General features: G+C 71.6%; 53 protein-coding genes, 1 tRNA gene, 1 pseudogene and 1 riboswitch (1 of these 56 only partly in view). Of the genes and pseudogenes, 27 read left to right on the top strand and 28 right to left on the bottom strand.

All coding sequences use genetic code 11. The features are described from left to right. Positions 1-83: the 3' end of a response regulator transcription factor gene (locus tag AB0H82_RS18215; RefSeq protein ID WP_030362171.1), read on the top strand. 598 nt of this gene lie to the left of the window's left edge; the window shows 83 of its 681 coding nt (coding positions 599-681); the start codon falls outside the window, past its left edge; the stop codon is at positions 81-83. Between the two features lie 84 nt (positions 84-167). Here AB0H82_RS18215 and AB0H82_RS18210 read toward each other — a convergent pair whose 3' ends face one another. After that, positions 168-905 carry a copper chaperone PCu(A)C gene (locus tag AB0H82_RS18210; protein ID WP_362993817.1) on the bottom strand — a complete coding sequence of 246 codons (738 nt, stop codon included), beginning with the start codon at positions 903-905 and terminating at the stop codon, positions 168-170. A 683-nt stretch (positions 906-1,588) separates the two neighbouring features. On the opposite strand from AB0H82_RS18210, the gene AB0H82_RS18205 reads away from it, so the two are divergent. From AB0H82_RS18205 to AB0H82_RS18175, 7 genes are all read left to right on the top strand, one after another. Then, positions 1,589-2,071, top strand: coding sequence for a CarD family transcriptional regulator (locus AB0H82_RS18205; protein WP_003953493.1), 483 nt, complete (start codon positions 1,589-1,591; stop codon positions 2,069-2,071). Positions 2,072-2,362: 291 nt separating this feature from the next. Then, positions 2,363-3,094: a 2-C-methyl-D-erythritol 4-phosphate cytidylyltransferase gene (ispD, locus tag AB0H82_RS18200; RefSeq protein ID WP_362993815.1), complete on the top strand. Its 732-nt coding sequence runs from the start codon at positions 2,363-2,365 to the stop codon at positions 3,092-3,094. Further along, positions 3,084-3,587, top strand: coding sequence for a 2-C-methyl-D-erythritol 2,4-cyclodiphosphate synthase (gene ispF, locus AB0H82_RS18195; protein WP_362993813.1), 504 nt, complete (start codon positions 3,084-3,086; stop codon positions 3,585-3,587). Before ispD ends, ispF begins: the two co-directional genes overlap by 11 nt. An 81-nt stretch (positions 3,588-3,668) precedes the next feature. Further along, entirely contained in the window at positions 3,669-4,073 is a 405-nt protein-coding gene (locus tag AB0H82_RS18190; RefSeq protein ID WP_362993811.1) for a PPOX class F420-dependent oxidoreductase, read from the top strand. Positions 4,074-4,153: 80 nt separating this feature from the next. Next, positions 4,154-5,557: a cysteine--tRNA ligase gene (gene cysS, locus AB0H82_RS18185; protein ID WP_362993809.1), complete on the top strand. Its 1,404-nt coding sequence runs from the start codon at positions 4,154-4,156 to the stop codon at positions 5,555-5,557. A 108-nt stretch (positions 5,558-5,665) separates the two neighbouring features. Continuing rightward, complete coding sequence (gene rlmB / locus AB0H82_RS18180; RefSeq protein WP_362993807.1) at positions 5,666-6,610, top strand: 23S rRNA (guanosine(2251)-2'-O)-methyltransferase RlmB; 945 nt, start codon at positions 5,666-5,668, stop codon at positions 6,608-6,610. Positions 6,611-6,727: 117 nt separating this feature from the next. Continuing rightward, positions 6,728-8,404, top strand: a complete 1,677-nt coding sequence (locus tag AB0H82_RS18175; protein ID WP_362993805.1) for a DoxX family membrane protein — start codon at positions 6,728-6,730, stop codon at positions 8,402-8,404. Positions 8,405-8,503: 99 nt separating this feature from the next. Here AB0H82_RS18175 and AB0H82_RS18170 read toward each other — a convergent pair whose 3' ends face one another. The 3 genes from AB0H82_RS18170 to ugpC form a co-directional block, all read right to left on the bottom strand. Next, the gene (locus AB0H82_RS18170; protein WP_362993803.1) at positions 8,504-9,223 is read right to left on the bottom strand and encodes a nucleotidyltransferase family protein; all 720 of its coding nucleotides are present in this window, start codon (positions 9,221-9,223) and stop codon (positions 8,504-8,506) included. A gap of 36 nt (positions 9,224-9,259) precedes the next feature. Further along, complete coding sequence (locus AB0H82_RS18165) at positions 9,260-9,724, bottom strand: hypothetical protein (protein WP_362993802.1); 465 nt, start codon at positions 9,722-9,724, stop codon at positions 9,260-9,262. A gap of 242 nt (positions 9,725-9,966) precedes the next feature. Further along, positions 9,967-11,103 (bottom strand): sn-glycerol-3-phosphate ABC transporter ATP-binding protein UgpC, encoded by a 1,137-nt coding sequence (gene ugpC, locus AB0H82_RS18160; protein WP_362993800.1) that lies wholly within the window; start codon positions 11,101-11,103, stop codon positions 9,967-9,969. A 213-nt stretch (positions 11,104-11,316) separates the two neighbouring features. Here ugpC and AB0H82_RS18155 point away from each other — a divergent pair. Then, a tRNA-Thr gene (locus tag AB0H82_RS18155) sits at positions 11,317-11,390 on the top strand. Positions 11,391-11,457: 67 nt separating this feature from the next. On the opposite strand, the gene AB0H82_RS18150 is transcribed toward AB0H82_RS18155, so the two are convergent. Together AB0H82_RS18150 and AB0H82_RS18145 are read right to left on the bottom strand one after the other, a co-directional pair. Next, a complete protein-coding gene (locus AB0H82_RS18150) occupies positions 11,458-14,655 on the bottom strand; it encodes a Tat pathway signal protein (protein WP_362993798.1) in 3,198 nt (1,065 codons plus the stop codon). A 191-nt stretch (positions 14,656-14,846) separates the two neighbouring features. Next, positions 14,847-16,300, bottom strand: a pseudogene (locus AB0H82_RS18145) (FAD-dependent oxidoreductase). A 141-nt stretch (positions 16,301-16,441) separates the two neighbouring features. Here AB0H82_RS18145 and AB0H82_RS18140 point away from each other — a divergent pair. From AB0H82_RS18140 to AB0H82_RS18130, 3 genes are all read left to right on the top strand, one after another. Next, complete coding sequence (locus tag AB0H82_RS18140) at positions 16,442-17,263, top strand: thioredoxin domain-containing protein (protein WP_362993796.1); 822 nt, start codon at positions 16,442-16,444, stop codon at positions 17,261-17,263. Positions 17,264-17,408: 145 nt separating this feature from the next. Beyond that, on the top strand, positions 17,409-18,251 hold the full coding sequence (locus AB0H82_RS18135) for an aminoglycoside phosphotransferase family protein (protein ID WP_362994013.1): 843 nt from the start codon (positions 17,409-17,411) through the stop codon (positions 18,249-18,251). Between the two features lie 42 nt (positions 18,252-18,293). Continuing rightward, a complete protein-coding gene (locus AB0H82_RS18130) occupies positions 18,294-18,806 on the top strand; it encodes a GNAT family N-acetyltransferase (protein ID WP_362993794.1) in 513 nt (170 codons plus the stop codon). Here the strand turns inward: AB0H82_RS18130 and AB0H82_RS18125 are convergent. The 3 genes from AB0H82_RS18125 to AB0H82_RS18115 form a co-directional block, all read right to left on the bottom strand. Next, positions 18,803-20,050: a GNAT family N-acetyltransferase gene (locus AB0H82_RS18125; RefSeq protein ID WP_362993792.1), complete on the bottom strand. Its 1,248-nt coding sequence runs from the start codon at positions 20,048-20,050 to the stop codon at positions 18,803-18,805. The two genes, AB0H82_RS18130 and AB0H82_RS18125, sit on opposite strands and share 4 nt — an antisense overlap. A gap of 56 nt (positions 20,051-20,106) precedes the next feature. Further along, positions 20,107-21,120 (bottom strand): zinc-binding dehydrogenase, encoded by a 1,014-nt coding sequence (locus tag AB0H82_RS18120; protein ID WP_362994011.1) that lies wholly within the window; start codon positions 21,118-21,120, stop codon positions 20,107-20,109. Positions 21,121-21,220: 100 nt separating this feature from the next. Then, positions 21,221-22,417, bottom strand: coding sequence for an NAD(P)-binding protein (locus tag AB0H82_RS18115; protein ID WP_362993790.1), 1,197 nt, complete (start codon positions 22,415-22,417; stop codon positions 21,221-21,223). A 115-nt stretch (positions 22,418-22,532) separates the two neighbouring features. Here AB0H82_RS18115 and AB0H82_RS18110 point away from each other — a divergent pair, with 115 nt between their 5' ends. Then, complete coding sequence (locus AB0H82_RS18110) at positions 22,533-23,246, top strand: pentapeptide repeat-containing protein (protein WP_362993788.1); 714 nt, start codon at positions 22,533-22,535, stop codon at positions 23,244-23,246. Positions 23,247-23,248: 2 nt separating this feature from the next. Here the strand turns inward: AB0H82_RS18110 and AB0H82_RS18105 are convergent, their stop codons facing one another. From AB0H82_RS18105 to AB0H82_RS18095, 3 genes are read right to left on the bottom strand one after another with little or no spacing between them, the layout of a single operon-like run. Continuing rightward, positions 23,249-23,749 carry a hypothetical protein gene (locus AB0H82_RS18105; protein WP_362993786.1) on the bottom strand — a complete coding sequence of 167 codons (501 nt, stop codon included), beginning with the start codon at positions 23,747-23,749 and terminating at the stop codon, positions 23,249-23,251. Between the two features lie 29 nt (positions 23,750-23,778). Next, entirely contained in the window at positions 23,779-24,423 is a 645-nt protein-coding gene (locus AB0H82_RS18100) for a response regulator transcription factor (protein WP_362993784.1), read from the bottom strand. After that, positions 24,420-25,619: a sensor histidine kinase gene (locus AB0H82_RS18095; protein ID WP_362994009.1), complete on the bottom strand. Its 1,200-nt coding sequence runs from the start codon at positions 25,617-25,619 to the stop codon at positions 24,420-24,422. The genes AB0H82_RS18100 and AB0H82_RS18095 overlap by 4 nt, the downstream gene beginning before the upstream one ends. 340 nt (positions 25,620-25,959) lie before the next feature. On the opposite strand from AB0H82_RS18095, the gene AB0H82_RS18090 reads away from it, so the two are divergent. The 4 genes from AB0H82_RS18090 (at position 25,960) to AB0H82_RS18075 (ending at position 29,905) form a co-directional block, all read left to right on the top strand. Next, entirely contained in the window at positions 25,960-26,517 is a 558-nt protein-coding gene (locus AB0H82_RS18090) for a heme-binding protein (protein WP_362993782.1), read from the top strand. Between the two features lie 114 nt (positions 26,518-26,631). Next, positions 26,632-27,237 carry an ankyrin repeat domain-containing protein gene (locus AB0H82_RS18085; protein ID WP_362993780.1) on the top strand — a complete coding sequence of 202 codons (606 nt, stop codon included), beginning with the start codon at positions 26,632-26,634 and terminating at the stop codon, positions 27,235-27,237. Next, on the top strand, positions 27,234-28,361 hold the full coding sequence (locus tag AB0H82_RS18080) for a YncE family protein (protein ID WP_362993778.1): 1,128 nt from the start codon (positions 27,234-27,236) through the stop codon (positions 28,359-28,361). The genes AB0H82_RS18085 and AB0H82_RS18080 overlap by 4 nt, the downstream gene beginning before the upstream one ends. Positions 28,362-28,525: 164 nt before the next feature. Further along, entirely contained in the window at positions 28,526-29,905 is a 1,380-nt protein-coding gene (locus tag AB0H82_RS18075) for a M1 family metallopeptidase (RefSeq protein WP_362994007.1), read from the top strand. 36 nt (positions 29,906-29,941) lie between these two features. Here AB0H82_RS18075 and AB0H82_RS18070 read toward each other — a convergent pair whose 3' ends face one another. The 7 genes from AB0H82_RS18070 to AB0H82_RS18040 all read right to left on the bottom strand — a co-directional run bounded on the left by AB0H82_RS18070 (position 29,942) and on the right by AB0H82_RS18040 (position 34,389). After that, the gene (locus tag AB0H82_RS18070; protein ID WP_362993776.1) at positions 29,942-30,451 is read right to left on the bottom strand and encodes a GNAT family N-acetyltransferase; all 510 of its coding nucleotides are present in this window, start codon (positions 30,449-30,451) and stop codon (positions 29,942-29,944) included. 40 nt (positions 30,452-30,491) lie between these two features. After that, positions 30,492-31,568: a hypothetical protein gene (locus AB0H82_RS18065; protein ID WP_362993774.1), complete on the bottom strand. Its 1,077-nt coding sequence runs from the start codon at positions 31,566-31,568 to the stop codon at positions 30,492-30,494. Then, on the bottom strand, positions 31,565-31,918 hold the full coding sequence (locus AB0H82_RS18060; RefSeq protein ID WP_362993772.1) for a PadR family transcriptional regulator: 354 nt from the start codon (positions 31,916-31,918) through the stop codon (positions 31,565-31,567). The genes AB0H82_RS18065 and AB0H82_RS18060 overlap by 4 nt, the downstream gene beginning before the upstream one ends. Positions 31,919-32,010: 92 nt before the next feature. Continuing rightward, positions 32,011-32,838 carry an alpha/beta hydrolase gene (locus AB0H82_RS18055; RefSeq protein WP_362993770.1) on the bottom strand — a complete coding sequence of 276 codons (828 nt, stop codon included), beginning with the start codon at positions 32,836-32,838 and terminating at the stop codon, positions 32,011-32,013. Positions 32,839-32,896: 58 nt separating this feature from the next. Then, positions 32,897-33,133, bottom strand: a complete 237-nt coding sequence (locus AB0H82_RS18050; RefSeq protein ID WP_362993768.1) for an acyl carrier protein — start codon at positions 33,131-33,133, stop codon at positions 32,897-32,899. A gap of 156 nt (positions 33,134-33,289) precedes the next feature. Continuing rightward, complete coding sequence (locus AB0H82_RS18045; RefSeq protein WP_362993766.1) at positions 33,290-33,667, bottom strand: VOC family protein; 378 nt, start codon at positions 33,665-33,667, stop codon at positions 33,290-33,292. Positions 33,668-33,813: 146 nt separating this feature from the next. Next, on the bottom strand, positions 33,814-34,389 hold the full coding sequence (locus AB0H82_RS18040; protein WP_098243324.1) for a TerD family protein: 576 nt from the start codon (positions 34,387-34,389) through the stop codon (positions 33,814-33,816). 189 nt (positions 34,390-34,578) lie between these two features. Between AB0H82_RS18040 and arfB the strand changes: the two genes are divergently transcribed. Continuing rightward, complete coding sequence (arfB, locus tag AB0H82_RS18035; protein WP_362993765.1) at positions 34,579-35,007, top strand: alternative ribosome rescue aminoacyl-tRNA hydrolase ArfB; 429 nt, start codon at positions 34,579-34,581, stop codon at positions 35,005-35,007. 180 nt (positions 35,008-35,187) lie between these two features. Here the strand turns inward: arfB and AB0H82_RS18030 are convergent, their stop codons facing one another. Beyond that, positions 35,188-35,769 carry a flavin reductase family protein gene (locus tag AB0H82_RS18030; RefSeq protein WP_362994005.1) on the bottom strand — a complete coding sequence of 194 codons (582 nt, stop codon included), beginning with the start codon at positions 35,767-35,769 and terminating at the stop codon, positions 35,188-35,190. A 374-nt stretch (positions 35,770-36,143) separates the two neighbouring features. Between AB0H82_RS18030 and cdgB the strand changes: the two genes are divergently transcribed. Beyond that, positions 36,144-37,781: a diguanylate cyclase CdgB gene (cdgB, locus tag AB0H82_RS18025; RefSeq protein ID WP_362993763.1), complete on the top strand. Its 1,638-nt coding sequence runs from the start codon at positions 36,144-36,146 to the stop codon at positions 37,779-37,781. Positions 37,782-37,868: 87 nt separating this feature from the next. Next, on the top strand, positions 37,869-38,855 hold the full coding sequence (locus AB0H82_RS18020) for a carbohydrate-binding protein (protein WP_362993761.1): 987 nt from the start codon (positions 37,869-37,871) through the stop codon (positions 38,853-38,855). Positions 38,856-38,866: 11 nt separating this feature from the next. Here the strand turns inward: AB0H82_RS18020 and AB0H82_RS18015 are convergent, their stop codons facing one another. From AB0H82_RS18015 to AB0H82_RS17995, 5 genes are all read right to left on the bottom strand, one after another. Next, on the bottom strand, positions 38,867-39,715 hold the full coding sequence (locus AB0H82_RS18015) for a class II fructose-bisphosphate aldolase (RefSeq protein WP_362993759.1): 849 nt from the start codon (positions 39,713-39,715) through the stop codon (positions 38,867-38,869). A 100-nt stretch (positions 39,716-39,815) separates the two neighbouring features. Then, positions 39,816-40,751, bottom strand: coding sequence for a 1-phosphofructokinase family hexose kinase (locus AB0H82_RS18010; protein WP_362993757.1), 936 nt, complete (start codon positions 40,749-40,751; stop codon positions 39,816-39,818). Between the two features lie 156 nt (positions 40,752-40,907). Next, complete coding sequence (gene nagA, locus AB0H82_RS18005) at positions 40,908-42,047, bottom strand: N-acetylglucosamine-6-phosphate deacetylase (protein WP_362993755.1); 1,140 nt, start codon at positions 42,045-42,047, stop codon at positions 40,908-40,910. Further along, positions 42,047-42,997, bottom strand: coding sequence for an ROK family protein (locus AB0H82_RS18000; RefSeq protein ID WP_362993753.1), 951 nt, complete (start codon positions 42,995-42,997; stop codon positions 42,047-42,049). Before AB0H82_RS18000 ends, nagA begins: the two co-directional genes overlap by 1 nt. 140 nt (positions 42,998-43,137) lie before the next feature. Beyond that, entirely contained in the window at positions 43,138-44,031 is an 894-nt protein-coding gene (locus tag AB0H82_RS17995; RefSeq protein WP_362993751.1) for a sugar isomerase, read from the bottom strand. A gap of 225 nt (positions 44,032-44,256) precedes the next feature. On the opposite strand from AB0H82_RS17995, the gene AB0H82_RS17990 reads away from it, so the two are divergent. The 3 genes from AB0H82_RS17990 to otsB are packed head-to-tail and all read left to right on the top strand — an operon-like array spanning position 44,257 to position 46,631. Then, positions 44,257-45,474 (top strand): extracellular solute-binding protein, encoded by a 1,218-nt coding sequence (locus AB0H82_RS17990; protein ID WP_362994003.1) that lies wholly within the window; start codon positions 44,257-44,259, stop codon positions 45,472-45,474. 10 nt (positions 45,475-45,484) lie between these two features. Further along, positions 45,485-45,739, top strand: coding sequence for a DUF3263 domain-containing protein (locus AB0H82_RS17985; RefSeq protein WP_362993749.1), 255 nt, complete (start codon positions 45,485-45,487; stop codon positions 45,737-45,739). A 19-nt stretch (positions 45,740-45,758) separates the two neighbouring features. Further along, positions 45,759-46,631 (top strand): trehalose-phosphatase, encoded by an 873-nt coding sequence (gene otsB / locus AB0H82_RS17980; RefSeq protein ID WP_362993747.1) that lies wholly within the window; start codon positions 45,759-45,761, stop codon positions 46,629-46,631. Between the two features lie 15 nt (positions 46,632-46,646). Here the strand turns inward: otsB and AB0H82_RS17975 are convergent, their stop codons facing one another. Continuing rightward, a complete protein-coding gene (locus AB0H82_RS17975) occupies positions 46,647-48,053 on the bottom strand; it encodes a trehalose-6-phosphate synthase (RefSeq protein WP_362993745.1) in 1,407 nt (468 codons plus the stop codon). Positions 48,054-48,118: 65 nt separating this feature from the next. Beyond that, a complete protein-coding gene (locus AB0H82_RS17970) occupies positions 48,119-49,063 on the bottom strand; it encodes a glucosyl-3-phosphoglycerate synthase (protein WP_362993743.1) in 945 nt (314 codons plus the stop codon). Positions 49,064-49,239: 176 nt separating this feature from the next. Continuing rightward, positions 49,240-49,368, top strand: a riboswitch (SAM riboswitch). Here AB0H82_RS17970 and thrC point away from each other — a divergent pair. From thrC to groL, 4 genes are all read left to right on the top strand, one after another. Further along, entirely contained in the window at positions 49,362-50,681 is a 1,320-nt protein-coding gene (gene thrC, locus AB0H82_RS17965) for a threonine synthase (protein WP_362993741.1), read from the top strand. Its footprint overlaps the riboswitch before it by 7 nt. Before the next feature lie 119 nt (positions 50,682-50,800). Next, complete coding sequence (locus AB0H82_RS17960) at positions 50,801-51,076, top strand: MoaD/ThiS family protein (RefSeq protein WP_150217764.1); 276 nt, start codon at positions 50,801-50,803, stop codon at positions 51,074-51,076. A gap of 419 nt (positions 51,077-51,495) precedes the next feature. Next, complete coding sequence (locus tag AB0H82_RS17955; RefSeq protein WP_005315736.1) at positions 51,496-51,699, top strand: cold-shock protein; 204 nt, start codon at positions 51,496-51,498, stop codon at positions 51,697-51,699. A 322-nt stretch (positions 51,700-52,021) separates the two neighbouring features. Next, a complete protein-coding gene (gene groL, locus AB0H82_RS17950) occupies positions 52,022-53,647 on the top strand; it encodes a chaperonin GroEL (RefSeq protein ID WP_076685541.1) in 1,626 nt (541 codons plus the stop codon). A gap of 103 nt (positions 53,648-53,750) precedes the next feature. Here the strand turns inward: groL and AB0H82_RS17945 are convergent, their stop codons facing one another. Further along, positions 53,751-55,061: a hypothetical protein gene (locus AB0H82_RS17945; protein WP_362993738.1), complete on the bottom strand. Its 1,311-nt coding sequence runs from the start codon at positions 55,059-55,061 to the stop codon at positions 53,751-53,753. Between the last annotated feature and the right edge of the window lie 499 nt (positions 55,062-55,560).

The following is a 55,560-nucleotide window of genomic DNA, read 5'->3' as shown; positions in this document are numbered from 1 at the left end:
TGCGCGCCAAGATCGAGCCGGACCCGGGGGCGCCCCGGTACCTGGTGACGGTACGGGGGCTCGGATACAAGTTCGAGCCGTAAACGGCACGGTGAAGACGGCACGGTGAGTACGGAGAAGGGCGGGGCCCCGGTGGGGTCCCGCCCTTCTTGCTCCGCGTACGTCGCTCAGTGCTCGGTGCCGGTCCCCGTGCCCGCGTCCGCGCTGTGCGAGGCGGACCCCGACGGCTCGGTGCTCGCGTCGCCCGCCGCGCCGGAGGGGCTGCCCGACGGGTCCGTGGCGGCCCCCGAAGCGGACTCCCTGGGCTTGCCGGACTGGCCGGGCTCGCCGGACTTCGCGGGCTTCGACGGCTTGCCACCGGGAGCCTGCGGCAGGGCGCTCGGGCCCCACTTGCTGAAGTAGCTCTCGGCGGGCACGACGAACGCTTCCATCTTCACGTCGCCGGTGCTGCTGAAGGAGAAGGTGACCGGCTGCGCGTTGCCGTCCTTGATGGCGTCGCCGCCGCCGGCCAGGACCGCCGAGGCGTTGTCCTTGCCGCCGATGACGATGGAGCCGCCGGCCGGGATGGTCAGCGGACCGTTCGGCTTGGAGTCCTTGTCGTCCTTGCCGCGCGTCAGCTTGGCCTTCTTGTCCGCGCCCTCGACCGTGATGGAGTTCAGGGTCTGGGGCTTGTCACCGGCGTTGAAGATCGTCGCGGCGATCGCGGCCGGACCCGTGGACTTCTGGTCGGGCTGCGTGATGACCATGGCGTTCTGGATCTTGATGTCGCCGACGGAGGTCGCGGCGTTGTCCGGCTTGACCTCCATCGTCTGTGCGTTGTTGCCCGCCGCGCACGCGGAGAGCGAGGCGAGCGAGAACGCGATGGCGGTGGCGGCGAGGGCGCCGCGTCGAAGGCTGCGGCTCACGGCGGCGGCAACTCCTTGAACGTGGGCGGTACAGGACGGGGCGGGCGGCCGTAAAGCCGTCCTAAGGGTGTGTCAGCGCGCTTAGGTTACCGAGCCGTTCCCGCACCACCGCACCCGACCCGCCCCTTAGCTCACACGACAGCCCACTCGGCGACGCAACCGACCCGGCTTCAGGAGTCACCGGCCCGCCCGGCCGTCCTCCGCCCCAGCTGTCTCAATGCTCCCGCAGGCCACTTTCGTAAAAGCGTCACCAAGAGACTCCGGTGTCACGCACCGTGGATTTCCGGTAAGGAATGCGAGAGGTCCGCAGAATTGATCACACGGCGGATCACGTGGCGGATCGCCCGCCGATCACGCATCGGCTTGATCAATTCGGAAACGCCCCGGACCGTGCCGAGCACATCTCTCCGGCGTCCGAACGGAGTATCGGAAGTTCACCGCTTGGAACCGCGCAAACCGGGACGTTCGGCCGCTTCGGGCGCCCTCGGGGGGCGCGTAACGGGCACGTTTCCGGCTCCCCGAAGAGCCGCTCCGACCTGCGAATACCCCGTTCCGATGCCCCTCCGCAGCACGTTCCTGTTGCTGTTGTCAAGCCCCGAGATATGCCCTGACCTGCGAAAACGCCATTCAGAAGAGGCGATTCTCGTGTTAGGATGGATAGCCACGGAAGGGGTACCTGTCACATGACGTTCAAGGTTGGCGACACCGTGGTCTATCCCCATCACGGGGCCGCGCTGATCGAGGCCATCGAAACTCGCCAGATCAAAGGCGTGGACAAGACCTACTTGGTGCTGAAGGTCGCCCAGGGCGACCTGACGGTGCGTGTGCCAGCGGACAATGCGGAGTTCGTCGGCGTGCGTGATGTGGTCGGGCAGGACGGCCTCGACCGGGTCTTCGAAGTACTGCGCGCGCCGTACGCCGAAGAGCCCACGAACTGGTCGCGCCGCTACAAGGCAAATCTCGAGAAGCTCGCCTCGGGCGATGTCATCAAGGTCGCGGAAGTCGTGCGTGACCTGTGGCGTCGGGAGCGCGAGCGTGGACTGTCGGCCGGTGAGAAGCGCATGCTCGCCAAGGCCCGCCAGATCCTGGTGAGCGAGCTCGCCCTCGCGGAGAACACGAACGAGGACAAGGCCGAGGCCCTGCTGGACGAGGTCCTCGCGTCCTGACGCGGACGGTCCGAGGTGCTTGAGAACCTCGGCGGTCCCGCGTCGACCAGGCGCAGCAATGCCGCGGTGCCCGCTGACCCTTACTGGAGTCGCCGGGCGCTGCGGCATGTTCGTACCCGCATATTCCTCGCACCCTGGCACATGTGAGAGCGGCCCCCGGGGAGCCGTGTTGGCGTGCTGGACTCGGCAGCTGGCTCGACCAGATGTCACGGAAGGGTCCGGTCAAGATGCCACCCCGGCACGGTGAGGCCATACCCACGTCGGCCGAGCACACAAACCTGAACGGAACCGATGTCTAGCGAATCCCGTACCGCGGTGGTCATTCCCGCGGCTGGGCGGGGCGTGCGCCTCGGCCCTGGCGCCCCCAAAGCGCTTCGCGCGCTGAACGGCACACCGATGCTCATCCACGCCGTGCGTGCCATGGCGGAATCCCGTGCCGTCTCCCTCGTCGTCGTGGTGGCACCACCGGACGGCGCGCCCGAGGTCAAGACGCTCCTCGACGACCACGCGCTGCCCGAGCGGACCGACTTTCTCGTCGTGCCCGGCGGCGAGAGCCGCCAGGAGTCCGTGCGGGCCGGCCTCGACGCGCTGCCGGCCGGCTTCGACATCGTGCTCGTGCACGACGCGGCCCGCCCGCTGGTGCCCGTCGACACGGTCGACGGCGTCATCCGGGCCGTACGCGAGGGGGCGCCCGCCGTCGTCCCCGCGCTGCCCCTGGCCGACACCGTCAAGCAGGTCGAGCCCGCGGCGACACCCGGACAGCCCGAGCCCGTCGTGGCGACGCCCGAGCGCGCCAGGCTGCGCGCCGTGCAGACGCCGCAGGGCTTCGACCGCGCCACGCTCGTGCGCGCGCACGAGACCGTCACCGACAACGTCACGGACGACGCCAGCATGGTCGAGCAGCTCGGCCTGCCCGTCGTCGTGGTGCCCGGCCACGAGGAGGCGTTCAAGGTGACGCGCCCCCTCGACCTGGTGCTCGCCGAAGCCGTCCTCGCCCGCAGGAGGGCCAACGATGGCTTCTGAGACGCCCGCGCCGGTGCTCCCTCTCGTCGGCATCGGCACCGACATCCACGCCTTCGAAGAGGGCCGCGAGCTGTGGTGCGCGGGCCTGAAGTGGGACGACGAGGGGCCCGGGCTCGCCGGGCACTCCGACGCCGACGTCGTCGCCCACGCCGCCTGCAACGCGCTGTTCTCCGCGGCCGGTCTCGGCGACCTCGGCGCGCACTTCGGCACCGGACGCCCCGAGTGGTCCGGCGCCTCCGGCCTGACCCTCCTCGCGGAGGCCGCCCGCATCGTCCGGGAGGCCGGCTTCACCATCGGCAACGTCGCCGTCCAGGTCATCGGCCCCCGCCCGAAGATCGGCAAGCGCAGGGACGAGGCGCAGAAGGTGCTCTCCGAAGCGGCCGGCGCCCCCGTCTCGGTCTCCGGCGCCACCACCGACGGCCTCGGCTTCCCCGGCCGGGGCGACGGCCTCGCCGCGGTGGCCACCGCGTTGGTCGTACGGACGACGCCCTGAGAGCCTTCCGCGGATTTCGGGTAAGCGTGGCTCCTACAAGGCAAGGCTCTCGCAGCCGGCTGTCCACGAAGGAGTGAAGCCATGTCCGCCGTACTGTCCGACCAGCTCAAGGCTCTTCTCGACGCACCGTCCTTCATCGTCGTCGCCACCATCCAGCCCGACGGCAGCCCGCAGCTGTCGCCGGTCTGGGTGAAGCGCGACGGTGACGACGTGCTGTTCTCCACCACGCTCGGGCGCCGCAAGGAGAAGAACCTGCGCCGCGACCCGCGGGTGACGGTGCTGCTCCAGCCCTTCGACGCGCCGTACACGTACGCGGAGATCCGCGGCACCGCGGAGATGACGACGGAGGGTGGCCAGGAGCTGATCGACGAGTTGTCGGTGAAGTACACCGGCAAGAAGTACGCGGAGTTCAACCCGGACTCGGTGAACGACTCCCCGAGGGTCGTCGTCCGGGTGACCGCGCGGAAGGTCGTCGGGCGGCTCTGAGGGGCGCCGGCACGTCACAGTTATGTGCATGGTGGCCAAGGGGGCGTGGGGCACTGCCCCACGCCCACTACCCTGGAGTGGTGACGATTCGCCTGTACGACACCAGCGCCCGGCAGATCCGTGACTTCAGCCCTCTCAACGACGGCTGCGTCTCGATCTACCTCTGTGGTGCCACGGTCCAGGCTGCACCGCACATCGGGCACATCAGGTCCGGCCTGAACTTCGACATCATGCGCCGCTGGTTCGCCTACCGCGGCTACGACGTGACGTTCATCCGCAATGTGACCGACATCGACGACAAGATCATCCGGAAGTCGGGCGAGCAGGGCCGGCCCTGGTGGTCCATCGGGTACGAGAACGAGCGCGCCTTCAACAGCGGGTACGACGCGCTCGGCTGCCTGCCGCCCACCTACGAGCCGCGCGCCACCGGCCACATCACCGAGATGGTCGAGATGATGCGCGGCCTCATCGAGCGCGGCCACGCCTACGAGGCCGACGGCAACGTCTACTTCGACGTGCGGTCCTTCCCGGAGTACCTGGAGCTCTCCAACCAGGACCTGGACGAGCTGCGCCAGCCCTCGGGCGAGGGCGAGACCGGCAAGCGCGACCCGCGTGACTTCGCCATGTGGAAGGCCGCCAAGGAGGGGGAGCCCAGCTGGGAGACCCCCTGGGGGCGCGGCCGGCCCGGCTGGCACCTGGAGTGCTCGGCGATGGCCCACAAGTACCTGGGCACGGAGTTCGACATCCACGGCGGCGGGATCGACCTGATCTTCCCGCACCACGAGAACGAGATCGCGCAGGCCAAGGCCTTCGGTGACACCTTCGCGCGCTACTGGGTGCACAACGGCTGGGTCACCATGAGCGGCGAGAAGATGTCCAAGTCGCTGGGCAACTCGGTGCTCGTCAGCGAAATGGTCAAGCAGTGGCGCCCGATCGTGCTGCGCTACTACCTCGGCACCCCGCACTACCGCTCCATGATCGAGTACAGCCCGGAGGCCCTGCGCGAGGCCGAGTCCGCGTTCGCCCGCATCGAGGGCTTCGTGCAGCGCGTGGTGGAGAAGGCCGGCGGCGTCGTCGAGCCCGCCTCCGAGGTGCCGCCCGCGTTCGCCGACGCCATGGACGACGACATGGGCGTCCCGCAGGCGCTCGCCATCGTGCACACCACGGTCCGGCAGGGGAACAGCGCCCTGGCCGCCGACGACAAGGAAGCCGCCGTGGAGCGCCTCGCCGAGGTGCGGGCCATGCTCGGCGTCCTCGGCCTCGACCCGCTCGACCCGCACTGGGCGGGCGGCGAGCAGGACCGCGGCGAAGACCTGCACGGCGTCGTGGACACCCTCGTCCGCCTCGTCCTCGACCAGCGGGAGGCCGCCCGCGGCCGCAAGGACTGGGGCACCGCCGACGCCATCCGCGACCAGCTCAACCAGTCGGGCCTCGTCATCGAGGACAGCCCGACCGGGCCCCGCTGGACGCTCGGGCCGCGTTAAGCCGCGCCCGCGATGTGCCGCCCGGCCTTCCGGGCGGCACACTTCATAGACGTACACCTCTGCGCGTACGCACGTACGCGCACACGCATCACAACAGACAGGTAGGTCATGGCCGCTAACAACCGCCGCATGTCCGGCAAGAAGGGCGCGCAGGTCGGCAGCGGCGGCAATCGGCGCCGCGGCCTGGAGGGCAAGGGTCCGACGCCGCCCGCCGAGGCGCGCAAGGGGCATGTGAAGAACCGCATCGCCACCGCCAAGGCCAAGAAGGCCGTCGGCCGCCGCGGCACGCCCAAGGGGCGCGGCGGCAAGGGCACGTCCGAGATGGTCATCGGCCGCAACCCCGTCTTCGAGGCGCTGCGCGACGGCGTGCCCGCCTCCACGCTCTACGTCCAGCAGTTCATCGACAACGACGAGCGGGTCCGCGAGGCGCTCCAGCTCGCGGCCGAGCGCGGCGGCATCCACCTCATGGAGGCGCCGCGCCCCGAGCTGGACCGCATGACGAACGGCCTCAACCACCAGGGCCTCGTGCTCCAGGTCCCGCCGTACGAGTACGCGCACCCGGAGGACCTCGTCGCCGCCGCGTTCGACGAGGGCGAGGACCCGCTGATCGTCGCGCTCGACGGCGTGACGGACCCGCGCAACCTCGGTGCGATCGTCCGCTCGGTCACCGCGTTCGGCGGCCACGGCGTCGTCGTGCCCGAGCGCCGGGCCGCCGGTATGACGGCCGGCGCGTGGAAGACCTCGGCCGGTACGGCCGCGCGCACGCCGGTCGCCCGCTGCACGAACCTGACGCGCGCCCTGGAGGCGTACAAGAAGGCGGGCGTCGCCATCGTCGGCCTCGCGGCGGACGGCGAGCACGAGATCGGTGACCTGGAGGCCCTCAACGGCCCCGTCGTCATCGTGGTCGGCAGCGAGGGCAAGGGCCTCTCCCGCCTCGTCGGCGAAACCTGCGACTTCCGGGTGCGGATTCCGATGCCGGGTGGGGCGGAGTCCCTCAACGCCGGTGTCGCCGCCGGTGTCGTGCTGTACGAGGCTTCGCGGCGCCGCGCGTAGGAGTTCCCGGGCGTACAGATGTCCGGACCGTGTGATCCCTTGACGGGGGTCTCTTGACGCGGTCCGGACATTTCCCCGTGGTCAAGGCAGTGTCCTAAACACACATCACTCGGTTAGATGAGTGTGGACACCAGAACACCCCGCACTCCCACAGGGGGAAGCTCGTCAGGTTTCGACGATGCTCCCGCGCTGAGCATGGTGAAGGTGCCGAGCGACCCGGCGCAGGTCATCGTCAATCACGCGAGTTTCCGCGTGCAGCTTCCCGCCGCTGGGCGCACTCAATCCCCTCGTATCTCACGGCACTTGGGCACTCCCGACGAGACGGTGCGCATCCCCGCCGTCGCCGCGGCGGCCAAGCGCCGCGCGCCCGTCGTCTGGAGCGGGAAGTCCGACCCTGACGACACCGGCGCGATCAGACTGCTGCAGGCCGTCCGCGGCAGCGGCATGCTCCGTTCGGCCGAAGAGGCAGGGCCCTACGACGAGGGCGGCGCCACGCAGGTCATCCCGCGCGTCGACCTCGACGAAGGGCCCGAGACCGTCGAGACGCCCGCCGTCATCGGGCCGCGCACCCCCGAGTCCGGGACCCGGATGCTGCCGCGCACGCGGCCGTCCGGCAGCGACTACGACGAGCGGCTCGACGAGCAGGGCCGATACGCAGACGACGCGGACGGCATGGCCGACGCGTATGACGACGACGCGTACGACGACGGTGGCGAGGGCCAGGAGCGGGTCCGCAGACGCGGCTCCGACCCCGTCCGGCACGCGTACTACCCCGGCCGCCGGATGAACCTCGGCGTCGTCCTGCTCCCGCTGCGCGTCTTCCTCGGCTTCATCTCCATCTACGCCGGCATGGGCAAGCTCTGCGACCCCGTCTACTTCGACGGCGGCGAACGCGGCTCCATGGTCAAGTGGCTCAACTCCCTGCACCCCTGGGCGCTCGCCGAGCCGCTGCGCGACTTCGCCCTCCAGCACCCGGTGGGCGCCGGGCTCTGCATCGCCTTCCTCCAGGTCGTCGTCGGCGTCCTGACCGTGCTCGGGCTCTGGCAGCGGGTCGCCGCCTCGATCGGCGTGCTGCTCTCGGCGGCGCTCATCGTCACCGTCAGCTGGAAGACCGTTCCCGCCTACGACGCGCCCGACATCATCTACCTCGCCGCCTGGTCGCCGCTGATCATCGCGGGCGCCCCCGTCTACTCCATCGACGGGCGGCTCGCGGGCGAGGCCTGGCGCACGCTCGGCCCGCGCGTCGACATCTGGGACCTGCGGCGGCGCGTGCTGCGGCGCGGCGGCCTGATCGGTGCCGTGGTGGTCGGTGTCACGCTGCTCATCGGGTCGATGCTGGGCGGCGCCGTGCGCGACGCGGACCGGGTCACCGTGCCGGGCCCCGGCGAGCCGCCGCGCAACGAACTGCCGGGCTCGCCGCTGCCGCAGGACCCCGCGAAGAAGCGCAAAGAGCGCCAGTCGCAGTCCCCGTCCGCCTCGACGGGGACCCCCCCGGTGCGGGGCAGCTCCGCGACGCCCACGCAGGGCGCCACGGCGCCGGGCGCGGCCACCCGGGAGACGGGCACGACCGGCTCCACGGGCGCGGGGCAGCCCAGCCAGCCGCAGGGCAGCAGCACGGCGGGACAGGCTCCGCCGCAGCAGTCCGCGCCGCAGCGGCCGTCGGCGACGACCGCGGGCCCGTCGTCCAGCGGTGGTACCGGTGGCAGTCCGGGCGGTACCGGTACGTCCGGCGGCACGAGCGGCGGCGCGGAGGAGAGGCCCGGCGGTCTGCTGGGCGGCGTACTCGGCCGCTGAGCGCGGCGGCGCTCCCCTTTCCCCGCGCTACGCCGACGGGCCCCGCACACACACTGTGCGGGGCCCGTCGGCATACGTACGGTCAGCGGGGCAGCGGGGTCAACGGCCCTGCGCGGCCAGTTCCTTGGCGGCCTCGGTGAGGTCCTTCGCGGTGTCGATCGCGCGCCAGTAGGCGCCCTGCGGCAGCGGGTAGCCCGCCAGGCGCTTCTCGCGGGCCAGGCGCGGGAACGTGGTGCGCTCGTGGTCGCCGAGGTCAGGCAGGAGCGCGGTGAACGAGGCCGAGAAGACGTACACGCCCGCGTTGATGAGGTACGGGGACGGCGGGGCCTCGATGAAGTCCGTGATGTGGCCGAACGCGTCCGTCTCGACGGCGCCCCACGGGATGCGGGGGCGGGCCAGGGCGAGGGTCGCTGTGGCGTCGCGCTCGGCGTGGAAGGCCGCCATGTCGCGCAGCGAGAAGCGGGTCCAGATGTCGCCGTTCGTCGCGTACCAGGGCTGGTCCGCGTGCGGCAGGTGCCGGGCGGCGTACTTGAGGCCGCCGCCCCGGCCCAGCGGCTCCTTCTCGACGACCGTGCTCACGTTCAGCGGGAGGTCGGCGGAGTCCAGCCACTCCTGGAGGACCTCCGCGAGGTGCCCGCAGGAGACGACGGCGTCCGTCACGCCCTCCTCGGCCAGCCAGGCAAGCTGATGGCCGATGATCGGGGTCCCCGTGCCGGGGATCTCGACCATCGGCTTGGGCCGGTCGTCGGTGTAGGGGCGGAGCCTGGAGCCCTGGCCTCCGGCCAGGACGACAGCCTGCGTGGGCTTCAGCGTGGTCATGCTGAAACCCTACGCGGCGCGGTGGTGCGGGCCGGCTCAGCGGTTGTGCAGATGGGCGGCGGCCACGCCGGTCGCGAAGGAGGTGTCGCAGACGGGCCTCGCGTACGACTGGGCGCGGGTCGGGCCGTACACGCGCACGGCGGCACGGCCGAGCGCGCGGGCGATCGCCGCGCAGTGCCGGGCGAGCGAGGGGTGGCGGTTCACCTCCTGCTGGAGATGGGTGAGCGCGACGCCGGGGTTCTTCTCCTGGAGTTCCAGGAGGAGCCGGTCGCGCAGGATGTCCTGCGGGGCGCGGGACTTGGCGGGCTTGGAGAGGTTGTCGGCGGATGCGGTGAGCATCGAGTCCGAGGAGTTCCCCGACCAGTTGACGCTGGTGACCGCGAGGGTCCCGGAAAGCACCAGCATCACGGGCAGGACGAGAGCGAGCGTGCGGCCGATGCGGCGGGCGGGGCCCCGGTGGGCTCGGCGCGGCTTCTGGGTGTAGTTGGCGGAGTGCGTCACGCGAGGAGCGTAGCGCTAGGTGATGATTTGGCGACATTTAGTCACCCGGTCGAGCGACGGCGAAGTGGGTTTCTCTCACGCGGTGTTGACGCGCGCAAGTGAAATGACCGTTCTGCCGGGGTATTTGTCGACAACGAGAGGCTTTCCGGGGTTTCTCCGGAACTCCGGTTGGACGTACACGAAGGGCCCCGCACGCACGGTGCGGGGCCCTTCGGCAAGGCAAGGCGGGGCGGGGCGGAGCGTCAGTCGCTGAGGCGCTCGCCCGTCGACGTCGAGAACACGTGGGTCTCACCCGGACGCGGCACGACGTGCAGCTGGGCGCCCTTCTCCGGGACCCGGCGGCCGTTCACACGGACCACGAGGTCCTTGTGCTCGCCGCCGACCTCGGCGGAGCCGTAGACGTAGCCGTCGGCGCCGAGCTCCTCCACGACGTTCACGGAGACGGCGAGGCCCGCCGGGGCGTCCGCGGTCTCCTTGGAGAGGGACTTCACGGCTTCGCCGTCCTGCTCGACGATGTCGAAGTGCTCGGGACGGACGCCGACGGTGACGGTGCGGTCGCCGCGGTCGGCGGCGGCGCTGAGCGCCTCACGGTTCACGGGCACGACCGAGTTGCCGAACTTCACGCCGCCGTCGGTGATCGGGACCTCGACGAGGTTCATGGCGGGGGAGCCGATGAAGCCGGCGACGAAGAGGTTGGCCGGGCGGTCGTACATGTTGCGCGGCGAGTCGACCTGCTGGAGCAGACCGTCCTTCAGGACGGCCACGCGGTCGCCCATGGTCATGGCCTCGACCTGGTCGTGGGTCACGTACACGGTGGTGATGCCGAGGCGGCGCTGGAGCGACGCGATCTGCGTACGCGTCGACACGCGCAGCTTGGCGTCGAGGTTCGACAGCGGCTCGTCCATGAGGAACACCTGCGGCTCACGCACGATGGCGCGACCCATGGCGACACGCTGACGCTGACCGCCGGAGAGCGCCTTCGGCTTGCGGCCGAGGTACTCGGTGAGGTCCAGGATCTTGGCGGCGTCCTCGACCTTCTGCCGGATCTCCGCCTTGTTCACGCCGGCGATCTTCAGGGCGAAGCCCATGTTGTCGGCGACGGTCATGTGCGGGTACAGCGCGTAGTTCTGGAACACCATGGCGATGTCCCGGTCCTTCGGCGGCAGGTGCGTGACGTCGCGGTCACCGATGCGGATGGCGCCGGCGTTCACGTCCTCAAGCCCCGCGAGCATGCGGAGCGAGGTGGACTTGCCGCAGCCGGACGGGCCGACGAGTACGAGGAATTCGCCGTCCTCGATCTCGATGTCGAGGCCGTCGACGGCGGGCTTGTCGCCACCCGGGTAGATGCGGGTCGCCTTGTCGAACGTAACAGTGGCCATGGTGAGGGCCCCCTTCACCGGCAGGAACGTGCCGGACGATCCGAGTAGAGGGAGTGGTGTAGTCCACCTGAGTGAACTGCTCGTGACCGTATCCCGGGGGGCAGCCGTCTGTCAGTAGTCGCGGTGCTGTGACCTTCGAGGAAATTTTCGACGGGCGCGCGGGCGGTGTTGGTTACACTGCTCGGGCACGTCCGGCGCACGTCCGGTGTGCGTGCCTCCTTAGCTCAGATGGCCAGAGCAACGCACTTGTAATGCGTAGGTCGTCGGTTCGAATCCGACAGGGGGCTCCGTAGGCGAAGGCCCAGGCCACCTCTTCGGTGGCCTGGGCCTTCGGGGGTTTCGGGGCGGGTGGGGCTAGCGGGTGACGGGTGACGTCGCCTTGCTCGTGGAGGTGCCGTCGCGGTGGCCCGTGCGGTGGGCCGTCACCTTGACCGTGATCTTCTTGCCGCGCTGGGCGGTCTTCAGGGGCAGGGACGACGTGGTGGCGCCGGTGATCTTCGTGCCGTTCGCGTACCACTGGTAGGAGTACGAGGACGGGACGGGCGACCAGGTGCCCTTTGCGGCCTTGAGGGTCTTGCCGACCTTCGCGGTGCCGCTGATCGTGGGTTTCGCCGTGGCCTTGGGCGCGGTGCCCTTGGCGACCGGCACGGGCGCGGAGCTCGCCGACGCGTTCCGCGAGCCCGCGTGGGCGGTGACCGTGACGGTCAGCTTCTTGTCCAGGTACTTCGCCGGGACCTTGTACGTCGGGGCCGTGGCGCCCTCGATGGGCTCGCCGTCGGCCTTCCACTGGTAGGTGTACGAGGACGGGGTGGGCGTCCAGGTGCCGGGGGCGGCGGTGACCTTGGAGCCGACGGTGGCGGTGCCCGTGATTCTGGGCGCGGTGGTGTTCGTCAGCTCCGGCTCGGTGACGGTGAAGGTGCCGCGCTGGTACTGCCCGTTCGCGTAGACGCTGAGGTTCCAGTCGCCGGCGGGGATGCCGGTCAGGTCGAGCGTCGCCTTCAGCTTGCGGTTGTCGGCCGACACCGACTGCGTCTTGGCCGTGAGGGTCTTGCCCGCCTGGGTGAGCCGGACCGTGAAGTCGGGGTGGAGGGCAGTGCCCGTCACCGTGAGCGTGGGCTTGGTGCCGCTGGGCGCCGTGGTGGGCGTCACGCCGGTGACGGTGACCTTCTCGCCGCCGCAGCGGGCGAACGAGCACTTGAGCGTGGCGCGGTAGGCGGTCTTGCCGGCCTTCTCAGGGAGGCCGAGGACCAGGAGGGAGGGCCTGGACGGTGCCGACGCCGACTCGTTCACCCCGCAGACGTAGCCGTTCGGGCTGGTCAGGGTGCAGCCGTTGGTCCACTTGTTGTCGTAGAGCGAGGGGACCGCCGTCGTCCCGGCGCCGGTCGTGTCGGTGATCTCGGCGTCGAAGCGGTCGCCGTCGACGGTGGGCAGGACCGCGCACACCGCGGTGCGGGACTCGTCGAGGGTGCCGGTGACCGGTCCGTAGCCGTAGGCGACGGAGGGGACCTTGGCGCACTCGGCGGCGGGGCCGTCGGCGGTGGCGACGCGTAGGGCGTCGAGGCGGTACTCGGGTGCCGCCTTGAGGCGGGCCGGTACCTGGACGAGGGCCTGGTGGGTGGTGCTGCCGGTGGCCGCGCAGGCGCGGTTGCGGAAGGAGCACTCGGGGGTGCCGTCGCCGCCCATGACGGCGACGTTGGCGGTGCCGAGGGCGTCGCGCACGTCGACGTGCAGGACGTCGGCGTCGGCCGCCGTGGTGACCTGGTGGCAGCGGATGCTTCCCGGGGCGCCGTACGAGCCCTTCACGGAGGGGCCGCCGACCTTCGCGGCCGTCGTCCTCGCGCAGCCCGCGGACGACGCCGTCGACGTCACGTCGCGGCGCGTCAGGGTGTAGCCGGCCGGCTTGTCGCTGCCGGTGACCAGGACCGTGTGGGCCTTGCCTGGCGTCAGCGAGCAGACCGTCCAGCCGTCGGTGGTGGCGTAGCGGTCGCAGACGCGCTTGCCGGTGGAGTCCAGCACCGAGAACTTGGCGGGGACGTCGCCTGAGGTGGCCGTCAGCTGCAGGAGTTCGGCCGCGGTGTGGGCGTCGGCCGGGATGGTCAGGCAGTGCGAGAAGACTCCGTCGCCGGTGGTGAGGGTGGCCTTGGCGCCGTCGTCGGAGAAGCTGCCCGCGGGCAGGACGGGGCAGTCGTTCGCCGCGTCGGTGCGGTGGACGGCGACCGTGTACGGGCCGGTGCGGGGGGTTCCGTCGGCGTGCACGAGGGCGCGGTAGGGCGCGGTGCCGGTGAGCGCGCAGTCGCCCGCGGAGAGCTCTTCCCCGGAGCACTGGGCGGTGCCTTCGCGGTCGAGGACCTCGACGGCCGGGTCCACCCCCGGGGTGTCGAGCGCGGTGAGCGCGGCGATCCGGGAGTCCTTCGGCGCGGGGAGGTTCAGGCAGTCGTACTGCCCGGCGTCGCGGAACACGCCCTTGTGCGGGCCCATTTCGCTCTTCACGCAGCCGCTGTCGGAGGCCCGGTCGAGGACGACGAGGCCGCGCGGGGTGTCGTGGAACGGGGACGAGCCGTCGAGGTAGGCGGTGTAGGTGCCCGCGGCGGGCAGGGTGCAGGGCGACTCGGTGTTGCGGCAGACGGTCTTGCCGGAGCGGTCGTGCACGCGTATCCAAGCTGGGTCGCTGTCCTCACCGTCCTCGGCGACGGAGTCGAAGCGGTACTTGCCCGCCTTCTCGGCCGTGACCGTGTAGCAGGGTGTGGTGATCAAGTCCTGTGCGGTCAGCGGGCCGTAGGGGCGGACGGGGGAGGCCGGGCAGCCCTGCGGGTCGTTCAGGCGGCGCGCCGTGACCGCGTACTCGGCGGGGAAGCCCCTCTCCGCCCTCGTGACGCGGGACAGGGCGCGGTAGGGGCCCTTGCCGGGCAGGACGCAGCTGTCCTCGTCGTCCTCGGGGAAGCGGGGGCAGATCCGGGCGCCGGTGGCGTCGGTGATCCAGGCGATGGCCTCGCCGTACGCCTTGGTGCCGCGGGTGAGCCGGATGCGGTCGCCGGGCTCGGCGTCGAAGGGCTGGCAGCCGATCTCGACGGGGCTGGTGGACGTACGCGTCGGTGTCGGCAGGTCCCATGCGGTGCCGGCCCGCGGTGCGCAGCCGCGGTCGCCGCCGAGCGGTACGACGGTGACCGCGGTGTCGGCGTCCTTCCAGCCGCTGTTGCTGACCTTCAGCGTGTAGGTGCTCGCCGCGGCGAGGTCGCACCAGCCGTCGACGCGGTACTCGCTGTCGAAGCAGTCGACCGGGGTGTCGCCGCTGTAGACCTCGGCGTGTGCGTCGTTGCTGGAGTCGTCGAACGAGACCAGGTGGAGGCCCGCCTCGGTGGTGGTGAAGGTGTAACAGGTGGACGCGTCGGGTGCGACCTTCGCCCTGCCGACCGCGCCGCCCGGGTCGCCGAACGGGGCGAGGGCGAGCGGCGCGCACTCCGTTCCGGCGGCGTGGGCGGCCGTCGTGGGCAGCACGGACGGTAGAAGCAGGGCGAGCAGTGCGGTCAGGGTGAAGAGCACGGCGGTGGACACCGCAGGTCTCGTGGATCTCGCAGGTCTCGCGGGTCTCGTGGATCTCGTGGATCTCGTGGATCTCGGACAGGGACGTGGTTCAGGCATCGAGCCCCCCCAGGCTGAACGGATGTTCGGGTGATCGTGGCACAAGGGTGTGTCAACGGGCCTGGAGGGGCCACCGGTTTCGGAAGCGGGCGCTGAGTGGGCGCTCAGTGGCGGCCCGCCACCCTGTCCGCCCACCGGGCCAGGCGGGACGACTCGGCGGTGTGGGTGGTCAGTTCGCGGCGGTCGGCCGCGTGGTACGTGGCGTACATGCCGTGGACGCCGAGCCAGCGGAACGGTTCCGGTTCCCAGCGGCGGCCCTTGTGGCCGACCCAGGGGAGGGTGGTGAGGTCCGTGGGGCCCGCCTGGCCCGAGTCCTGCTGGACCAGGTCGCGCAGGGTGCGGGCGGCGAGGTTGGCGGTGGCGACGCCGGAGCCGACGTAGCCGCCCGCCCAGCCGAGGCCCGTGGCGCGGTCCAGGGTGACCGTGGCGCACCAGTCGCGGGGCACGCCGAGGACGCCGGACCAGGCGTGGGCGACCCGGACGCCCGCGAGCTGGGGGAAGAAGCGGAGGAGGATGGAGTGCAGGGCTTCGACCGTGGGCTGCTGGGTGCGGCCGTCGTTGTCCGTCTTCGAGCCGTAGCGGTACGGGACGCCGCGGCCGCCGAGTGCGATGCGGCCGTCGGCGGTGCGCTGGGCGTACATGTACGCGTGGGCCATGTCGCCGAGCGTTTCGCGGCCCTCCCAGCCGATCGACTCCCACTGGGCGGGTGACAGGGGTTCCGTCGCGATCATCGAGGAGTTCATGGGGAGCCAGGTGCGGCGCCGGCCCTTCAGGGAGGCCGTGAAGCCCTCCGTGCAGCGCAGGACGTAGGGGGCGCGGACCGTGCCGTACGGGGTGACCGCGTGCTTCGGCCTGATCTCCGTGACCGGCGTCGACTCGTGGATCGTGACGCCCAGGGCCTCCACGGCGTCGGCCAGGCCCTTGACCAGTTTCACCGGGTGCAGGCGGGCGCCGTGCGGGGTCCACGTCGAGCCGACGGCTCCGGCGATCCGTATCCGTTCGGCCGTCTCGCGGGCGCCGTGCAGGGTGCGGTCCTTCTCGCCGTACGAGAGTTCCGTCTCGTGGAAGGCCTTGAGGCGCGTCAACTGGGCCGGGGTGTACGCCACTTCGAGTACGCCGCCCCGGTGGATGTCCGCGTCGATCGACTCCTCGGCGGCGGCGCGGACCACTTCGTCGACCGTGTCGTTCATCGCCCGCTGCAGGCGGACCGCCGCTTCGTGGCCGTGCGACTTGGCGGTGGGGGTCCCCCCTGCTCTTCAAGAGCTTGGGGGAGGTCGCGGCCCGCGATGCCGTTGTAGAGCCAGCCGCCGTTGCGGCCGGAGGCTCCGTAGCCGCAGAACTTCTGCTCCAGGACGGTGACGCGGAGGAAGGGGGCGGCCTTCTTCAGGTAGTAGGCGGTCCACAGGCCGGTGTAGCCGCCGCCGACGACGCAGACGTCCGCCGTGGCGTCGGAGGTCAGGGGTTCGCGGGCCGTGGGCAGGCCGTCGTCGGCGTACCAGAACGATATGCCGCCGTTGACCGTGCCGGCCGTGTGGTGGGTGTTGTTCGCGCTGCTCATGGGCGGACGTTACTGCGCAGGTGGGGGCCGTGGGCAGGGGTCGGAGCCGGGGTCCCGCGGGGCGGGTCGTCGGCCGGGCGGGGGGCCGGGTAGATTCCGATGCTTTGAGCGGTACGTGGAGAAACTGGGAGGGCTCAACTCATGGCCGTACACAAGGCCGGACGCAAGGCCGGGCGCGTCGCAGCCGCGGTGGCAGCGGCGGCGCTGATCGGGGCGGCCGCGTCGGCCTGCGGTCCCGACGACGGCAGCACCGACGACAAGGGCGGCTCCGTCAGTGAGAAGCCCGCCGCGAAGTCCCCGGGCCCGGAAGCGCGTGGCTCCGACGCCCCGGAAGCCGATGCCCCGGGTTCCGACGCCCCGGAGGCGAAGGCGCCCTCGGCGGCGACTGCCCGGCTCGCCGGCGTGCCCGCGTCGGTGAAGGGCGGCGTCATCACCGTCGGTGATCCGAAGGCCAAGCATACGGTCAAGGTGTACGAGGACCCGCGCTGCCCGTTCTGTAAAAAGTTCGAGGACGGCGGGGCGCAGGCGCTGGTGAAGCCGGTGGCCGACGGCGAGGTGAAGGTCGAGTACACGATCGCCTCGTTCCTCGACAAGAACCTCGGCGGCAGCGGCTCGGTGAACGCGGCGAACGCGCTGCGGGCGTCCGTGGAGGCGGGCAGATTCCCGCAGTACCACGCCGCCGTCTTCGCCAACCAGGCGGCGGAGGAGACCGACGACGCCTACACCCCGGCCTTCCTCCTGAAGATCGCCGACAAGGTCGAGGGGCTGCGCGGCGGCGCCTTCGACAAGGCGGTCACCAACGGGACGTACAAGAAGTGGGTCGGCGAGGCGATGGACGCCTTCAGCGACGACGGCATCCAGGCCACGCCGACGGTCTTCATCGACGGCAAGAAGTCCGGCGGCCAGGCGCTGTACGAGCGGGCGGCGTTCGCCAAGGAGCTCAAGGCGGCGGGCATTTCCTGACCCCGGCCCCGGCCCGCCCCTTGCCCCGCCCCTTCCATCGCCTCGCCCCCCACGGAAAACCGCGTGCGGCGTACGCGCGTACGTCGGTAATGTCCCGCCCGTGATCGACATTCGCATTCCGGACGAGCTGGTCGAGTCGCAGCACATGTACGCGGGGGAGCCGGGACGGGCGTTCATCGCCGGGCTGCCCGCGCGCGTGAGGGAGTTCGTCGACCGCTGGGACCTGACCGTCGACGGCGAGCCGATGCACGGCATGGCCGCGCTCGTCCTGCCCGTCGTGCGCGCCGACGGCACGCCCGCGGCGGTCAAGTTCCAGCTCCTCGACGAGGAGACCGAGGGCGAGCCGGTCGCGCTGCGCATATGGGACGGGGACGGCGCCGTGCGCCTCCTCGACCACGACGGCGACACCGGCACGATGCTGCTCGAACGCCTCGACTCCGGGCGGATGCTGTCGACGATGACCGACACCCGCAAGGCCGTCCTCGTCCTCGCCGAACTCCTCGCCCGGCTCACCGCGACCCCCGCGCCCGCCGGGATGCGCACGCTCGCCGGCATCGCGGCCGAGATGGTCGAGGAGCTGCCCGGCGCCCTGAAGTCGATCACCGACCCGGGCGAGCGCGCGCTCGTCGAGCGGTGCGGGGGCGCGGTGCGCGAGGTCATGGGCGAGGCCGGCGACCGGATGCTGCACTGGGACCTGCACTTCGAGAACGTCCTGGCGAGCGACCGCGAGCCGTGGCTCGCCATCGACCCGAAGCCGCTCGCCGGGGACCCCGGCTTCGACCTGTGGCCCGCCCTCGACAACAAGTTCGACGCCGACGACGTGCTGTGGCGGTTCGACGCGATGACGGAGGTCCTCGGTCTCGACCGCGAGCGGGCCCGCGCCTGGACCCTCGGCCGTGTCCTGCAGAACGCGCTGTGGGAGGTCCAGGACGGACGGCCGCCGGTGGCCGACGACATGGAGATCGCGCGGCGGCTGCTCGGCCGGTGAGACGGGTTGGCTCCGGCGGCCCGGGGCTGGCAGCCTGCCGCCATGATTCGTACCGCCACACCCGCCGACGTCCCCGTCATCCACGCGCTGGTCCGCGACCTCGCCGCGTACGAGAAGGTGCCCGACGAGGCGAGGGCCACCGAGGAGCAGCTGCGTGAGGCGCTCTTCGGGGAGCGCCCCGCCGCGTTCGCGCACATCGCGGAGGACGACACCTCCGGCGAGGCCGTCGGCTTCGCGCTGTGGTTCCTGAACTTCTCCACCTGGCGCGGCGTGCACGGGATCTACCTGGAGGACCTGTACGTACGCCCCGAGGCGCGCCGCGGCGGACACGGCAAGGCGCTCCTGACCGAGCTCGCGCGGATCTGCGTGGAGCGCGGCTACGAGCGGCTGGAATGGGCCGTACTCGACTGGAACGAGCCGTCGATCAACTTCTACAAGTCGCTCGGGGCGCTGCCCCAGGACGAGTGGACCGTGTACCGGCTGACCGATGACGCGCTCACGGCGCTGGGGCGCGGCCAGGACCACAGGGGCGCCTGGGTTTCCGGAGGTTCCTAGAACTCGTCCACGGTGTGCGGCAGGAGAGCCGTGCGCAGCGCCGCGTCCAGTGCCGTCGCCGTGCCCGCCGTGTGCTCCGTCGCCAGGCCCGCGCGGACCAGGGCGTCGGTCTTCGTGCCGCCCAGGTAGCAGGCGGCCAGGTCGCGTACGTCGAGGGTGAGGTCCGCGGGGTCCTCGGTCCTCTCGTACGTACAGCCCGCGGGGGACGCCGTCAGGCGGTGGCGGCCCTCGTTGGCCGGGAGGCGGTCGTCGCGCACGTCGAGGACGACGTCCACCGGGGCCGCCCAGGAGCGGGACTCCAGCGCCTCGCGCACGTCGAGGAGGCGGACCCACAGCGCGGGGAACTCGCCCGTGACGCGCACCTGGTCGCGGTCGGCGGCGAAGAGGTGCAGCGGGTCGTCCAGGGGGCGGCCCCAGGCGCGGACCTGGCCGGTCAGGTCGATCGACGCGAGGTAGCGCCAGAGGGTGGCAGCGGCGGCCGGGGTGTCCGCCTCCAGGTCGTCGAGGCGGACGAGGCCGGGGGCGTCGTCGCGGGTCTTGGTGCGGTAGATCGCGTAACCGGCCGGGGGGCCCGCGGGGTCGCCGAGGACGACGACGCGGGGCGGCGACAGCTCGTCGTCCTCCTCGTCCTCCGTCACCAGCCACTCCTCGCGCCACCACGCCTCACTGCGGGCGATCCGGCCGGCGCGCTCCGCGCGGGTGCGGTCGTAGTACGCCGCGAGGAGCTCGGGCGCGTCGGACGGGTCGACCAGGCGCAGCGGCCGGTCGTCCGGGGTGATGCGCAGGGCCAGCGGGCGCCGGGAGTCGATCTCCAGGGTGTGGCCGTGGGTGGCGGGGCCGAAGCCGAACCTGCCGTAGATCGCGTCCTCCGACGCCCACAGCGCCGCGATCGGCGAGCCGTCCGCCGTCGCCCTCGCGAACAGCTCCGCGAGCATGCCGGAGAGCACGCCGCGGCGCCGGTGGGTCGGCGCCACGGACACGAACGTCAGGCATGGGCAGGGCAGTTCGCCGCCCGGCACCGACAGGGTGAAGGGGAACGCCGCGACGAAGCCGACGAGTTCGCCGTTCTCGTACGCGCCGACGCGGGTGCAGTCGCGCAGCAGGTCGTGGTGGTGCTTGCGCTTCTCGTCCTCCGGGGTCTCGTGGAAGACGAGGTAGGCGAGGGAGAGCGCGCGGTCGATCCCCGCTTCGGGGATGTCGTGGAACTGGACGGATTCCTTGGCCGTAGCCATAGACGTAGCCATATAACGGACGGTAGTTCCCGGAAGTCGTGCGGGCATCCGGATTTCGGGTCGGGCTCTCAGGGGACGAGGACGACTTTGCCCATCGTGGCGCGGGTCTCCAGCGCGCGGTGTGCCGCCGCCGCCTCCGCGAGGGGGTAGCGCTGCACGGCCGGTGTGAAGTGGCCGAGCGAGGCGGCGGTGAGGGCGGCGAGCTCCAGGGCGCGGACGGGGTTGTCGCCGCCCGCCTTCCGCATCATCGCCAGGCCGAGGACGTTGACCTGGGTGATGCCGCGCTCGGCGAGCTCCGCCTCGGTGAACTGCAGCTCCTCGTCATGCGGGCCCTTGCCGGACCAGCCGAAGACGACGTGGGTGCCGCCCGGGCCCAGCAGGTCGACCGCGGCCAGGCCCGCCTTGCCGCCCACTCCGTCGAAGACGACGGTGGCCGCGCGCCCTTCGCGCTCCTCCCGGAGGTACGCGCGGACCTCGTCGGGCCACGCCGGGTCGGTGTAGTCCACGGCGAGGTCGGCGCCGTTGGCGCGGACGCGGGCCGTCTTCTCCGGGCCGCCCGCCAGACCGATCACCGTGGCGCCGCGATGCTTGGCGTACTTCGTGAGGAGCGTGCCGATGCCGCCCGCGGCGGCGGGGACGACGGCCACGGTGTCGGGGGTCACCTCGGTGAACTGCAGGATTCCCATCGTCGTGCGTCCCGTGCCGATCAGGGCGACCGCTTCCGCGGCGTCCAGGTCGTCGGGGATCTCGTGCAGGCGGGACGCCTCGGTGACGACGCGCTCCGCGTATCCCCCGGGGGCGAAGCCGATGTGGGCGACGACGCGCTTGCCCAGCCAGTGCGCGGGGGTGCCTTCACCGAGCTCGTCGACGATGCCCGCGATCTCCCTGCCGGGAATGGTGGGGAGGGAGGGGAGTTCGGGCAGCGGGCCCTGGATGCCCTCGCGGATCGCGGTGTCGAGGAGGTGCACGCCGGCGGCGGCCACGCTGATCCGGACCTGGCCCTCGGCCGGTTCGGGAACCGGTATCTCTTCGAGGACGAGGTTCTCGGCGGGGCCGAAGGCGTGGAGGCGGATGGCGCGCATGGTGGTGCGCTGTTCCGTTGCGGGGGTGGGCATGGGGGCTCCTTTTGAAGGGCGGGGCGTACGACGGGGCGTGCGTCGTCGGTTTCGTACGCCCCACCCTTCAACCTGAAGTGGACTTGAGGTCAAGAGCCGACTTCGCGAGCGCGAGCGACACCGCCTCCACGGCGCTGTTGAACGAGACCTCGGACAGCAGTCCCGGAGCCGCCACCTGGTCGCCCACCAGATACACACCGTCGCCCCGGTCGATCGCGGGGCGGTCCCGCCACGTGGTGCCGGGGCGGTCGAGCGCGCCCGTACGGCCGTTCGCGACCGAGGCGCGGCGCCACGTCACGCGCTCGCGCCAGCCGGGGCAGCCGAGGTCGAGCAGGTGCTCGGCGTGGGCCACGCCGTCGGCCTTCGTCTCCCCGGGGGCGAGCGGGATCTGCGCCTGAACGAGCTGTTCGCCCTCGGGGGCGAGGGTGTGGTCCTGGGCGGTGAAACGTTCGACCCAGCCCGTCCGGTCCAGGTCGGAGACTACGAAGGCGTCGCCCCTGCGGGAACGGAAGGCCACGTCGACGAGTGCGGTGCGGCCGCTCTCCCAGCGCAGGGAATCGTCGCCGAGGAGGCGGCGGGCCGATTCGAGGGAGGTCGCGACGATGACCGGGCCGTCCTGGCGGAGGCCCGGGCCGGAGAGGCTGTCGACGCGGTCCAGCGTCTCCGTGCGGACGCCCATGTTCCAGGCCAGCGCGGCCATGCGGTCGATGACCGAACCCCAGCCGCCGCGCGGGTAGTGCGCCTCCGGGGGCAGCTTCGTGGCGCGGCGCAGGCGCTCCTGCACGAAGCGGGCGGAGAGCGAACCGGGGTCGTGGTGGAACGTCGCCACGGCGATGTAATGCGCGGCGGCCTTCGCGCCCTCCTCGCCGACCTGCTCGGTGGCCCAGCTGGTGAAGTCCCGGTCCACGGGAGCCTGTTCCGCCTTGCGGCGCAGCAGCTTCAGCATGGCGAGGGGCGGGGTGCGGCGCAGCGCGCCGTTGTGGAGCAGGCGCAGGCGGGCGCCTTCGAGGGGCGGCAGAGGGGCGAGCGGGCCGATGAGGTCGCGCTGCTTCAGCCAGGTCCAGTGGGGGCCGCCGTTGTAGAGGGCGTGCGGGCCCTCGTTCGTCTTGTACGTCCCTTCGGAGGTGCGGGCGCGGCCGCCGAGGGTGTGGTGGGCCTCGCGGAGGGTCACGCGGGCGCCTGCCTCGGCGGCACTGATGGCCGCGGTGAGGCCGGCGAAGCCGCCGCCGATGACGGTGATGCGGTGCTGGCTTGCGGTGGGCATGGGATGGGCTCCGGTGGGCTGGCGGGTCTGTGTTTGCGCTTCACCTCATGGACGTGCGGGGGTGGTCCGGATGTGACATGGGGGCGTTGTCAGTGGCGGCGGGCACGATGGGGGCATGGCTGAGAGAGCGAAGTCGGCGAGGGTGGCGAAGTCGGCGCGGGCGGCGAGGGCGGTCAAGGCGGCTCGGCAGGCCGAGGTGCGGTTGCCTCCGCTCCGGCCGTTCGAGGGAGGGGAGCTGCAGCCCGACGGGGACTACGACGGCGTCGAGTTCCGTGACCTGGATTTCGGGGGGCAGGACGGGGCCGGGGCGCTGTTCATGGACTCGGCGCTGGTGGGGTGCGGGGTTGGTGGGACGCGGCTGGCGCGGGCGCGGTTCGTCGACTCCGTGCTGACGGAGCTGCGGGGCGTGGGGACGGATCTCGCGGAGGCGTCGCTGCGGGACGTGGAGGTCGTCGACGCGCGGCTCGGCGGGGTGCAGCTGCACGGGGGCGTGCTGGAGCGGGTGGTGGTCCGGGGCGGAAAGATCGACTACCTGAACCTGCGGAAGGCGCGGTTGCGGGACGTCGTGTTCGAGGGGTGCGTGCTGGTGGAGCCGGACTTCGGGGCGGCCTCGCTGGAGCGGGTGGAGTTCCGGGGGTGCGTGGTGCGGGGGGCCGACTTCACGGGGGCGAGGATGAAGGACGTGGATCTTCGGGAGGCGGGGGAGCTGGAGATCGCGCGGGGGATCGAGTGCCTGGCCGGCGCGGTGATCAGCCCGCCCCAACTCCTCGAACTGGCACCGGCGTTCGCGGCGCAGGTGGGGGTGAAGGTGGCGGGGGTGGGGGAGTAGGCCTAAGCGGTTCGGGGGAAGCGGGCGAGGAGGGACCAGATCGTGGGGTTGTCCGCGAGGGACTCGTGGAGATCGGTCAGGTCCGCCACGAGGTCGTGGAGAAAGTCGCGGGCCTCACGCCGGAGCTCCGCGTGGGAGAAGGTCAGCGGAGGGTCCTCGGGGTCCATCCAGTCCGCCTCGATGTCGACCCAGCCGAAGCGGCGGGCGAACAGCATACGGTCGGTCGACTCGGTGAAGTCGAGCTCCGCGTACTGGGGACGGGAGGCCCGGCTGCCGAGCGGATCCTTGTCCAGGGTCTCCACGATGTCGCACAGCGCCCACGCGAAGTCGAGGACGGGCACCCATCCCCAGGCTGTGGACAGTTCCCGGTCCGCCTTGGTGTCCGCCAGGTACACGTCCCCGCAGAACAGGTCGTGGCGGAGCGTGTGGACGTCCGCCCGGCCGTAGTCCAGCTGGGCGGGGTCAGGGAAGCGGCGGGAGAGCGCGTAGCCGATGTCGAGCACGGATCGATGGTGTCATGGACCGGGCAGCGTCACGGCAGGAGGCGCTGCTCCTTCGCCACCGCCACCGCACCCGCCCGCGTGTCCACGCCCAGCTTGTCGTAGATCCGCCCCAGGTGGGTCTTGACCGTGGCCTCGCTGATGAAGAGGGCGCGGGCGATCTCGCGGTTGCCGAGACCCTGGGAGAGCTGGCCGAGGATGTCGCGCTCGCGGTCGGTGAGCGTCGGCTGCGGGGCGCGCATACGGGCCATGACGCGGGAGGCGACGGGGGGCGAGAGCGTGGTGCGGCCCCGGGACGCGGCATGGATCGCGGAGAAGAGTTCCTCGGGCCGCTCCGCCTTGAGGAGGTACCCCGTCGCGCCGGCCTCGATGGCGCGGGTGATGTCCGCGTCGGTGTCGTAGGTCGTGAGGACCAGGACGTGGGGGGCGGGCGGCGTGGCCGACGTGATGCGGCGGGTGGCTTCCACGCCGTCGATGCCGTCGCCCAGCTGCAGGTCCATCAGGACGACGTCCGGCGCCAGTTTCGAGGCGAGGGCGACCGCCTCTTCGCCGGTGCCCGCCTCGCCGACCACCTCGATGTCGGGCGCGCTGCCGAGCAGGGCGAGCAGTCCGGCGCGTACGACGACGTGGTCGTCGCAGACCAGCAGCCGGACGGGGTGGGTCGGTGCGGTGTTCACGGCTGGGACTCCCACGGGTTCGACTGCGTGTTCGACTGTTGGTTCGACTGCGGGTTCGGCAGCGGGATCGATACGGAGAGGACCGCGCCCTCGCCCGGCGCCGACTCGATCGTCAGTGTGCCGCCGAGCTGCCCGGCCCGCGCGCGGATCGCGGGCAGGCCGTGGCCTCGTACCCCTGCCGGGGAGTCGGGAGGGGCGTCGGCACCGGCGGGCGGCGGCGTGAAGCCGCGGCCGTCGTCCGCGACGTCCAGGACCACCTGGTCGTCGAGGAGGGTGAGGGTCAGCGCCGCGGTGGTGGCGTCCGCGTGCTCGCGTACGTTCGCGAGGGCGCCCTGCGCGATGCGGAGGAGCGCCGAGCTGACCCGGTCCGGCAGCGGCACCGGCGTGCCCTCCACGTGGAAGCGGACGGTGAGGCCCGCGTCGGACTCGCGTTCCGCGAGCGCCCGCAGCGCCTGCGCCACGCCGCCGCCGTCCGCGAGGTCGGCGGGTGCCAGGTCGTGCACGAAGCGGCGGGCCTCGGCGAGACCGTGCTCGGTGATCGACTCGGCGGTACGGACGTGGGTGCGGGCCTTCGCCGGGTCCGTGTCCCAGAGGCGGTCGGCGGCCTGCAGCAGCATCTGCTGGCTGGACAGGCCCTGCGCGAGGGTGTCGTGGATCTCCATGGACAGGCGCTGGCGCTCGGCGAGCGTGCCCTCGCGCCGTTCGGTGGCGGCGAGTTCGCGGCGGGTGCGGATGAGGTCGTCGATGAGTTCGCGCTGCCGGGCGGCCTGGCGCTGCATGTGGAGGAAGACGGCGGTGGCGACCGCCGCCCAGGCGGGCGGCGCGAGCAGCAGGTTCGGGTCGAAGCTTCCCGCGAGCTGCAACTGGGCGACGACGACGAAGGCGGTGAGGACGGCCACCAGGAACAGGGCGGCGCGCGGCGGCAGCGTCCGCAGGCCGGTGTAGAAGAGCGGCACCGCGCACCACGCGAAGCTCGGCGCGAGGACGACGAGCACGACCCAGACGGCGACGACGAGGATCAGCCAGGCGAGGCGGCGCGGCGCGGTGGGGCGGGCGCCGATGACGGGGCCGAGCACGTAGAGGAGCGCGAGGGAGACGGAGAGCGCGATGATCCACGGGGTGCGCGGTTCGCCGGGGTGCCGCATCAGGAAGCGGGTCAGCGACGACCCCAGGAGCAGGAAGAACGCCGTGTGCATGACGGCCGCGAGCCAGCGGGCGTCGGGGTCCGGCGTGCGGGGGTCGGGCCCCGGCCTGCGCTCTCCCACGGGGCGCCTCCCTTTCGTACTGCCGTCGTGCGTGTGCGTGTGCGTGCGCACACGCCGCGCTGAACTGGGCAAACACCCTCATTGTGACCCGGTGGGGCCACGGAGGGGTCAACCGATCGGTTGACCCCGGTGTCGGCCGAGTCGCGCGCGGCGGCGAGCCGGTACGTCGAGGGGTGGGCCCCGGACCCGGCCGGAGGATGGGTGGCAGAGGGACAGACACGCACACCAGCCCCCCTCGGCCCCCTCTCCACCTCATCTCCAGGAGCCCCCGATGCAGAAGCTCTCCCGCCGCACCCGCGTCCTCACCGTCGCCGCCACCGCCGCCGTCCTCGGCGCCGGCACCTTCGGCGCGGTCTCCGCCACCGCCGGCACCCCCGACGCCGCCACGAAGGCCGCCGTCACCGCCGACGCGGGCAACAAGAACCTCACGCAGTCGACGCACCTCACCGTCGCCGCCGCCACCAAGGCCGCGCAGGCCACCCTCGACGCCGCCAAGAAGGAGAACCAGCGCGTCTCCGTCGCCGTCGTCGACCGCAACGGCAACACCATCGTCCAGCTGCGCGGCGACGGTGCCGGGCCGCAGTCCCCCGAGTCCGCGGTGAAGAAGGCGTACACCTCCGTCTCCTGGAACGCGCCCACCTCCGAGCTGACCAAGCGCCTGGAGCAGGCCCCGAACCTGAAGGACATCCCCGGCACCCTGTTCCTCGCGGGCGGCGCGCCGGTCACGGCCAAGGGCGCGCCCGTCGCGGGCATCGGCGTCGCGGGCGCCCCGAGCGGCGACCTGGACGAGAAGTTCGCGAAGGCGGGCGTGGCGGCGCTCGGCCGCTGAGCCCTGAGCCCCTCCACACACAGCACGCTGAACCGTATGCTGCCGCGGCTGTTCCCGGTCCTCGCGCCCGTCCGCGCGGGGGCCCGGGGGACCCGTAGGACGAGGAGATCCAGCATGAACACCACCGCTGCCGACCAGCGGCTGCTCGACGCCGCGCGGGCCGGGAACGCCGCGGAAGTGGCGGCCGCCCTCGACGCGGGCGCCCGCGTCGAGGCGCGCGACACCGAGCTGCGCAGTCCGCTGCTGCTCGCCGCCCTCGGCGATCACGTCGAGGCCGCCCGGGTGCTCGTCGCCGCCGGTGCCGACGTCGACGCGCAGGACCACCGCTCCGACAGCCCGTGGCTGGTCACCGGGGTGACGGGCAGCGTCGCCATGCTGCACGTCCTGCTGCCCGCGGGGCCCGACCTGACGCTGCGCAACCGTTTCGGCGGGGTCTCCGTGATCCCCGCGTCGGAGCGCGGCCACGTCGCGTACGTACGGGAGGTCCTGCGCGTCACCGACATCGACGTCGACCACGTCAACGACCTCGGCTGGACCGCTCTCCTGGAGGCCGTGATCCTCGGCGACGGCGGCCGCGCGCACCAGGAGATCGTGGAGCTGCTGCTCGCCGCGGGCGCGACGCCGGACCTCGCCGACCGGAACGGTGTCACGCCGCTCGCACACGCGGAGCGGCGGGGCTTCGCGGAGATCGCGGAGCTGTTGAGGGGGCGTGCAGGATGAAGGCGCCCAGGACGTCCGCCGCGGGCGCCGCGCTGCTCGCCGCCGTGCTCCTCGCGGGCTGCGGGGCGGTCGAGGCGGAAGAAGGCCCCGCCTCGACCACCCCCACCACCCCCACCACCCCCACCGCCACCCTCCCCGCCCGCACCGGCACCCCCGAAGGCACCCTCCTGGTCGCCGACTTCGGCTCCGACACCGTCACCTTCGTCGACCCGGAGAAGGGCCCCGTCGACTCGGTGAAGGTCGGCACGGCCCCCTACGGGCTGGCCGTGGGTGCCGACGGCCGCGCCTGGGTGGCCACGGCGGAGGGCGTCGCCGTCGTCGACACGGAGAAGCGTGAGCGCGTCGACCGCGTCCCGTACGAGACGGAGACCGGCCCGGTGACGACGGGCGAGTACCGGGGCGGCGGCATGGGCATCGCCCTCGCGCCGGACGGCGAGCACGTCTACGTGGGCGTCAATGTCCCCGACGGCAAGGGCGTGCTGGAGGTCATCGACACGGACGAGCGCGCGGTGACCGGCACCGTGCCCGTCGGCCGCCGGCCCTTCGACGTCGACATGTCGAAGGACGGCCGGGAGGTCTACGCCACCGGCCACGACTCCTTCGACGTGACGGTCGTCCGCACGGACTCGCTGCGGCCGCGCCGCCTGGAAGTCGCCCCCTACGGCACGGAGGGCGGCCTCGGCTCCTGGCTGAAGCCGCACTACGCGGCCGTGCGGCCCTCCGACGGACGGCTCCTGCTGCCCTTCGAGGGCGAGAGGCTCGTCGTACTCGATCCGCGCACCGGCGAGTACGACGTCGAGAGGATTACCGCGAACACGCACCAGCACGGTGTGACGGTCGCCGACGACGGCACGCTGTTCGCGGTCGGCACCGGGCCCATCGACCCGGACGCCGACGACGGGCCCTCGCTGACCGTGCGGACGAAGGACGGCGAGGAGCGGGTCGTCCCGCTGGACGGTCCGCACGAGGACGTCGCCGTGTCGGAGGACGGCCGCACCGCGTACGTCACGGGCGGCTTCACCCGCGACGGCCACTGGAACGGCATCTCCGTCGTCGACACGGAGGACGGCTCGGTGCGCCGACTCCCGGCGGGCGTGCGCCCGTTGGGCATCTCGGTGCTCTGAACAGGCACTCCGGCTGTCACCCGGCGCCACGTGGGCCCGGTCGCCGGGCCCCTGTCGATCCCGTACCGAATCAATCCCGTACCGAACAATTGCCGCATAAGATCACCGGCGTGGACCTGCGATCTCCGGCCGTCCGAGCCGCCACCGTCACCTCCTGCCTCGCCCTGCTCGCCACCGTCAGTGCCTGCGGCGGCGCGGGCGTCGACGGCACGCCGGGCTCACCCGGCGTGCGGGACCCGTACTTCCCCAGGCTGGGCAACGGCGGGTACGACGTGGCGCACTACGGCCTGACCCTCGGCTACGACCCCGGCTCCCGGCACCTCACGGGGACCGCCGAGATCACCGCCCGCGCCACCAAGAACCTCAGCTCCTTCAACCTCGACCTGAAGGGCCTCGACGTCTCCGGCATCACCGTCGAGGGCAAGGCCGCCCGTTTCCAGCGCGCCGGCCAGGAGCTGCGGGTCCGCCCGGCCGACGAGCTCGACCGGGGCGAGACGTTCCGCGCCACGGTCCGCTACTCCGGCACTCCGGAGACCGTCACCGACGAGGACGGCTCGGAGGAGGGCTGGCTGAAGACGGCCGACGGCGCGCTCGCGCTCGGCGAGCCGACCGGCTCCATGGCGTGGTTCCCAGGCAACCACCACCCGAGCGACAAGGCGTCGTACGACATAGAGGTCACCGTCCCGAAGGGCCTGAAGGCCGTCTCCAACGGCGAGCTGACCCGCGAGTCGACGAAGAACGGCCGCACCACCTTCGCCTGGCACAGCGCCGAACCGATGGCGAGCTACGTGGCGACCGTGGCCGTCGGCAAGTACGAGATGGAGACGTCGACGACGGAGGACGGGCTGCCGATCGTGACGGCCGTCGACCCCTCGCAGGCGAAGGCGAGCGAGAAGGTCCTCGCGAAGATCCCGGACATCGTGGAGTGGGGGGAGTACAACTTCGGCCCCTACCCCTTCTCCTCGGCGGGCGCGATCGTCGACCGCGAGGAGGACGTGGACTACGCCCTGGAGACCCAGACCCGGCCCGTCTTCCCCGGCGCCCCCGACACCGGACTCCTCGTCCACGAGCTGGCCCACCAGTGGTTCGGCAACTCCGTCACGCCCAAGTCATGGCAGGACATGTGGCTCAACGAGGGCTTCGCGACGTACGCGGAGTGGCTGTACGCCGAGGACAACGACGGCGACAGCGCACAGGACGTCTTCGACGCGCTCTACAAGGGCGACTACTACGAGGACAAGGAAGACAACGAAGCCATCTGGGCCTTCCCGCCCGCCAAGCCCACGGACGCCGCGAGCATCTCCGACCCGCCCGTCTACGAACGCGGCGCCATGGTCATCCACAAGATCCGCCGGGCGGTGGGCGACGACACGTTCTACGACATCGTGCAGGGCTGGGCGAAGACGTACCGGCACAAGAACGCGGACACCAGGGACTTCACGGAGTACGTCGAGAAGCACGCGGGCGGCGACGAGGCGCGCGAGAAGGTGAGCCGGATCTGGGGGGACTGGCTGTACGGCGACGGAAAGCCGGACCGTCCGTAGGCGCCTTGGATCGGTCTCCGTGCCCCGGCACGGTGCTCAGAGCCGCTTGCGCAGGACCGCGCACGGGCGGTGCAGGGCGCGGTCCTCGCGGTGGCCGATGACGAGGTAGCCGAGCGCGGTCCAGAAGCGCAGGGCCTTCGGGTTGTTCTCCAGGACGGCGAGGCGCACGGCGTCGCGCCCCGCGCTCCGGAACCGCTCCTCGACGAGCGACGCCAACTCCCGCCCCAGGCCGCCGCGGTGCACGGCCGCGTCGACCATCAGGAGCCCGATCCAGGGGTCGGGGTCCGTGGGGTCGGGGTGCCGGCCGAGCGTGAGGGCGATGCCCACGAGCCGCCCGCGCGAGCGGGCGAGGAGCACCTCGGCGCCCGGTTGGGCGAGCTCGTCCGCGAGCGCCTTGGCGACCTGCTCGACGCGGATGTCGTCGGGATCGGGGAAGTCGCCGCTGAGCGCGAAGAACTCGCGGTTCGACGCGTACAGCGCGGTCACCTCGGTGAGAACGTGACCGGGCAGGGCACCGTCGACGGCGATGAGCGGTTCGAGGATCATGCCGGGCAGGTTACGACGGCCCGGACAGTGCGACGAGGGCTCACGTCCGTTGCTTGCGCAGGGTGCGCCATTCGGTGAACGCGCCCCACGCCGCGCAGCCGAACGCGCCCACGAGGCAGGCCGCCCAGCCGGACGACCGCTCCTGCGGGTCGAGCAGTGTGTCGACGGTGAGGGCGCCGAAGAGCAGCGCCGAGGTCAGCGCGCCGTAGAACTTCTGCCGCGTGACGCGCTGCGCCCTGCGCGGCCCCTCGGAGAGGCGCAGGGCGTATATCTCGACGTCGCCGAAGACGTCCTCGGCGCGCCCGTCCCGCCGGACCTCGGCGAGGTGCTGCCGCGCTTCCCGTACGTGGCCGCGCGCCTCACCGGCCTTCATGCCGTGCCGGCCCCGCAGCAGTCCCTCCAGGCGGGTCAGCCACCGCTCGTCGTCGGGGCCGTCGGCCGGGTGTGCGGGCGTGAACCAGCGGTCGATCGTGGTGTCGGGGAGCAGGAAGGCGCCGACGGCCCACGCGGCGCCGGCCAGCATGAGCACCGGGGCGGGCACGCGGAACAGCCGCTCGTCGGACAGGGCCGTCGCGCAGGCGATCCCGCCCGCCAGGGTGGCGGCGGCCCCGGCGAGGAACGCCCACATGCCCCGCAGGCGCCCGGCGGCGCGGGCGGCGAAGGCGACACAGGCCAGCAGGGCGGTCAGCACGATGCCCGTGACTCCCGCGGCCGACGACCGGTCCACCCCGACCCACAGCCCGTCCTGGATCCAGTACAGGCCGAAGACGGCGGCCCAGAGGAACCCGAGCGTCCCGACGGAGGCGGTGATCCGTTCGCCGGGGCGCAGGCCGCGCGTGTCGAGCTGGGCGCGGTACCGCTCGCTGACGCGTTCGGCGGCGACGGTACGGGCGTACGCGGTGGGGTCCCCCAGCACGTCGAGGGCGGGTTGTCCGGCCTCCTCGACCAGTTGGTGTGCCTCGGCGAGCATCTGCTCGGCGAACCCGACGGGCACGTCCTCGTCGAACGCGAGCCGCACGTGGACCGTCGCGGCCCACTCCTCGTCCTCCTCGCGCGCCCAACTGACCTCAGGCGTTCGTGTCGTACCCGTCGTACCCGTCGTACGTGTCCTGCTCATTTCTCGTTCCCCTCCGCCGGGAGCTTCGCCGGGAGGAGCGAGTCGACGGTCCGGGAGAACGCCCCCCAGGCGGCCTGGTCACGCCGCAGTCTCGCCCGCCCCTCCGCAGTGATCCGGTAGTACTTCCGCCCGGGCCCGCCGTCCCCCGCACCCCACTCGACCTCGACGGCGCCCTCTTCTTCGAGGCGCGTGAGGGCGGGATAGAGGGTCGCGGCCTTGACCCCGTCGAGCCCTGCCTCTCCGAGCCGCCCGAGCAGGGCGTACCCGTAACTCCGCACCTCGCTGTCGAGGATCCCGAGCAGGCAGAGGGGCAGCGCGGCACGGGTCCACGCGGTGGGCGGAGCGGCCACGGCGCCCTCTTTTCGTTACGACTCTTCAGCTCGACGGGCTATTTGATTATTCATAATAGTCGGCGTTCTGTACATCCCCGTCGTTCATGAGTTCATGAGTTCATGAGGAACGAGGAGACCAGGGAGCTGACCGCTTCGGGGCGCTGCAGCGGCAGCATGTGGTCGCAGTCGGGGAACGTGGTGAACCGGCTGCCGTCGATCGTGGCGGCGAAGGCCTGCTGCCGCTCAGGGGTGTGGAGATGGTCGTGCTCACCGGTGAAGACCAGCGTGGGCACCCCCGTCAGGCCGCCCGACAGGGAGCGGTGTTCGGTGAGGGCGGTCTGCAGCAGGTTGACGTTCTGCGGATCGCGGGCCAGGGCGCGCAGGGAGCGCCGGACGTAGCCGAGGGACAGGGCCCGGCGGTGGACGTGGTGGCTCTCGTCCAGGCAGAGCAGGCCGGCGGCCATGTGGTCGGCGAAACCGGCCGTGTCACCGGCCTTCGCCTTGCCGATGGCGTGCCCCAGGTGGGCGACGATGTCCTTCGTGAGCTCGACGGGCACACCGCCGATGAGGAGACGCGCGACCTGACCGGGGTGCCGCTGCGCGTAGTGGAAGGCGACCGCCGCGCCGAGGGAGTAGCCGTAGAGGTTCACGCGGGTGTGGCCCGTGTCGGCGACGATGGCCGCGAGCCCCTCGGCGAGCTTGTCGATGCTGCTCTGATCCGGGGACTGGAAGGCAGCGGGGTCCAGGCCGGGCATGTCGACGGTGATCAGGCTGGTCGTGGGCAGAACCACGTCCTCCAGGTACGTCCAGTCGTACATGCCCTCCAGGATTCCGCCCATCAGGATCACGGGTTCGGTGGTGGGGGCCGGCCGGCGCATCTCGCGGTAGGTGTACGACACGCCTCGCACGCTCAGAGTGCGGATGTGTTCCTCGATCATGTGCTTCCCGATTCCGTCGCAGCCGTCACTCCGTCGCGCCGTCACTTCGTCGCGGCCGTCACTCCGCCGCGGTCTTCTGGCGCACGACGTTCAGCAAAGTGGCGACCGTGTCACGCGAGTTGAGGCTCACGTCGGCCAGGTCGACGGAGCACTCGTCCTCGACCAGCCAGCGCAGCTCCTCCAGCGCGAGGGAGTCGATGCGCAGCTGGTGGAACGGAGTGTCGGGGGACACGTCCTCAAGGCGGACCCCGAAGTTCTTCCGCAACAGATCCCGGACACGATCAGTAGCTTCCACTTCGTACCGCTCCTTGTTCGCGACGATCCATCAGGAAGGTGGTACGTACGTGCCGCTCTCATCGGAACAGCGGTCACGTGGCCACCAACCGCTCAGACCAGGCCAACGAACCAGCCGCCACACGGGTTACGGGACCGCCCCCGGCGAGGCCCCGGTTCAGTGGCGGACCAGACAGAACGGATGCCCGGCCGGGTCCGCGTAGACATGCCAGCCGGTGCCGCCGGTCTCCGCGTCCAGGAGGGTCGCGCCCGCCGCGAGGACCCCGGCGCGGGCCGCCTCCAGGTCGGGGACCTGGAGGTCCAGGTGGAACTGTTGCGGGGCGGTGGGGTCCTGCCGGCGGGGCGGTACGTGGTCGCGGGCGCGCTGGAAGGTGAGGACCTGGCCCGTGGGAGTGTGCAGGGTCGTCCAGTCGGGGCTGGTGGACCAGCGGGGGTCCGGGTGGTTCACCGTGCCGCCCAGGAGCTTCCGGTAGAACTCCGCAAGGGCCGTGGGGTCGGGGCAGTCCAGGACCACGCATTGCAGTTCGGCGATCATGGCGCAGAGCGTAGGGGAGCGCGGGTTGCCGGGCGCGGACGCCGGAGGGCCCCGGCGGTGTCACCGCCGGGGCCCTCCGGACTGCCGGTCGCGGCCGGCCGCGTCAGGTCGGACGGGGCTGGCCGGTCACGTCACATCACGTCACGTCAGACGTTCACACCGAAGTCCTGCGCGATGCCGACCAGGCCCGAGGCGTAGCCCTGGCCGACGGCGCGGAACTTCCACTCCGCGCCGTTGCGGTACAGCTCGCCGAAGACCATGGCGGTCTCGGTGGCGGCGTCCTCGGAGAGGTCGTAGCGCGCGATCTCCGCACCGCCGGCCTGGTTGAGGATGCGGATGAAGGCGTTCCGCACCTGGCCGAAGTTCTGCGAGCGGTTCTCGGCGTCGTAGATCGAGACCGGGAAGACGATCTTCTCGATGTCGGCCGGCAGACCCGCGAGGTTCACGTTGATCTGCTCGTCGTCGCCCTCGCCCTCACCCGTGACGTTGTCACCGGTGTGGACGATGGTCTGGTCCGGCGTCGCCTTGTTGTTGAAGAAGACGAAGTGCTGGTCCGAGAAGACCTTGCCCTGGGTGTTCACCGCGATCGCGGAGGCGTCCAGGTCGAAGTCGGTGCCAGTGGTGGTGCGGACGTCCCAGCCGAGGCCCACGGTGACGGCGGTCAGGCCCGGAGCCTCCTTGGTGAGCGAGACGTTGCCACCCTTGGACAGGCTTACTGCCATTGTTGGGAGTCCCTTCCCTCGTTGCATACGTACGGGCTTCGTACTGGGGACGAAGCTACCGTCACCCCTAACAACGCCGACCGGGGTCCCCAGGGTTCCGCATCGCTTTACTTTCTTTACTCGTGCCTTCTTTCGCCCCTGCCGGAAAAGCGTGTGACGTGAGCCCGACAGACGCGGGACCATGGAGGCATGTCCGGTCCCTATCCCATCCGCGGCTCCGTCTCCCTGCCCGAGGCCGAGCTCATGTGGCGTTTCTCGCGGTCGTCGGGGCCGGGCGGGCAGCACGTCAACACCAGTGACTCCCAGGTCGAGCTGCGGTTCGACCTCGCCGCCACCGAGGCGCTCCCCGAGGTGTGGAAGCAGCGCGCCCTGGAGCGGCTCGCGTCCCGGCTCGTCGACGGCGTCGTCAGCGTACGGGCGAGCGAGCACCGCTCCCAGTGGCGGAACAGGGAGATGGCGGCCACCCGGCTCGCATCCCTCCTCGCGGAGGCCACCGCGCCGCCGCCCAAGCCGCGCCGCGCCACGAAGGTTCCTCGCGGCATCAACGAACGGCGCCTCCGCAACAAGAAGGCGCGCAGCGAGACCAAGCGGGGGCGCTCGGGACAGGGCTGGGGCTAGCCCCGTGCGGGGCCGCGCCCCGTGCAGGGTGCGCCCCATAGGGGCGCGGGGAACTGCGCGAGCAACCACAGAAAAGCCGCAGTCGCATCTGCCGGGGTCTCGGCAGACGCGACTGCGGCCCGTCGCGGGCTGAGCGCGCAGTTCCCCGCGCCCCTGACGGGGCGCGCCCCCTGACAGGCGCTAGCCCAGCTGGCGGTAGCGGCCGCGGAAGTACAGGAGAGGGCCGCCCTCCCCACTGGGCAGCGACGCAGTCAGGACGCGGCCGATCACCAGCGTGTGATCGCCCGCCGTCACCGTCTGCTCCGTGCGGCACTCCAGCGTCGACAGCGCACCGCCGACCAACAGGGCGCCCGACGCGGCACCCCGCACGTACGGGATGTCCTCGAAGAGCAGCCGGTCGCTGATCCGGCCCTTCATCGCGAAGCGGCCCGCGATGTGCCGCTGGCTCTCCGAGAGGACCGACACCCCCCACAGGGGCTGCTCGGCGAGCAGGTCGTCCATCCGGGAGCCCTCGCGCAGGCTCACCATGACCAGGGGCGGGTCGAGGGAGACGGAGAGGAAGGCCGTGGCCGTCATGCCCACGTCCTCGCCCGCCGGCGCGGCCGGATCGTCCGGGTCCAGGCCGGGCTCGCGCGCCGTCACCAGGACCACGCCCGCGGCCAGGCGGGACATCGCCGCGCGGAACTCGTCGTTGCTCACCCCATCAGCATGCCCATCCTTCGACGGGACACGGGGGGAAGGCGGGGCCGGGAGAGTCTTCAGTACGTGAGCCACGACGTCGACGCTAGCCCGTGCGCCCTCCTCGAAACATCGGGCTCCGGTCCCAGACCGGTCCTAGGACCGGCGGCGGAGCCGCCCGCGGGAAACGACTCGGCAAAGTTGGCACGCGGTGCCGCCCGATGCGGTGGACTAGTCCAAGGGACTGGACCAACGGCGGCTTCTCACCTGTGACTTGAGTCACAGGACCCATATTTTGTTGACCCTGTGTACCGAGTGGGCAGCTCGCTGTGATTCAGTGACGGTGGCAATAAGACACTGAGGGCACAAAGGCACAAGGCACGGAAGACCACCACGGAAGAAACACTGCGGGCGCTGCGCATCCTGGAGTTGCTGTCGAGGTCTCGGGGAGAACGAGCATGGAGACCGAGTCGGAGCCGTACGTCCGTCTTGCGACCCTGCGGCAGCTGCACCAGGTGGTAGCGGAGCTGAACACGGCCCGGAGCCTGGCGGACACGCTGCAGACCGTCGCCGACGGCGTCGTCAACGGCCTTGGCTATGAACTGGCGTGTGTCAATCTCGTGCGCCCCGACGGCGATCTCGTCGTCGCCGCCTTCGCGGGCAACCCCTCCGCCGAGGCCCTCATCACCGGACGTGTCGGCTCCCGCGACGCCTGGGAGCGCCGCCTCGCGATGGGTGAGGCGTGGGGCGCGCTGCGCTTCATCTCGCACACCGAGGGCTGGGTCCTCGACGACGACGACGTCCCGCAGTGGTACACGGAAGGGCCCGAGCCCCGCTTCGAGGACGAGTGGCACCCCTCCGACCGCCTCTTCGCCCCCATGTACGCGACCGGGGCGGCCGGCGGCGAACTGCTCGGCGTGATCTCCGTGGACCGGCCGCGCAACGGCCGCAGGCCCGGCGCCTGGGGCCGCGAGGCCCTCCAGATGTACGCGTTCCAGGCCGCCATCGCGATCAGCAACGCGCGGCTCAGGGCCAACATGCAGCGCGCCCTGGTCCGCCTGGAGCGGGAGCAGCAGGCGCTGCGGGCCAGCGAGGAGAGCTTCCGGCAGGCCTTCGAGTACGCCCCCTCCGGCATGGCCATCGCCGAGATGGGCGGCGACCAGCACGGCCGGATCCTGCGGACCAACGACGCGCTCTGTCGCCTCCTGGGACGCCCCGCCTCCGCCATGCGGCGCTATTCGTTCTCCGACCTCGTGCACCCCGAGGACATCGGGACGCTCCTGCGCACCTCCGCCGAGGGCGGCCGCGCCGAGCTGCGGCTCGCACGGCGCGACGGGACGTACGTGTGGGTGAGCCTGCGCAACTCCGTGGTCGCCGACGCCGCCGACGGGCCCCGCTTCCTGCTCACGCACGTCGAGGACATCGAGGAGCGCAAGCGCCGCGAGCTGCAGCTCGCCCACCGGGCCAGCCACGACTCCCTCACCGGCCTGCCCAACTCCGCCGAGCTGCGCGCCCGCCTCAGCGCCCGCCTCTGCCGCAGGCCCCACGCGGGCCGGCCCAGCGCGGTGGACTCCCTCGACGCCGCCTACGAACACGGCTTCGACTTCGGGCACGCCTCGCTCCAGCAGGACGAGGGCTTCGACCCGCACGTCCACACCGTCGCCCCGCCGGGCGGCGAGGGGGACGTGGACGACGGCACCAAGGGGCTCGCCGTCCTCTTCTGCGACCTCGACGGCTTCAAGTCCATCAACGACCGGTTCGGGCACCACACCGGTGACGCCGTCCTCATCGAGGTGGCGCGCAGGCTCACCAGCGGGGTGCGGGACGGGGACACGGTGGCGCGGCTCGGCGGCGACGAGTTCGTCGTGCTCGCCGACGGGCTCGGCCGCGCCGACGCCCAGGACCTCGCGGTCCGCCTGCGGAACGCGATCATCCCGCCGATCCGGGTCGACGGCAGAGCGGTCCGTGTAGGGGCCAGTTTCGGCATCGGCTGGGCGCACTGCGGGATGTCGGCCGACGAAGTGTTGCACTCCGCTGACCAGCGGATGTACGTGGAGAAACGCTCACGTGCCAAGCAGCACCGCCGGGCCGGATAGCGGTTGCGATGAGGTCAAGGCCACCCCTTGGGCTCACTCGGACCGGGTAGGCTCCCCGCGTCAGCGATGTAAGGGAGTGACCTGGGAATGACGCCCGGCAATAACGGCGAGAACACGCCGAGCGCGCCGCAGGGCGACGACGATCCGTTCGGCTACCTCTACGAGGACGGACAGGCGGCCGGCGCGACCCCGCCCAGCGGTGGCGGCGGCTACGGATACCCGGGGCCCCGGTCCTCGTACAACCAGGTCAGAGCGGTCGGCGACCGCCGCCCCGCCTACGGGCAGCAGACGTACGGCCAGCAGACCTACGGCCAGCAGGTGCCGCAGCAGGCCCAGCAGTCCTACGGCCGGCCGAACGCCCACTACACCGCCCCCGAGGCGCAGCCCGGCGGCGCCCCCGTGACGCAGCCCATGCAGCCGGCGAACGGCGGCGGGCGCGGGCGCGGCCCCAACACGAAGGGGCTGCTGATCGCCGCCCTCGCCGTGGTGGCCGTGGTCGCCATCGGCATCGGCGCCGTGATGATCTTCGGCCGCGGCGACGACGACAAGGGCGGCGACCCGCAGGCGGGCGGCAAGCCGACGCAGGCGGAGTCCGTCAAGCCCAGCGAGAAGCCGAGCAAGAAGCCCGAGAAGCCGGCCGAGCTGCCCAAGACGGACGCGAAGGCCCTGAAGCTGGAGGGCGGCACGACCACGGCGTCCGACGTCGAAGGCGCCAAGGCGTCCGGCGGGGTCTACGTGGCCGGGTTCGACAAGGTCGGCGCCCAGGTGACGTGGACGGTCAACGGCATCCCCAAGGCCGGCGCGTACAAGCTGTGGGTGAACTACGGAGTGCCCGGCAAGAACTCCAACGCCACCATCCTCGTCAACGGCAACAAGCAGACCCGTCCCCTGAACATGGAGAACTTCTCCCACGCCGAGGAAGGCGACTGGGAGAAGGGCTGGACCCACACCTGGGCGCTGGTCCAGCTCACCAAGGGCACCAACACGGTCACGCTCACCTGCGCCCAGAGCGACCTGTGCGGCACGACCGGGGCGAACATCGACCAGATGTGGCTCATGGAGACCGGTAGTTAACCCCCCTGGGGCTACTTCAGCAGCCCCAGGAACCCCGCCACCGTCCCGGCCATCGCCTCGCGAGCCGGGACGAGGTATTTCCGGGGGTCCACGCCCTTCTCGTGAGCGTCGAGGTACGCGCGGACCTCGCCCGTGAACGCCGTGTTGAGGGCCGTGCCGACGTTGACCTTCACCATGCCGGACGCGATGGCCCGGCGGATCTCCGCGTCCGGTACGCCACTTGAGCCGTGCAGCACGAGGGGGACGGGCACGGCCGCCGCGAGGGAGGCGATCAACTCGTGGTCCAGGGTGGCCGTGCGCTCCGTCATCGCGTGCGAGGAGCCCACGGCCACCGCGAGCGCGTCGACGCCGGTGTCGGCGACGTAGGCGGCCGCCTCCGCCGGGTCCGTGCGCACCCCGGGCGCGTGCGCGTCCAGCGGGGCCTCGCCCTCCTTGCCGCCCACCTCACCGAGCTCCGCCTCGACCCAGATGCCGCGCTCGTGCCCCCAGCGGACCGCGTCCGCCGTCGCCTTCACGTTCTCGCCGTACGACAGCTTCGACGCGTCGAACATGACGGAACTGAAGCCCTCCGGGTGCGCGGCCCGCAGCAGCTCGACGTCCGTCACGTGGTCCAGGTGGAGGGAGAGGCGGGCCGTCGACGCGTGGGCCACCGCCGCCGTCGCCGCCGCTATGGCCGAGAGGCGGCCGCCGTGGAACTTCACGGCGTTCTCGGAGATCTGGAGAACCGCGGGGGACCCGGCCCGCTCGGCACCGAGCGCGATCGCCTCCGCGTGCTCCAGGGTGATGACGTTGAACGCGGCGACGCCGTGACCCGCGGCGCGCGCCTCCGCGACGAGTTCGCCGGTGCTGACCAGTGGCACGGTGCTCCCCAATTCCCGGGGCGCTGCGCCCCGTTGTGCGGTGCGAGATGCGGTTCTGCGATCAGGTGCGATGGTGCGCGCCGCCGGGGCAGCGGTGGGTTCAGGCTGCCGCGGCCTGGGCGGTCACCGTGACCCGGGGCAGCAGTTCTTCGTACGTGGAGGGGTCGAACTCGCCCGCCACCGGCGCCACCACCGTCGCCGCCGACAGCGCCACCGCGCGGGCCAGGCGGTCGGGCCACGGCAGCTTCTCGGCGAGCCCGGAGAGGAGCCCCGCGACCGCCGAGTCGCCGGCGCCGGTCGGGTTGCCGCGCACCCGCTTCGGGGGCCGGGCGCGCCAGCCGCCGTCCGGGGTGACCGCGAGGAGGCCGTCGGCGCCGAGCGAGGCGACGACGGCGTGCGCGCCCCTGCGGCGGGCGTCACGGGTGGCCTGCGCCGGCTCGTGGGAGCCGGTCAGCTCGGCGAGCTCGTCGGCGTTGGGCTTGACGATGTCGGGGCGGGCGGCGACGCCGCGGCGCAGTGGTTCCCCGCTGGTGTCGAGCAGGACGGGGACGCGGGCGGCGCGGGCGGCGCGTATGAGCAGGGCGTACGCGCCGACGGGGACGCCGGGGGGCAGGCTGCCGCAGAGGGCGACCGCGGCCAGGTCGCCGCGGTGCAGCGACTCCTCGTAGGAGTCCAGGAAGGCGGCCCACTCGGCGGGGGTGACGGTCGGGCCCGGCTCGTTGAGCTGGGTGGTGTCGCCGGTCGCCGCGTCGACCACGGCGAGGGTGCGGCGGGTGGTGCCCGCGACCGGGGCGAGCGCGTCCGTGACGCGCGGCTCCGCGGCGAGGCGCTCGCGCAGGGTGCGGCCGGTGTCGCCGCCGGCGAAGCCGGTGACCGTCACGTCGTGGCCGAGGGCGGCGAGCACGCGGGCGACGTTCAGTCCCTTGCCGCCCGGGCGTTCGACGACCTCGGTGACGCGGTGCGTGGTGTGCGGGACGAGGGCGGGGACGCGGTAGGTGAGGTCGAGGGCCGCGTTCAGCGTGACGGTGAGGATCACGCGTACCACCCCCGAAGTGCCTGTCCGAACGTGCTCGCCGTTCGCCTCTCTTGGGCTCTGATCATGCCAAACAGAAGGCGGTTGGCCCAGGGGGGAGGGCCGACCGCCTTCTGTTCGGGACAAGCGAACGGGTGGTGAAATCACCCGAGTCGGGGCTTAAAAGGGTTCAACCACCCATTCGCCCTTCCGCATGACGCCCTTCACGTCGAAGGCCGAGTCCAGGACCACCAGGTCCGCGTCCTTGCCCGGCTCCAGGGAGCCCACCCGGTCGTCCAGACCGAGGAGCCGGGCCGGATTGGCGGAGATCGCGCGGACGGTGTCCTCGACGGAGAGGCCGTCGACGGTCACCGAGCGCTTGAACGCGCGGTCCAGGGTCAGTGTGGAGCCTGCGATCGAGCCGCCCTCGACGAGCCGCGCCACGCTGTCCTTCACCTCGACCTCCAGCGGGCCGAGCATGTAGCGGCCGTCGCCGAAGCCCGCCGCGTCCATGGCGTCCGTGATGAGGGCGACGCGGGAGGCGCCCGCGTGGTGGAAGGCCAGTTCGAAGGCGGCCGGGTGCAGGTGGGTGCCGTCGTTGATCAGCTCGACGGTGACCCGCTCGTCCTCCAGGAGCGCGGCGATCGGGCCCGGGGCGCGGTGGCCGAGGCCCGGCATGGCGTTGAAGAGGTGGGTGGCGACGGTGGCGCCCGCGTCGATCGCCTCGACGGTCTGCTCGTACGTCGCGTCCGTGTGGCCGATGGCCGCGATGACGCCGTGCTCGGCGAGGAGCCGCACGGAGTCGAGGCCGCCCGGCAGCTCGGTGGCGAGCGTGCACATCTTCGCCCTGCCGCGGGCCGCGTCGAGGAGCTTGCGGACGTCGGCGGGGTCGGGGTGGCGCAGCAGGCCCTCGCTGTGCGCGCCCTTGCGGCACGGCGAGATGAACGGGCCCTCGAAGTGGATGCCCGCGATGTCGCCCTGCTCGGCGAGCTCGGAGAGCACGCCGGCCCGCTGGGCGAGGAAGTCCATCTCGCCGGTGACGGTCGAGGCGACGACGGTCGTGGTGCCGTGCAGGCGGTGGGTGTGGACGCCCTTCAGGACGTCCTCGACCGTGCCCGAGGTGAAGGAGGCGCCGCCGCCGCCGTGGTTGTGGAGGTCGACGAAGCCGGGGACGACCCAGTGGCCGGTGAGGTCGAGGGTCTCGCCGTCCCTGGGAGGGCTCCCCGCGATGCGGGTGCCGTCGACGATCACGCGGCCGTTCGGGACGGTTCCGGTGGGCAGCACCACCTGGGCACCGGCGAGAACCTTGCTAGTGGCCATCAGGTGGCTACCTCCGTGGGATGGGTTTTCGTTTGGAGCAGGTCCCAGGCCAGCAGGCCCGCGCCCAGGCACCCGGCGGTGTCGCCGAGGGCCGCGGGCATGATCTCCGGCAGCGTCTGGAACTGCACGACGCGCGCCGCGACGGCGGCCCGCAACGGCGTGAACAAGGTTTCCCCGGCCTCCGCGAGACCGCCACCGATGATCAGGGTGTGCGGGTCCAGCAGGGTGAGGGCGGTGAGCAGGCCGTCGGCCAGGGCGTCGACGGCGTTCCGCCAGACCTCCTGGGCCCTCGGGTCGCCGGACTCCACGGCCTTCGCGCAGTCCGCGGCGTCCGCCTCCGGGTCGCCGCTCGCCTCGGCCCACGCCCTGCTGACCGCGGACGCGGACGCGAGGCGCTCCAGGCAGCCGCGCTGGCCGCAGCCGCAGGGCGGGCCGCCCGGGCGTACGACGATGTGCCCGATCTCGCCGGCCGAGCCGTGGGCGCCGGGCTCGATGACGCCGCCGATGCCGATGGCACCGGCGATGCCGGTCCCCAGCGGCACGAACAGGAACCGGTCCGCGCCCTTCCCCGCCCCTATGCGGCCCTCGGCGAGGCCGCCCGTGCGGACGTCGTGGCCCAGGGCCACGGGGATGCCCTCCAGGCGGGCGCTGAGGAGGTCCCGCAGGGGGACGTCGCTCCACCCGAGGTTGGCCGCGTACACGGCCACGCCCCGCCCGGCGTCGACGATGCCGGGCACGGCGACTCCCGCCGCGGCGGCGGGCTCCCCGAACCGCTCGACGCCGTGGGCGCGCAGATCCGCGGCGAAGCCGAGGATGGACTCGACGACGGCGTCGGCGCCGCGCTCGCGTCCCGTGGGCCTGCGCGCCTCGTACAGCAGGGTGCCGTCGCCCCCGACCAGGGCGGCCTTCATTCCGGTGCCGCCCACATCGAGGGCGATGACGTGTCTCACGGGGAACAGTCTCGCGCGTCGTCCGTGACAGGTCTAGTCCACTTCACTCTCCCGTGCCGGGAGGACGATCCTTTTCACCGCACCTGTCCGCTTGTGGGGCCATCGGGGGCTGACGGCGCCACCGAGGCGGCCCGCCGGCCTCAGCTCAGGATCACGCTGCGCGTGAGGTTGCGGGGGCGGTCCGGGTCCTGGCCGTGGGATTCCGCCAGGGCCACCGCCAGGCGCTGGGCGCGGACGAGGTCGGCGAGGGGGTCCGTCTCCTGGCGGGCGACCAGTTCGCCGCCGACGCGGGCCACGTCCCCCGCGAGCCCCTCCGGCAGCGTCCCGAACATCCAGGCCACCCGGCCGGGGCCGGTAATGGAGATGGGACCGTGGCGGTACTCCATCGCCGGGTACGCCTCCGTCCAGGCGCCGGCCGCCTCCCGCATCTTGAGGGCGGCCTCCAGGGCCAGGCCGTACGTCCAGCCGCGGCCCAGGAACGTCCACTGCTCCGCGCCGAGCACCGCCGCCGGGAGCGGCTCGGTCACCGCGAGCTCCGCGTCGACGGCCGCCTCGGCCACCGTCTTGAGGCCGGGGATGTGGCCGAGTCCGGCCCGCAGGAAGGCGAAGGCCGTCGTCGCGAAGCGGGTCTGGACGACCGACTCCTCGTCCGCCCAGTCCAGGACCGCCACGGTGTCCGCCGCGTCCATGACGGGGGTCTTCGGGTCGGCGGTGAGGGCGACCGTCGGGACCGTGCCCTTGAGGCGGGTCAGCAGGTCCAGGACCTCCGTCGTCGTGCCCGAGCGGGTGATGGCCACGACCCGGTCGTACGTCCGCCCGGCCGGGAACTCCGACGACGCGAAGGCGTCCGTCTCGCCCAGACCGGCCGCCTCACGCAGCGCCGCGTACGCGATGGCCATGAACCACGAGGTGCCGCAGCCGGTGACGGCGACCCGCTCACCCGGCCGCGGAAGCCCCTCGAACGTGGCGGCCGCCTCCACCGCCCGGCGCCAGCAGGCGGGCTGGGTGGCTATTTCTGCTGCGGTACGCGACATGCGCCGGTGCTCCTCGTCAGTGCGGGACTGGTGCGGGACTGGTGCGGAACTCCCGCCATGGTCATCGGCGGGACCGCCGTTGCACAAGTGATACGCGGGTGGTGTAGACCTTGTGTCCGGACTCGGGGGAAACTCGCAGTTCAAGCGGATTGTGGAAGCAACGAGGGTGGGACAGCTGTGCAGCGGCGCGTGACAGGACTGACCGCGGCGGTGGCCGCACTGGGCATGGCGGGCGTGCTCGCCGGCTGCGGCGGTCCCGGCGACTCCGGCGACGTCACCCTCAAGCTGGTGGCCGCCGACTACGGCGACTCGGCGGCGAACAGCTCGAAGAAGTACTGGGCCAAGGTCGTCGAGGGGTTCGAGAAGGAGAACCCCGGCATCAAGGTCGACGTGACCGTTCACTCCTGGAACGACGTCGACCGCGAGGTCAAGGAGATGGTCAAGAAGGGCGAGGCCCCCGACCTGGCCCAGATCGGCGCCTACGCCGACTACGCCGCGCAGGGCAAGCTCTACGAGGCCGACGAGCTCCTCTCCATCGCCACACAGGCCGACTTCCTGGCGCCGCTCTCGCAGGCCGGCGAGGTCAACCGCATCCAGTACGGCATGCCGTTCGCCTCCTCCACGCGTCTGCTCTTCTACAACACCAAGCTCTTCAAGGACGCCCACCTCACTCCGCCGCAGAGCTGGAGCGAGCTGCAGGCCGACGCGAAGGCCCTCAAGGCGCGCGGCGTGAAGATCCCGTACGCGCTGCCGCTGGGCCCCGAGGAGGCGCCCGCCGAGACGCTGATGTGGATGCTGAGCGGCGGCGGCGGCTACACCGACAACGTCGGTTCGTACGCCCTCGACTCCGACCAGAACGCCAAGACGTTCGCCTGGCTCAGGGACGAACTCGTCGGCAAGGGCCTGACCGGGCCGAAGCCGCCCGCCGAGCTGAACCGCGCCGAGGCGTTCGCGGCGTTCTCGCGCGGCGAGGTCGGCATGCTCAACGGCCACCCGACGCTCATGAAGATGGCCGCCAAGAAGGGCGTGAAGTTCGGCATGGTGCCGGCGCCCGGCATCAACGGCAAGGCGCAGGCCACGATGGGCGTCGCCGACTGGATGATGGCGTTCAAGCAGAACGGTCACCGCAAGGAGGCCGGCAAGTTCCTGGACTACGTCTACAGCAAGAAGAACGTGCTGGAGTTCTCGAACGAGTACGACATCCTGCCCGTGACGACCTCCGCGTCGCAGGCGATGGCGAAGGACCGCGGCCACACCGCGCTCGGCAAGTTCCTCAAGGAACTCCCCACCTCGGAGCTCTACCCGGTGGGCAAGACGTCCTGGGCGCAGGTCTCCGCGGACATCAAGAAGGACATCGGCAGGACCGTCGGCGAGGGCGGCGACCCCAAGTCGGTGCTCAGCCGGATCCAGACCCGGGCGATGACCGCGGAGAACGCGGAGTAGCGTGGCGGGCATGACCGATCAGGAGCCGGCTGAGGGGCCGGACGGCCTCTCCGAGCGGGACCGCGCGGTGCTCGCCCTCGAACGGCGGCCGTGGCCGGGCCCGGGCGCCAAGGAGCGCGCCATCCGCGAGGAGCTCGGCATGGTGCCGGTGCGCTACTACCAGGTCCTGAACGCCCTCCTGGACGACGCGCGGGCCCTCGCCCACGACCCGATTACGGTCAATCGGCTGCGCCGGGTGCGGGAGTCCCGGCGCGCCGAGCGCTGACGCCGATAAGGTCGGGCCCATGGGTGACCCTACGTACTCGCTGTCGGACCTGCCCGAGCCGCCCGGCCTGCCCGAGCCCGTGACGCCCGCGGGGCGCGACGGCCTCGCCGCGTTCCTCGCCCGGCCGGACCGCGCCGTGGTGGCGCTGGACTTCGACGGGACGCTCGCCCCGATCGTGCCCGATCCCGAACAGGCGCGCGCCCACCCGGACGCCGCTCCGGTGCTCGCCGCGCTCGCCCCCCGCCTGCGGTCCGTGGCGGTCGTCACGGGCCGCCCCGCGGGCGTCGCCGTCCGCTACGGCGGCTTCGCGGGCGTGCCGGGCCTGGAGCACCTCGTGGTCCTCGGGCACTACGGCGCCGAGCGCTGGGACGCCGTCACCGGCACGGTCCGCGCCGCCGAGCCGCACCCCGGGGTCGCGGCCGTGCGCGCCGAGCTGCCCGGCTTCCTGGACGGGATCGGCGCCTGGCGCGGCTCGTGGATAGAGGAGAAGGGCCGCGCCGTCGCCGTGCACACGCGCCGGGCGCAGGACCCGCAGGCGGCCTTCGATGCGCTGCGCGAGCCGCTCGGCGAGCTGGCGCACCGGCACGGCCTGATCGTCGAGCCGGGCCGCCTCGTCCTTGAACTGCGGCCGCCCGGCATGGACAAGGGCGTGGCCCTCGCCGAGTACCTGCGCGAGGTGGGCGCCGAGTCCGTCCTCTACGCGGGCGACGACCTCGGCGACCTGCCCGCCTTCGGCGCCGTGGAGAAGCTCCGCTCGGACGGTGTCGCGGGCCTGCTCGTGTGCAGCGGCAGCGCGGAGGTCAAGGAGCTGGCCGGGCGGGCCGACCTGGTCGTGGACGGCCCGCAGGGTGTCGTACGACTGCTGTCGGCGATCACCGCCCGGCTGCCCTGACCGGACCCCTGGGGGTCAGCCGGTGAGCGCCCGCAGCTGGTCCAGGAACCACTGCGCGGGCGGCAGCGCCGTCGCCGCCGCCGCGAGGCGCTTCGTGCGCTCGGCGCGCTCCTCCGGCGGCATCAGGAGGGCCGTGTGCAGGGCCTCCGCCGTGGCCGTGATGTCGAAGGGGTTCACGGAGAGCGCGTCGTCGCCGAGCTCCTCGTGGGCGCCCGCCTCCCGCGAGAGGACCAGCGCGCAGCCCTCGTCGGAGACGACGGGGACCTCCTTCGCGACGAGGTTCATGCCGTCGCGGATGGGGTTGACCAGGGCCACGTCCGCCATGCGGTAGGCCGCGAGTGAGCGCGCGAAGTCGTCCTTGACGTGCAGGACCACCGGGGTCCAGCCGTCCGTCCCGTACGTGGCGTTGATGTCGTCGGCGACCCGGGAGACCTCCGCGGTGTAGTCGCGGTAGACCACCAGGTCCTGCCGGGACGGGTAGGCGAAGGCGACGTGCACGACGCGCTCGCGCCACTCGGGGTGGGTGTCGAGCAGCTCGCGGTAGGCGTGCAGGCCCCGCACGATGTTCTTGGACAGCTCCGTCCGGTCCACCCGGACGATCAGCTTCCGGTCCTCGCCTTCGTGGCTGCCCGCCTGCTCCCGCAGCGCCCGCATCCGCTCCTCGACGTCGTCGCGCCGCGACCGCTCCCGCAGGAAGTCGGCGTCGGCACCGAGCCCGTGCACCCCGATCCGGGTGCCGGAGGTCCCGCCGACGAGCCGCACGCAGCACTCCGTGAACGCGTCCGCCCACCGCCCGGTGAGGAACCCGAGCCGGTCGGCGCCGAGCATCCCGCGCAGCAGCTGCTCGGCCACGTCGTCCGGCAGCATCCGGAAGTAGTCGGCGGGCGCCCACGGGGTGTGCGAGAAGTGGCCGATGCGCAGGTCCTCGCGGAGCTCCCGCAGCATGCCCGGCACCAGCGCCAGGTGGTAGTCCTGCACCAGGACGGCCGCCCCGGGACCCGCCTCCTCGGCGAGCGCCTCGGCGAACGCCCGGTTGTACGTCTCGTACGCCGCCCACTGTGCGCGGAACTCCGGTCCGAAGACCGGTTCCAACGGCGTCTGGTAGAGCAGGTGGTGGACGAACCACAGCACCGAGTTCGCGATGCCGTTGTACGCGTCCGCGTGGACGTCCGCGTCGATGTCCAGCATCCGTACGCCCGGTTCCCCGACGCCGCGCCGCACCGCCTCGCGGTCGCCGTCGCCGAGCGCCGCGCACACCCACAGGGCGTCCGCCTCGTCGCCGATGGCGCTGAGCCCGGAGACCAGGCCGCCGCCGCCACGCCTGGCGGTCAGCTCACCGTCCTCTCCGACGGTGTACGAGACGGGGCCGCGGTTGGACGCGACGAGTACCTGTGCTGCTGACGAACCGTGCTCGGAGACCATGTGGCAAAACGTAGCCCGGTTCGGGGCCGGGCAAACGTGCGACCGGACCCCGCCCGTCCGGACGGTCACGCCACGCGGCGGTGCGCGTACTCGGCGATGCCGCTCATCGGCGGCCGCTCCTCCGTGTCGACCGCGTACGTCCGCGGCACGAAGCCGTGCTCACCCCTCTCGAACTGCGTGAGCTCGGGACGTACGAGATGCCCGCGCGCGAGCCGCAGCTGTGCCGTCCGGTAGATCGCCGCCGCCATCCGCCCGAGCGCCTGCCCGTCCTGGTGCCGGTGCTTGCGCACCCCCACGTCGACCTGCGCCAGCGCGTCCAGGCCGACCGTGTGCAGCGCGTCGACGAGCAGGCCGAGCTCCACGCCGTACCCGACGGGGAACGGCAGCCGCTCCAAAAGCGACCTGCGGGCCGCGTACTCGCCGCCGAGCGGCTGGACGAACCCCGCCAGCTGCGGCCAGTGCATGTTGAGCAGCGGCCGCGCCATCAGCTCCGTCACCCGGCCGCCCTGCCCCGCCGCCGTGCCGAGCGGCCGGTCGTACATCGCCTTCACGAAGGCCACGTCCGGGTCGGTGAGCAGCGGGCCCACTATCCCCGAGACGAAGTCCGCGGAGAACTCCCGCAGATCCGCGTCGACGAACGCGACGATGTCACCGCTCGTCACCAGCAGCGAGCGCCACAGCACCTCGCCCTTGCCGGGCACCGCCGGAACGCGCGGCAGGATCTCGTCGCGGCGAACGACCTTCGCGCCCGCCGCCGCGGCGACCTCCGCCGTCCGGTCCGTCGAACCGGAGTCGACCACCACGAGCTCGTCGACCAGCGGGACCTTCTCCATCAGCTCGCGGCGTATCTCGGCGACGATCTCGCCGACCGTCCCCTCCTCGTCGAGCGCGGGCAGCACGACGCTCACCGAGGCGCCGCCGGCACGCTTGGCGTCGGCAAGCCGGTCCTGCGGCCGGTCGGCGACCGACCAGGAACGCCTGCTGAGCCAGCGCTCGACCTCTTCCAGCACGGTCGCGGTCCTCCCATGGGTGATCGATGAGGTGATCGATGTGATCCATCTCGCGGTTCGGACGACTATCTCAAGGGTCCGGGGCTTCGGTTACAGTCTTGAACAACGCCCGGGACCATCGCATGTCGGGGTCACCGTCGCGTTGAGATGAACAACTGAAACCCATAATCGAAAACCGCTCATCCAGAGGGGCAGAGGGAAACGGCCCGTTGAAGCCCCGGCAACCCTCCCGCCGACCGCGAGGTCACGGTGGGGAAGGTGCCAATTCCGTCTCGCGGCGAGATGCGTCGCGAGGAAGATGAGGAGAAAGGGCCTCGCCTCCATGGCTGTGCAGACTGTCGCCACCGAAAGCACCACCCCTTCCGTCGACCTCGGACCCGCCTCCGGCCTCTCCTGCCGTGAGTGCGGCACCACGTTCCCGCTCGGCCCGATCTTCGCCTGCGCCGAGTGTTTCGGCCCCCTCGAAGTCGCGTACGACCTGCCCCTCGGCGACCCGGAAGCCCTCCGCAAGCAGATCGAGGCCGGCCCCGCCAACATCTGGCGCTACGCCCCGCTGCTCCCCGTCCCCGCCGACGTGGCCGACAAGCCGAACCTGAACCCCGGCTGGACCCAGCTCGTCAAGGCCGACAACCTCGCCCGTGAACTCGGCGCCCAGCAGGGCAAGTTGTTCGTCAAGGACGACTCCGGCAACCCCACGCACTCCTTCAAGGACCGCGTCGTCGCACAGGCCCTCGAAGCGGCACGCGCCTTCGGGTTCACCACGCTTTCCTGCTCCTCCACCGGCAACCTCGCGGGCGCCGTCGGCGCCGCCGCCGCCCGCGCCGGCTTCCGCTCCTGCGTGTTCATCCCGCACGACCTGGAGCAGGGCAAGGTCGTCATGGCCGCGGTCTACGGCGGCGAACTCGTCGGCATCGAGGGCAACTACGACGACGTGAACCGCTTCTGCTCCGAGCTCATCGGCGACCCGCTGGGCGAGGGCTGGGGCTTCGTCAACGTCAACCTGCGGCCGTACTACGGCGAGGGCTCCAAGACCCTCGCGTACGAGATCTGCGAGCAGCTCGGCTGGGAGCTGCCCGACCAGCTCGTCATCCCGATCGCCTCCGGCTCACAGCTCACGAAGATCGACAAGGGTCTGAAGGAGCTCATCGCCCTCGGCCTGGTGGCCGACAAGCCGTACAAGATCTTCGGCGCGCAGGCCGAGGGCTGCTCGCCGGTCTCGACCGCCTTCAAGGCCGGCCACGACGTCGTACGCCCCCAGAAGCCGAACACCATCGCCAAGTCGCTGGCCATCGGCAACCCCGCCGACGGGCCGTACGTCCTGGACATCGCGCGCCGCACGGGCGGGGCGGTGGAGGACGTCAACGACGAGCAGGTCGTCGAGGCGATCAAGCTTCTCGCCCGCACGGAAGGGATCTTCGCGGAGACGGCGGGGGGTGTGACGGTGGGCGTCACGAAAAAGCTTTTCGAGGTGGGGCTTCTTGACCCGGCCCTCACCACGGTTGTCCTGAACACCGGGGACGGTCTGAAGACGCTTGACGCTGTTGCCGAGACGTCTCAGGCGACGGCGACGATCAAGCCGAGCCTCGACGCGTTCCGTGCCGCGGGGCTCGCCGACTAGTCGCCGTAGGGCCCGCGGTCCGCTGTCGACCGCGGGTCGTGGTCCGTCCTCGCGCAGTTCCCCGCGCCCCTGGAGGGGCGCGCCACCTGATCGCCCCCTGAATCACCGAGGTGAACTCCATGAGCGTCAACGTCCGTATCCCCACCATTCTGCGCACCTACACCGGCGGCAAGGCCGAGGTCGCCGCCGAGGGGGCGAACCTGGGTGAGGTCATCGCCGACCTGGAGAAGAACCACACCGGGATCGCCGCCCGCGTCCTGGACGACCAGGGCAAGCTGCGCCGCTTCGTCAACGTGTACGTGAACGACGACGACGTCCGCTTCGAGCAGGGCCTGGAGACGGCCACGCCGGACGGCGCGGGCGTCTCGATCATTCCCGCCGTCGCCGGCGGCTGAACTTTCCGCAAGCACCCTGCGTCATTCGAATTGCCCCCTCCGCGAGAGAAACGGAGGGGGCAATTCAGCTTGGTTGAGCGCGGTACAGTTGGGAAGCGTGCTTCGCCGTGAGTGCCGAGTGCATATACGAAGTCGGCCCGGAGCCGACAAGAAGTAGCCAAAGCGCACTGCCCATTCGAGCCTTATGTGCCTTTTGCCTGGCCCGACTTGCCCTGAATTCCGGTGAATTCTCCGCATATTACCGATCGGGCGCGCCCAGAATTCTCGTCCGATTGACCTGTTGCAGACGGCAGTTGGACAGATACATTCAGCGGCGGTCGACGCGTTCCGGCGCACACCCCCAACCAGTGGGGGGTGAGGTCTGACCCGGGTCCGCGAAGTGCGGTCCTGTGCAAGGGCCAGTAATAGGGGAGTTAGGCATGGCTCAGGGCACCGTCAAGTGGTTCAACGCGGAGAAGGGGTACGGCTTCATCGCGGTCGACGGTGGTGCGGATGTTTTCGTCCACTACAGCGCGATCCAGATGGACGGCTACCGCACCCTTGAAGAAGGTCAGCGAGTCGAGTTCGAGATCTCGCAGGGCCAGAAGGGTCCGCAGGCGGACATGGTCAAGCTCGCCGTCTAGCTCGGCGCGATCGACCACCGAAGCAAGCATCGCGAGGGGCTCGTATCCCACCTGGGGTACGGGCCCCTCGTGTGCGTCCGCGCCTGCGTCCGTGCTCCCGCGCGCGGGGTGGATCTGGCGGGAGCACCTTGCACTCGTGGGGGTCGAGTGCTAATCATTGGGCTTAGCACTCTCCCAGTGAGAGTGACAGAACTTGGATCGGGTCGGTGAGGTCCGCAGGCCGCGTGGGGCAAGGAACCACACGGCAAGCAGTCCGTCCGTCGCGGGCACCAGCACGGTCCGTTTGCTTGCTTTTCCACCCCGTCCGGGAGGACCACTTCACATGGCCAAGATCATCGCGTTCGACGAGGAGGCACGGCGCGGCCTCGAGCGCGGCATGAACCAGCTCGCCGACGCCGTCAAGGTGACCCTGGGCCCCAAGGGTCGCAACGTCGTCCTCGAGAAGAAGTGGGGCGCCCCCACGATCACCAACGATGGTGTTTCCATCGCCAAGGAGATCGAGCTCGAGGACCCGTACGAGAAGATCGGCGCCGAGCTGGTCAAGGAGGTCGCGAAGAAGACGGACGACGTCGCCGGTGACGGCACGACGACCGCGACCGTCCTGGCCCAGGCCCTGGTGCGCGAGGGTCTGCGCAACGTGGCCGCCGGCGCCAACCCGATGGCTCTGAAGCGCGGCATCGAGAAGGCCGTCGAGGCGGTCTCCGGCGCCCTCCTTGAGCAGGCGAAGGATGTCGAGACCAAGGAGCAGATCGCTTCGACGGCCTCCATCTCCGCCGCCGACACCCAGATCGGCGAGCTCATCGCCGAGGCCATGGACAAGGTCGGCAAGGAAGGCGTCATCACCGTCGAGGAGTCCCAGACCTTCGGTCTGGAGCTGGAGCTCACCGAGGGTATGCGCTTCGACAAGGGCTACATCTCGGCGTACTTCGCCACCGACATGGAGCGTATGGAGGCGTCGCTCGACGACCCGTACATCCTGATCGTCAACTCCAAGATCTCCAACGTGAAGGACCTCCTTCCGCTCCTGGAGAAGGTCATGCAGTCGGGCAAGCCGCTGCTGATCATCGCGGAGGACGTCGAGGGCGAGGCGCTGTCCACGCTCGTCGTCAACAAGATCCGTGGCACCTTCAAGTCCGTCGCCGTCAAGGCCCCGGGCTTCGGTGACCGCCGCAAGGCCATGCTCGGCGACATCGCCATCCTCACCGGTGGCACCGTCATCTCCGAGGAGGTCGGCCTCAAGCTGGAGAACGCCGGTCTCGACCTGCTCGGCCGCGCCCGCAAGGTCGTCATCACCAAGGACGAGACGACCATCGTCGACGGTGCCGGTGACAGCGACCAGGTCCAGGGCCGCGTCAACCAGATCCGCGCCGAGATCGAGAACAGCGACTCGGACTACGACCGCGAGAAGCTCCAGGAGCGCCTGGCGAAGCTCGCGGGCGGCGTGGCCGTCATCAAGGCCGGTGCCGCGACCGAGGTCGAGCTCAAGGAGCGCAAGCACCGCATCGAGGACGCCGTTCGCAACGCGAAGGCGGCCGTCGAGGAGGGCATCGTCGCCGGTGGTGGCGTGGCCCTGCTGCAGGCCTCCCAGGTCTTCGAGAAGCTGGAGCTGGACGGCGACGAGGCCACCGGTGCCGCCGCTGTGAAGCTGGCCCTTGAGGCCCCGCTGAAGCAGATCGCGGTCAACGCCGGCCTTGAGGGCGGTGTCGTCGTCGAGAAGGTGCGCAACCTGACCGTCGGCCACGGCCTGAACGCCGCGACCGGTGAGTACGTCGACATGATCGCCGAGGGCATCCTCGACCCGGCGAAGGTGACGCGCTCTGCCCTGCAGAACGCCGCCTCCATCGCTGCGCTGTTCCTCACCACCGAGGCCGTCATCGCCGACAAGCCGGAGAAGGCGGGCGCTGCCCCGGCCGGCGGCGGCATGCCGGGCGGTGACATGGACTTCTGATCGACCTCTGGTTGATCACTGTCCTCACGTACCGAGGGCGGCACCCCTTCTCAGGAAGAGGTGCCGCCCTCGGGCGTTTCCCGGACTTCCCGGGCTTCCCGGGTTACGGCAGGCGGTCCAGGATCCAGCTGCAGAGTTCCTCGGTCACGAGGGTGTGGCCCTCGTTCCGGGAGGCGCAGAGGAATTCGTCCAGCTCGCTCTCCTCCTCGGCGGCGGCCGTGACCGGCGCGTACAGCTTCTCGTGGGTGTCGATGTCGCGCAGGGCGATCGCGCTGACCGTCGGCACGAAGCAGTGCTCGCGGAAGTCCGCCTCGGAGCCGAGGCCGATCAGCGCGGGAATCTTGTTCAGCTCGTCGGCGAGGATGCCGAAGCCCTCCAGGGTGCCGCCCGGCGCGCCGTCGATCTCGGGCAGGCCCGTGGTGCGGATGCGCGGCCTGCGCAGGGTCACCACCCGCAGCTGGGCGACGAGCTGGTCCTCGCCCGCGGACTGCGTGTACAGGTGGGTGCCGGTGATCGCCAGGCCCTTGCCGTGGAAGGCCTGCTCGCCGGCCGGGATGCCGTTGCTCTCGCCGATGCGGGAGCCGTTGGCCACACCGATCTTCTTCGGCCGCGAGGGCCAGCGGCCCACCCGGTCCAGCTCGGCGAGGAAGGTGCCGCGCTCCTTGTCCGTCTCGGGGGTGTCGCCCCACTCGCTGATGTGCTGCCAGAGCAGCTGGCGGGCGGCCGGACTGTTCATCTGGTTCGAGAACGCCGCGTTGAGGCGCCGGATGTAGTGCGCGAACGACTGGAGCGCGATGGGTATCCAGGCGCCGCGGTGCGGGCTGTCGTACGAGAAGTACAGGGCGGTCTGGTGGTCGTTCTCGCCCGTACCGCCGTCGTGCTCCATCTTGGCGAGCGCGTACCGCGTGACGAGCCCACCCATGCTGAACCCGCCGACCGTCAGCGGGTGATCGCCGTTGCGCCGCGCGATGGTTTCCAGGATCGCGGCCCTGGCGACCTCGGCGTTCTCCAGGATCGACGCGCTCCGCTCGTCGAAGCCGAGCAGGATGACGTCGTAGCCGCGCTGCCGCAGCGCGCTGATGAACGGGTACGGGCCGCGCTCCAGGATCTCCCAGGAGAAGTCCAGCTCGCTCGGCCCGCTGTTGAAGCCGTCGCCGAGGACGACGGGCCGCGTCAGGCCCTTCGTCCGGTCGGCGAGGTACACCCAGGCGGTGCCGCCGGGCAGCGTCCACTCGTCGTCGGGCTGCGGGGCGGCGGCGGGGGCCTCGCGGGCCTCGCGCGGGCCCGGGGCCAGGGTGATACGGGCAGCCGACCCGATCGCCTCGGCCACCTCCCGCTCGTCCATCTCCTGAAGGTCGGGCTGGGTCGGCTGCTCGGGCTGATGCGGCTGGTCGGGTTGGTTGCGCTTGGTCATGGGGCCCTCCGGTCGTGCGATACGAATGCGGATGCGAATCCGAATACGAATGCGGATGCGGATGCGGATGCGGTGACGGGGACGGTGACAGTGACACCCACCTGGTCATGACGTTCGGTGCCATCTTTGATACGACGGGTAGTCACCGACACCCGCTCGCGGCAATCGGCACCTAGGCCGGGGGCCTTTCGGACAGGAGGAGTTCGGCCGCGTACGCGTGTGACGCGTGGGGCTGGGCGCCTTGGCCTGGGGCGTACGGGGGTTCCTTGCCGCCACGCCCTGGCGGGGCGGCGGCGCGTCGGCCAACTCGACGCGCCCTTGGCTCCCGCCGGGAGCGGCAACTCTGTCGCGAAGCCGACCAGGGGGAGGGGGGAGACTTCGGTGGACCGGTGCCTTCGATGGTCACCGGGGCCGCCCGGTTTTTTGCGGAGTGTGGCGCCTCCGGGCCGGCAGTAAAGGGCGCTCCTGCGTCGCGTCGGCTCCGCCGATTCCGCTCCGC

It is taken from the genome of Streptomyces sp. NPDC050732 (assembly GCF_040654255.1).
Classification (GTDB): domain Bacteria; phylum Actinomycetota; class Actinomycetes; order Streptomycetales; family Streptomycetaceae; genus Streptomyces.
Note: the sequence above shows the minus strand (reverse complement) of the source record. Positions and strands in the feature narration are given on the sequence as shown.

What these genes read in the sequence shown, in the direction of transcription:
- AB0H82_RS18065 (WP_362993774.1), bottom strand. Translation starts at nt 31,568, where the DNA reads ATGAGCAGGACACGTACGACGGGTACGACGGGTACGACACGAACGCCT.
- AB0H82_RS18085 (WP_362993780.1), top strand. Translation starts at nt 26,632, where the DNA reads ATGAACACCACCGCTGCCGACCAGCGGCTGCTCGACGCCGCGCGGGCC.
- AB0H82_RS18205 (WP_003953493.1), top strand. Translation starts at nt 1,589, where the DNA reads ATGACGTTCAAGGTTGGCGACACCGTGGTCTATCCCCATCACGGGGCC.
- nagA (WP_362993755.1), bottom strand. Translation starts at nt 42,047, where the DNA reads ATGGCCACTAGCAAGGTTCTCGCCGGTGCCCAGGTGGTGCTGCCCACC.
- AB0H82_RS18175 (WP_362993805.1), top strand. Translation starts at nt 6,728, where the DNA reads ATGAGTGTGGACACCAGAACACCCCGCACTCCCACAGGGGGAAGCTCG.
- AB0H82_RS18115 (WP_362993790.1), bottom strand. Translation starts at nt 22,417, where the DNA reads ATGCCCACCGCAAGCCAGCACCGCATCACCGTCATCGGCGGCGGCTTC.
- AB0H82_RS18045 (WP_362993766.1), bottom strand. Translation starts at nt 33,667, where the DNA reads ATGATCGCCGAACTGCAATGCGTGGTCCTGGACTGCCCCGACCCCACG.
- AB0H82_RS17990 (WP_362994003.1), top strand. Translation starts at nt 44,257, where the DNA reads ATGGCGGGCGTGCTCGCCGGCTGCGGCGGTCCCGGCGACTCCGGCGAC.
- AB0H82_RS18070 (WP_362993776.1), bottom strand. Translation starts at nt 30,451, where the DNA reads ATGATCCTCGAACCGCTCATCGCCGTCGACGGTGCCCTGCCCGGTCAC.
- AB0H82_RS18130 (WP_362993794.1), top strand. Translation starts at nt 18,294, where the DNA reads ATGATTCGTACCGCCACACCCGCCGACGTCCCCGTCATCCACGCGCTG.
- AB0H82_RS18135 (WP_362994013.1), top strand. Translation starts at nt 17,409, where the DNA reads ATGTACGCGGGGGAGCCGGGACGGGCGTTCATCGCCGGGCTGCCCGCG.
- AB0H82_RS18055 (WP_362993770.1), bottom strand. Translation starts at nt 32,838, where the DNA reads ATGATCGAGGAACACATCCGCACTCTGAGCGTGCGAGGCGTGTCGTAC.
- ispF (WP_362993813.1), top strand. Translation starts at nt 3,084, where the DNA reads ATGGCTTCTGAGACGCCCGCGCCGGTGCTCCCTCTCGTCGGCATCGGC.
- AB0H82_RS17955 (WP_005315736.1), top strand. Translation starts at nt 51,496, where the DNA reads ATGGCTCAGGGCACCGTCAAGTGGTTCAACGCGGAGAAGGGGTACGGC.
- AB0H82_RS18120 (WP_362994011.1), bottom strand. Translation starts at nt 21,120, where the DNA reads ATGCGCGCCATCCGCCTCCACGCCTTCGGCCCCGCCGAGAACCTCGTC.
- AB0H82_RS17995 (WP_362993751.1), bottom strand. Translation starts at nt 44,031, where the DNA reads ATGTCGCGTACCGCAGCAGAAATAGCCACCCAGCCCGCCTGCTGGCGC.
- cdgB (WP_362993763.1), top strand. Translation starts at nt 36,144, where the DNA reads ATGGAGACCGAGTCGGAGCCGTACGTCCGTCTTGCGACCCTGCGGCAG.
- groL (WP_076685541.1), top strand. Translation starts at nt 52,022, where the DNA reads ATGGCCAAGATCATCGCGTTCGACGAGGAGGCACGGCGCGGCCTCGAG.
- AB0H82_RS17975 (WP_362993745.1), bottom strand. Translation starts at nt 48,053, where the DNA reads ATGGTCTCCGAGCACGGTTCGTCAGCAGCACAGGTACTCGTCGCGTCC.
- otsB (WP_362993747.1), top strand. Translation starts at nt 45,759, where the DNA reads ATGGGTGACCCTACGTACTCGCTGTCGGACCTGCCCGAGCCGCCCGGC.
- AB0H82_RS17960 (WP_150217764.1), top strand. Translation starts at nt 50,801, where the DNA reads ATGAGCGTCAACGTCCGTATCCCCACCATTCTGCGCACCTACACCGGC.
- AB0H82_RS18190 (WP_362993811.1), top strand. Translation starts at nt 3,669, where the DNA reads ATGTCCGCCGTACTGTCCGACCAGCTCAAGGCTCTTCTCGACGCACCG.
- arfB (WP_362993765.1), top strand. Translation starts at nt 34,579, where the DNA reads ATGTCCGGTCCCTATCCCATCCGCGGCTCCGTCTCCCTGCCCGAGGCC.
- AB0H82_RS18090 (WP_362993782.1), top strand. Translation starts at nt 25,960, where the DNA reads ATGCAGAAGCTCTCCCGCCGCACCCGCGTCCTCACCGTCGCCGCCACC.
- AB0H82_RS17985 (WP_362993749.1), top strand. Translation starts at nt 45,485, where the DNA reads ATGACCGATCAGGAGCCGGCTGAGGGGCCGGACGGCCTCTCCGAGCGG.
- AB0H82_RS18020 (WP_362993761.1), top strand. Translation starts at nt 37,869, where the DNA reads ATGACGCCCGGCAATAACGGCGAGAACACGCCGAGCGCGCCGCAGGGC.
- ugpC (WP_362993800.1), bottom strand. Translation starts at nt 11,103, where the DNA reads ATGGCCACTGTTACGTTCGACAAGGCGACCCGCATCTACCCGGGTGGC.
- thrC (WP_362993741.1), top strand. Translation starts at nt 49,362, where the DNA reads ATGAGGAGAAAGGGCCTCGCCTCCATGGCTGTGCAGACTGTCGCCACC.
- AB0H82_RS18040 (WP_098243324.1), bottom strand. Translation starts at nt 34,389, where the DNA reads ATGGCAGTAAGCCTGTCCAAGGGTGGCAACGTCTCGCTCACCAAGGAG.
- AB0H82_RS18080 (WP_362993778.1), top strand. Translation starts at nt 27,234, where the DNA reads ATGAAGGCGCCCAGGACGTCCGCCGCGGGCGCCGCGCTGCTCGCCGCC.
- AB0H82_RS18110 (WP_362993788.1), top strand. Translation starts at nt 22,533, where the DNA reads ATGGCTGAGAGAGCGAAGTCGGCGAGGGTGGCGAAGTCGGCGCGGGCG.
- AB0H82_RS18125 (WP_362993792.1), bottom strand. Translation starts at nt 20,050, where the DNA reads ATGGCTACGTCTATGGCTACGGCCAAGGAATCCGTCCAGTTCCACGAC.
- AB0H82_RS18095 (WP_362994009.1), bottom strand. Translation starts at nt 25,619, where the DNA reads ATGCACACGGCGTTCTTCCTGCTCCTGGGGTCGTCGCTGACCCGCTTC.
- AB0H82_RS18170 (WP_362993803.1), bottom strand. Translation starts at nt 9,223, where the DNA reads ATGACCACGCTGAAGCCCACGCAGGCTGTCGTCCTGGCCGGAGGCCAG.
- ispD (WP_362993815.1), top strand. Translation starts at nt 2,363, where the DNA reads ATGTCTAGCGAATCCCGTACCGCGGTGGTCATTCCCGCGGCTGGGCGG.
- rlmB (WP_362993807.1), top strand. Translation starts at nt 5,666, where the DNA reads ATGGCCGCTAACAACCGCCGCATGTCCGGCAAGAAGGGCGCGCAGGTC.
- AB0H82_RS17945 (WP_362993738.1), bottom strand. Translation starts at nt 55,061, where the DNA reads ATGACCAAGCGCAACCAACCCGACCAGCCGCATCAGCCCGAGCAGCCG.
- AB0H82_RS18140 (WP_362993796.1), top strand. Translation starts at nt 16,442, where the DNA reads ATGGCCGTACACAAGGCCGGACGCAAGGCCGGGCGCGTCGCAGCCGCG.